The sequence below is a fragment of the Dermabacter sp. genome (assembly GCF_032550575.1).
GTDB lineage: Bacteria > Actinomycetota > Actinomycetes > Actinomycetales > Dermabacteraceae > Dermabacter > Dermabacter hominis.
In genome coordinates, this window is sequence record NZ_JAWFZC010000001.1 from 115,344 (window position 1) to 172,714 (window position 57,371).

The 57,371-nt window shown below is 62.2% G+C and carries 53 protein-coding genes, 2 tRNA genes and 1 other RNA gene (1 of these 56 only partly in view); 37 read left to right on the forward strand and 19 right to left on the reverse strand.

Annotated features, from left to right (window positions below; all coding sequences use genetic code 11):
* The 3 genes in view from E6X30_RS00580 to aceE are tightly spaced (at most 12 nt apart) and all read right to left on the reverse strand, a layout consistent with a single transcriptional unit that may run on beyond the window.
* Positions 1-638: the 5' portion of an ACP S-malonyltransferase gene (locus tag E6X30_RS00580; protein ID WP_016664497.1), read on the reverse strand. It extends 304 nt beyond the left edge of the window; 638 of the gene's 942 nt are visible here — the first part of the coding sequence; it begins with the start codon at positions 636-638; the stop codon falls past the left edge of the window.
* Between the two features lie 12 nt (positions 639-650).
* On the reverse strand, positions 651-1,043 hold the full coding sequence (locus E6X30_RS00585) for a GntR family transcriptional regulator (protein ID WP_016664498.1): 393 nt from the start codon (positions 1,041-1,043) through the stop codon (positions 651-653).
* A 5-nt stretch (positions 1,044-1,048) separates the two neighbouring features.
* Complete coding sequence (aceE, locus tag E6X30_RS00590) at positions 1,049-3,817, reverse strand: pyruvate dehydrogenase (acetyl-transferring), homodimeric type (RefSeq protein WP_141742359.1); 2,769 nt, start codon at positions 3,815-3,817, stop codon at positions 1,049-1,051.
* Positions 3,818-4,046: 229 nt separating this feature from the next.
* On the opposite strand from aceE, the gene E6X30_RS00595 reads away from it, so the two are divergent.
* Together E6X30_RS00595 and E6X30_RS00600 are read left to right on the forward strand one after the other, a co-directional pair.
* Positions 4,047-4,457: a DUF3052 domain-containing protein gene (locus E6X30_RS00595; protein ID WP_016664500.1), complete on the forward strand. Its 411-nt coding sequence runs from the start codon at positions 4,047-4,049 to the stop codon at positions 4,455-4,457.
* Positions 4,458-4,536: 79 nt separating this feature from the next.
* Positions 4,537-4,610: transfer RNA gene (locus E6X30_RS00600), tRNA-Val, on the forward strand.
* Positions 4,611-5,242: 632 nt separating this feature from the next.
* Here the strand turns inward: E6X30_RS00600 and E6X30_RS00605 are convergent.
* Entirely contained in the window at positions 5,243-6,322 is a 1,080-nt protein-coding gene (locus E6X30_RS00605; protein WP_016664501.1) for a GNAT family N-acetyltransferase, read from the reverse strand.
* A 134-nt stretch (positions 6,323-6,456) separates the two neighbouring features.
* On the opposite strand from E6X30_RS00605, the gene E6X30_RS00610 reads away from it, so the two are divergent.
* The 5 genes from E6X30_RS00610 to E6X30_RS00630 all read left to right on the forward strand — a co-directional run bounded on the left by E6X30_RS00610 (position 6,457) and on the right by E6X30_RS00630 (position 11,211).
* Positions 6,457-6,978 (forward strand): TetR/AcrR family transcriptional regulator, encoded by a 522-nt coding sequence (locus tag E6X30_RS00610; protein WP_016664502.1) that lies wholly within the window; start codon positions 6,457-6,459, stop codon positions 6,976-6,978.
* Positions 6,979-7,552: 574 nt separating this feature from the next.
* A complete protein-coding gene (locus tag E6X30_RS00615; protein WP_259873948.1) occupies positions 7,553-8,845 on the forward strand; it encodes an aminotransferase class V-fold PLP-dependent enzyme in 1,293 nt (430 codons plus the stop codon).
* Positions 8,842-9,306, forward strand: coding sequence for a Fe-S cluster assembly sulfur transfer protein SufU (gene sufU / locus E6X30_RS00620; protein WP_016664504.1), 465 nt, complete (start codon positions 8,842-8,844; stop codon positions 9,304-9,306). The genes E6X30_RS00615 and sufU overlap by 4 nt, the downstream gene beginning before the upstream one ends.
* Before the next feature lie 34 nt (positions 9,307-9,340).
* Positions 9,341-10,168 carry a Nif3-like dinuclear metal center hexameric protein gene (locus tag E6X30_RS00625; protein WP_316335524.1) on the forward strand — a complete coding sequence of 276 codons (828 nt, stop codon included), beginning with the start codon at positions 9,341-9,343 and terminating at the stop codon, positions 10,166-10,168.
* Positions 10,165-11,211: an LD-carboxypeptidase gene (locus E6X30_RS00630; RefSeq protein ID WP_316335525.1), complete on the forward strand. Its 1,047-nt coding sequence runs from the start codon at positions 10,165-10,167 to the stop codon at positions 11,209-11,211. The genes E6X30_RS00625 and E6X30_RS00630 overlap by 4 nt, the downstream gene beginning before the upstream one ends.
* A 3-nt stretch (positions 11,212-11,214) precedes the next feature.
* Here E6X30_RS00630 and E6X30_RS00635 read toward each other — a convergent pair whose 3' ends face one another.
* Entirely contained in the window at positions 11,215-11,985 is a 771-nt protein-coding gene (locus tag E6X30_RS00635; protein ID WP_316335526.1) for a peroxide stress protein YaaA, read from the reverse strand.
* 49 nt (positions 11,986-12,034) lie between these two features.
* Between E6X30_RS00635 and rnpB the strand changes: the two genes are divergently transcribed.
* Positions 12,035-12,369, forward strand: an RNA gene (gene rnpB, locus E6X30_RS00640) — RNase P RNA component class A.
* 29 nt (positions 12,370-12,398) lie between these two features.
* On the opposite strand, the gene ppgK is transcribed toward rnpB, so the two are convergent.
* Together ppgK and map are read right to left on the reverse strand one after the other, a co-directional pair.
* Positions 12,399-13,250 carry a polyphosphate--glucose phosphotransferase gene (ppgK, locus tag E6X30_RS00645; RefSeq protein WP_070436025.1) on the reverse strand — a complete coding sequence of 284 codons (852 nt, stop codon included), beginning with the start codon at positions 13,248-13,250 and terminating at the stop codon, positions 12,399-12,401.
* Between the two features lie 41 nt (positions 13,251-13,291).
* Positions 13,292-14,197 carry a type I methionyl aminopeptidase gene (gene map, locus E6X30_RS00650; protein ID WP_316335527.1) on the reverse strand — a complete coding sequence of 302 codons (906 nt, stop codon included), beginning with the start codon at positions 14,195-14,197 and terminating at the stop codon, positions 13,292-13,294.
* A 52-nt stretch (positions 14,198-14,249) separates the two neighbouring features.
* Between map and E6X30_RS00655 the strand changes: the two genes are divergently transcribed.
* A complete protein-coding gene (locus tag E6X30_RS00655; protein WP_016664510.1) occupies positions 14,250-14,462 on the forward strand; it encodes a hypothetical protein in 213 nt (70 codons plus the stop codon).
* 13 nt (positions 14,463-14,475) lie between these two features.
* Here the strand turns inward: E6X30_RS00655 and panB are convergent, their stop codons facing one another.
* Positions 14,476-15,288, reverse strand: a complete 813-nt coding sequence (gene panB / locus E6X30_RS00660; protein ID WP_070436027.1) for a 3-methyl-2-oxobutanoate hydroxymethyltransferase — start codon at positions 15,286-15,288, stop codon at positions 14,476-14,478.
* A gap of 103 nt (positions 15,289-15,391) precedes the next feature.
* Here panB and E6X30_RS00665 point away from each other — a divergent pair, with 103 nt between their 5' ends.
* Genes E6X30_RS00665 through E6X30_RS00675 form a run of 3 tightly spaced genes read left to right on the forward strand, consistent with a single transcriptional unit; the run spans position 15,392 to position 20,615 of the window.
* On the forward strand, positions 15,392-16,723 hold the full coding sequence (locus E6X30_RS00665) for a glutamine synthetase family protein (protein WP_316335528.1): 1,332 nt from the start codon (positions 15,392-15,394) through the stop codon (positions 16,721-16,723).
* Positions 16,724-16,730: 7 nt separating this feature from the next.
* Positions 16,731-19,703, forward strand: a complete 2,973-nt coding sequence (locus tag E6X30_RS00670; RefSeq protein ID WP_316335529.1) for a bifunctional [glutamine synthetase] adenylyltransferase/[glutamine synthetase]-adenylyl-L-tyrosine phosphorylase — start codon at positions 16,731-16,733, stop codon at positions 19,701-19,703.
* 12 nt (positions 19,704-19,715) lie between these two features.
* Entirely contained in the window at positions 19,716-20,615 is a 900-nt protein-coding gene (locus tag E6X30_RS00675; protein WP_070458668.1) for a hypothetical protein, read from the forward strand.
* A gap of 29 nt (positions 20,616-20,644) precedes the next feature.
* Here E6X30_RS00675 and glnA read toward each other — a convergent pair whose 3' ends face one another.
* Positions 20,645-22,069: a type I glutamate--ammonia ligase gene (gene glnA, locus E6X30_RS00680; protein ID WP_259873957.1), complete on the reverse strand. Its 1,425-nt coding sequence runs from the start codon at positions 22,067-22,069 to the stop codon at positions 20,645-20,647.
* A 114-nt stretch (positions 22,070-22,183) separates the two neighbouring features.
* Here glnA and E6X30_RS00685 point away from each other — a divergent pair, with 114 nt between their 5' ends.
* The gene (locus E6X30_RS00685; RefSeq protein WP_316335530.1) at positions 22,184-22,615 is read left to right on the forward strand and encodes an RDD family protein; all 432 of its coding nucleotides are present in this window, start codon (positions 22,184-22,186) and stop codon (positions 22,613-22,615) included.
* Between the two features lie 73 nt (positions 22,616-22,688).
* On the opposite strand, the gene E6X30_RS00690 is transcribed toward E6X30_RS00685, so the two are convergent.
* The 3 genes from E6X30_RS00690 to lipB all read right to left on the reverse strand — a co-directional run bounded on the left by E6X30_RS00690 (position 22,689) and on the right by lipB (position 25,317).
* On the reverse strand, positions 22,689-23,402 hold the full coding sequence (locus E6X30_RS00690; protein ID WP_034373100.1) for a DUF4191 domain-containing protein: 714 nt from the start codon (positions 23,400-23,402) through the stop codon (positions 22,689-22,691).
* 67 nt (positions 23,403-23,469) lie between these two features.
* Positions 23,470-24,531 carry a lipoyl synthase gene (gene lipA / locus E6X30_RS00695; protein ID WP_016664518.1) on the reverse strand — a complete coding sequence of 354 codons (1,062 nt, stop codon included), beginning with the start codon at positions 24,529-24,531 and terminating at the stop codon, positions 23,470-23,472.
* A gap of 96 nt (positions 24,532-24,627) precedes the next feature.
* Entirely contained in the window at positions 24,628-25,317 is a 690-nt protein-coding gene (gene lipB, locus E6X30_RS00700; protein WP_316335531.1) for a lipoyl(octanoyl) transferase LipB, read from the reverse strand.
* A gap of 130 nt (positions 25,318-25,447) precedes the next feature.
* Between lipB and E6X30_RS00705 the strand changes: the two genes are divergently transcribed.
* Complete coding sequence (locus E6X30_RS00705) at positions 25,448-26,674, forward strand: hypothetical protein (RefSeq protein ID WP_316335532.1); 1,227 nt, start codon at positions 25,448-25,450, stop codon at positions 26,672-26,674.
* 58 nt (positions 26,675-26,732) lie between these two features.
* Here E6X30_RS00705 and sucB read toward each other — a convergent pair whose 3' ends face one another.
* The 3 genes from sucB to E6X30_RS00720 form a co-directional block, all read right to left on the reverse strand.
* The gene (gene sucB, locus E6X30_RS00710) at positions 26,733-28,403 is read right to left on the reverse strand and encodes a 2-oxoglutarate dehydrogenase, E2 component, dihydrolipoamide succinyltransferase (RefSeq protein ID WP_316335533.1); all 1,671 of its coding nucleotides are present in this window, start codon (positions 28,401-28,403) and stop codon (positions 26,733-26,735) included.
* A gap of 18 nt (positions 28,404-28,421) precedes the next feature.
* Positions 28,422-29,831: a dihydrolipoyl dehydrogenase gene (gene lpdA / locus E6X30_RS00715; RefSeq protein WP_016664522.1), complete on the reverse strand. Its 1,410-nt coding sequence runs from the start codon at positions 29,829-29,831 to the stop codon at positions 28,422-28,424.
* Positions 29,832-30,064: 233 nt separating this feature from the next.
* Positions 30,065-31,534: a leucyl aminopeptidase gene (locus E6X30_RS00720; RefSeq protein ID WP_016664523.1), complete on the reverse strand. Its 1,470-nt coding sequence runs from the start codon at positions 31,532-31,534 to the stop codon at positions 30,065-30,067.
* A gap of 47 nt (positions 31,535-31,581) precedes the next feature.
* Between E6X30_RS00720 and E6X30_RS00725 the strand changes: the two genes are divergently transcribed.
* From E6X30_RS00725 to E6X30_RS00760, 8 genes are all read left to right on the forward strand, one after another.
* Complete coding sequence (locus E6X30_RS00725) at positions 31,582-31,929, forward strand: hypothetical protein (protein WP_016664524.1); 348 nt, start codon at positions 31,582-31,584, stop codon at positions 31,927-31,929.
* Positions 31,926-32,369, forward strand: coding sequence for a hypothetical protein (locus tag E6X30_RS00730; RefSeq protein ID WP_016664525.1), 444 nt, complete (start codon positions 31,926-31,928; stop codon positions 32,367-32,369). The genes E6X30_RS00725 and E6X30_RS00730 overlap by 4 nt, the downstream gene beginning before the upstream one ends.
* 4 nt (positions 32,370-32,373) lie before the next feature.
* Positions 32,374-33,762, forward strand: a complete 1,389-nt coding sequence (locus tag E6X30_RS00735; RefSeq protein WP_316335534.1) for a replication-associated recombination protein A — start codon at positions 32,374-32,376, stop codon at positions 33,760-33,762.
* A 140-nt stretch (positions 33,763-33,902) separates the two neighbouring features.
* Complete coding sequence (gene rpsD / locus E6X30_RS00740) at positions 33,903-34,526, forward strand: 30S ribosomal protein S4 (protein WP_016664527.1); 624 nt, start codon at positions 33,903-33,905, stop codon at positions 34,524-34,526.
* Positions 34,527-34,664: 138 nt separating this feature from the next.
* Complete coding sequence (alaS, locus tag E6X30_RS00745; RefSeq protein WP_070436037.1) at positions 34,665-37,346, forward strand: alanine--tRNA ligase; 2,682 nt, start codon at positions 34,665-34,667, stop codon at positions 37,344-37,346.
* Entirely contained in the window at positions 37,346-37,825 is a 480-nt protein-coding gene (ruvX, locus tag E6X30_RS00750) for a Holliday junction resolvase RuvX (RefSeq protein WP_232049697.1), read from the forward strand. Before alaS ends, ruvX begins: the two co-directional genes overlap by 1 nt.
* 9 nt (positions 37,826-37,834) lie before the next feature.
* On the forward strand, positions 37,835-38,983 hold the full coding sequence (gene mltG, locus E6X30_RS00755) for an endolytic transglycosylase MltG (protein ID WP_016664530.1): 1,149 nt from the start codon (positions 37,835-37,837) through the stop codon (positions 38,981-38,983).
* A gap of 23 nt (positions 38,984-39,006) precedes the next feature.
* Positions 39,007-39,855, forward strand: a complete 849-nt coding sequence (locus E6X30_RS00760; protein WP_016664531.1) for a shikimate dehydrogenase — start codon at positions 39,007-39,009, stop codon at positions 39,853-39,855.
* On the opposite strand, the gene E6X30_RS00765 is transcribed toward E6X30_RS00760, so the two are convergent.
* Positions 39,852-40,316, reverse strand: a complete 465-nt coding sequence (locus E6X30_RS00765) for a tRNA (cytidine(34)-2'-O)-methyltransferase (protein ID WP_016664532.1) — start codon at positions 40,314-40,316, stop codon at positions 39,852-39,854. The two genes, E6X30_RS00760 and E6X30_RS00765, sit on opposite strands and share 4 nt — an antisense overlap.
* A 154-nt stretch (positions 40,317-40,470) precedes the next feature.
* Here E6X30_RS00765 and E6X30_RS00770 point away from each other — a divergent pair.
* Positions 40,471-40,556, forward strand: a tRNA-Leu gene (locus E6X30_RS00770).
* Between the two features lie 632 nt (positions 40,557-41,188).
* A complete protein-coding gene (locus E6X30_RS00775; RefSeq protein WP_016664533.1) occupies positions 41,189-42,013 on the forward strand; it encodes a hypothetical protein in 825 nt (274 codons plus the stop codon).
* A 169-nt stretch (positions 42,014-42,182) separates the two neighbouring features.
* On the opposite strand, the gene E6X30_RS00780 is transcribed toward E6X30_RS00775, so the two are convergent.
* A complete protein-coding gene (locus E6X30_RS00780; protein WP_168161946.1) occupies positions 42,183-42,638 on the reverse strand; it encodes a prepilin peptidase in 456 nt (151 codons plus the stop codon).
* Positions 42,639-42,749: 111 nt separating this feature from the next.
* Positions 42,750-43,037, reverse strand: coding sequence for a DUF5703 family protein (locus E6X30_RS00785; protein ID WP_016664535.1), 288 nt, complete (start codon positions 43,035-43,037; stop codon positions 42,750-42,752).
* A gap of 112 nt (positions 43,038-43,149) precedes the next feature.
* Between E6X30_RS00785 and E6X30_RS00790 the strand changes: the two genes are divergently transcribed.
* The gene (locus tag E6X30_RS00790) at positions 43,150-43,443 is read left to right on the forward strand and encodes a hypothetical protein (RefSeq protein WP_016664536.1); all 294 of its coding nucleotides are present in this window, start codon (positions 43,150-43,152) and stop codon (positions 43,441-43,443) included.
* 147 nt (positions 43,444-43,590) lie between these two features.
* Positions 43,591-44,463 carry an undecaprenyl-diphosphate phosphatase gene (locus tag E6X30_RS00795; protein ID WP_316335535.1) on the forward strand — a complete coding sequence of 291 codons (873 nt, stop codon included), beginning with the start codon at positions 43,591-43,593 and terminating at the stop codon, positions 44,461-44,463.
* A 33-nt stretch (positions 44,464-44,496) separates the two neighbouring features.
* Here E6X30_RS00795 and E6X30_RS00800 read toward each other — a convergent pair whose 3' ends face one another.
* The gene (locus E6X30_RS00800) at positions 44,497-45,348 is read right to left on the reverse strand and encodes a PAC2 family protein (protein ID WP_016664538.1); all 852 of its coding nucleotides are present in this window, start codon (positions 45,346-45,348) and stop codon (positions 44,497-44,499) included.
* Between the two features lie 79 nt (positions 45,349-45,427).
* Here E6X30_RS00800 and E6X30_RS00805 point away from each other — a divergent pair, with 79 nt between their 5' ends.
* The 11 genes from E6X30_RS00805 to E6X30_RS00855 all read left to right on the forward strand — a co-directional run bounded on the left by E6X30_RS00805 (position 45,428) and on the right by E6X30_RS00855 (position 57,354).
* The gene (locus E6X30_RS00805) at positions 45,428-46,519 is read left to right on the forward strand and encodes a M50 family metallopeptidase (RefSeq protein ID WP_316335536.1); all 1,092 of its coding nucleotides are present in this window, start codon (positions 45,428-45,430) and stop codon (positions 46,517-46,519) included.
* A gap of 30 nt (positions 46,520-46,549) precedes the next feature.
* Positions 46,550-47,587, forward strand: coding sequence for a tRNA (adenine-N1)-methyltransferase (locus E6X30_RS00810; RefSeq protein ID WP_316335537.1), 1,038 nt, complete (start codon positions 46,550-46,552; stop codon positions 47,585-47,587).
* Positions 47,584-49,140: a proteasome ATPase gene (arc, locus tag E6X30_RS00815; RefSeq protein WP_070436041.1), complete on the forward strand. Its 1,557-nt coding sequence runs from the start codon at positions 47,584-47,586 to the stop codon at positions 49,138-49,140. Before E6X30_RS00810 ends, arc begins: the two co-directional genes overlap by 4 nt.
* Positions 49,137-50,813 (forward strand): depupylase/deamidase Dop, encoded by a 1,677-nt coding sequence (gene dop / locus E6X30_RS00820; RefSeq protein ID WP_016664542.1) that lies wholly within the window; start codon positions 49,137-49,139, stop codon positions 50,811-50,813. The genes arc and dop overlap by 4 nt, the downstream gene beginning before the upstream one ends.
* A 63-nt stretch (positions 50,814-50,876) precedes the next feature.
* Positions 50,877-51,065: a ubiquitin-like protein Pup gene (locus tag E6X30_RS00825; protein WP_016664543.1), complete on the forward strand. Its 189-nt coding sequence runs from the start codon at positions 50,877-50,879 to the stop codon at positions 51,063-51,065.
* Positions 51,062-51,820, forward strand: coding sequence for a proteasome subunit beta (gene prcB, locus E6X30_RS00830; RefSeq protein ID WP_016664544.1), 759 nt, complete (start codon positions 51,062-51,064; stop codon positions 51,818-51,820). Before E6X30_RS00825 ends, prcB begins: the two co-directional genes overlap by 4 nt.
* The gene (prcA, locus tag E6X30_RS00835) at positions 51,817-52,500 is read left to right on the forward strand and encodes a proteasome subunit alpha (RefSeq protein WP_034373137.1); all 684 of its coding nucleotides are present in this window, start codon (positions 51,817-51,819) and stop codon (positions 52,498-52,500) included. Before prcB ends, prcA begins: the two co-directional genes overlap by 4 nt.
* Complete coding sequence (gene pafA / locus E6X30_RS00840; protein WP_316335538.1) at positions 52,497-53,885, forward strand: Pup--protein ligase; 1,389 nt, start codon at positions 52,497-52,499, stop codon at positions 53,883-53,885. The genes prcA and pafA overlap by 4 nt, the downstream gene beginning before the upstream one ends.
* Positions 53,882-54,874: an FKBP-type peptidyl-prolyl cis-trans isomerase gene (locus E6X30_RS00845; RefSeq protein WP_070458625.1), complete on the forward strand. Its 993-nt coding sequence runs from the start codon at positions 53,882-53,884 to the stop codon at positions 54,872-54,874. The genes pafA and E6X30_RS00845 overlap by 4 nt, the downstream gene beginning before the upstream one ends.
* 21 nt (positions 54,875-54,895) lie before the next feature.
* A complete protein-coding gene (locus tag E6X30_RS00850; RefSeq protein WP_034373142.1) occupies positions 54,896-55,270 on the forward strand; it encodes an FKBP-type peptidyl-prolyl cis-trans isomerase in 375 nt (124 codons plus the stop codon).
* 128 nt (positions 55,271-55,398) lie between these two features.
* Entirely contained in the window at positions 55,399-57,354 is a 1,956-nt protein-coding gene (locus tag E6X30_RS00855) for a primosomal protein N' (RefSeq protein WP_316335539.1), read from the forward strand.
* Positions 57,355-57,371: the final 17 nt, after the last annotated feature.

Below are 57,371 nucleotides of genomic sequence, written 5' to 3' on the forward strand. Positions count from 1 at the left end.
ACCGAGTAGTCGCTTACTCGAGTGGCGAGCGCTTCTCGCGCGCTTTCCATGAAAGGGGAGTGGAACGCGCCGGCCACCTGCAGCGGGATTACGCGAGCCTTTGCCGGCGGATTTTCCTTGAGGCTCTCGAGCTGCGCGAGCGAGCCGGCTGCGACGACCTGAGCCGCTCCGTTGATGTTTGCGGGAACGGCACCGGCGGCTTCGATCTTCGCGAAAACGTCCTCGCGCAGACCGCCCACGACTGCCGCCATCCCGGTTTCTTCTGCCGCGGCGGCTTCTGCCATGGCCCGCGAACGATCACGGACGAACTCCATCGCGTCCGTCTCCGTGAGGGTCCCGCTCAGACCAGCCGCGGCAACCTCACCGACCGAGTGCCCCGCGTAAAAATCGGGGCGCGGCATGTCGAGCGCGCCGAAAAGTACGCTGTGCACGATCAGGCTCGAGGCAACGAGAAGCGGCTGGGCAATCGCCGTGTCACGTATCGTGTCGGCATCCGACACGGTCCCGTGCTTCACAATGTCGACGCCAGCGGCTTCGCCGAGGGAGCCCGCATATTCCGCGACGCTATCGATGTCCAGCCACGGGGCGAGAAACCCCGGTTTCTGAGCGCCCTGGCCGGGCGATGCAATGACGAGCACGCCACTGTCCTTTCACACTGTCGAACGAGAGGAGGCCGCTTCCGTGCGGAGCGCGGCCTCGAACATCGCGAGGGAGACGTCGGCCCCAACCCCCGATGAAACTGCCAGGCGCGCGGCATGCGCAAGAGCCTCTTGAAGCGAGCGTTCCACCTCGCCCCAGGGTTTTATGCGCGTGCCCCGGCGCCCATCGGTTTCCACAATACCTGCCGCCGCAAGTGACTTAATGGCCTTCGCCGCCGTGTTCGGTGCGACGTGGCAGACTTCCGCGAGTGCACGGACGGAGGGCAACTTCTCACCCGGGGCGAGAGTGCCCTCCGCCGCGGCATTCGCGATTGAATCATGGAGCTGCGCGGCGGCGTTCGGCGCGGACGCGTCGACTCGGAGCCACGGCAGTTCAGCGACCATGATGCTCAGGCGTCCCCGCCTGCGCCACCGGACGAACCGGCGTTGACGTTCAGCAGATCGTACTTGTCGATGGCCTGCTTGACGATCGACCGGTCAATCGTGCCCTGATCCGCGAGCGACTTGAGAGCGCGCACGACGAGCGACTCGCGGTCGATGTGCAGGTAGCGGCGGCCCGCAGCTCGCGTGTCTGAGAATCCCCAGCCTTCGGCGCCAAGAACGGCATAGTCGTTCGGCATCCAGGGGCGGATCATGTCGGGAACGAGGTAGTCGAAGTCCGTGGTCGCCACGAACGGGCCCTCGGCGTCCTTGAGCTTCTCGACCATCCACGGCGTCCTGGGTTCCTCTTCGGGGTGGAGGAAGTTGTGCTTGTCCGCGGCGAGTGCGTCGTTGCGCATCTCGCTCCACGAGGTCACCGACCATACAGCCGAGCGAACGCCCCAGTCCCTGTAGAGAAGATCGCGTGCTTCGCGAGTCCACGGGACTGCAACGCCCGAGGCCATGAGCTGGGCAACGGGGCCGTCGCCCTCTTGAACATCATCGACCTTGTACATGCCCTTGATGATGCCCTCGACATCGACATTCTCGGGCTCAACGGGCTGGTGGATCGGCTCGTTGTACACGGTCAGGTAGTAGAAGACTTCCTGGAGGCGCTCTTCGTTCTCCCCGTACATGCGCTGCAGGCCATCGCGCACGATGTGCCCGATCTCGTAGCCGTAGGCGGGGTCGTAAATAACCGCACCGGGGTTCGTGTACGCGAGCAGCGGGGAGTGGCCATCCATGTGCTGGAGACCTTCACCCGCGAGGGTCGTCTTGCCAGCCGTTGCGCCGATCACGAAGCCCTTGGCCATCTGGTCGCCGGCGGCGTAGAAGAAGTCGCCGGTGCGCTGGAAGCCAAACATCGAGTAGAAGATGTAGAACGGCACGAGAGGCACCTCGTGCGTCGAGTAGGCCGTACCCGCAGCAGTGAAGGCGCTCGTCGAGCTGATCTCGTTAATACCCATGTGCTTGATCTGACCCTGCGAGGATTCCTTGTACGCAAGGAGGAGATCGCGGTCCACCGAAAGGTAATTCTGGCCCTTCGGATTGTAGATCTTCGCGGTCGGGAACATCGCGTCGAGGCCGAACGTGCGGGCCTCATCGGGAATGATCGGAACCCAGTACTTGCCAGTTTCCTTGTCACGCATGAGGTCCTTGAGAAGGCGCACGAGTGCCATCGTCGTGGCGACCTCCTGCTTGCCGGAGCCGCGCTTCGCGACGGCCCAAGTCTTCTCGCCGGGAACCGTGAACGTCGCCTTCTTGTGGCGGTTATCGGGAACAACGCCGCCCAGTTCTGCACGGCGCTCACGCATGTACTGCATTTCCGGCGAGTCTTCGGCCGGCATGTAATACGGCTGGTTGTAGAGATCAGCCTCGAGCTGCCGATCGGTGAACGGAATGTGCAGCGTGTCGCGCAGCTGCTTGAGGTCATCGATCGTGAACTTCTTCATCTGGTGGGTCGCGTTACGGCCCGCGAAGTTTTTGCCGAGCACGTACCCCTTAATGGTGTGCACGAGGATGACGGTCGGCTTGCCGTTCTTCACTGTCGTGGCATGCTTGAACGCCGCGTAGATCTTCTTGGGATCGTGGCCGCCGCGCTTGAGACCCCACCAAATGTCGGCATCGCTCATGTCTTCGACGAGGGCCTTCGTGCGCGGGTCGCGGCCGAAGAAGTTATCGCGGATGAAGCCGCCCGATTCGGCGCGGAACGTTTGGAAGTCGCCGTCGGGGGTCGTGTTCATGAGGTCCACGAGGGCGCCGTCGGTGTCTGCGGCGAAGAGCTTGTCCCAGCCCTCGCCCCACACGACCTTCACGACATTCCAGCCCGCGCCGCGGAACTGGGCTTCGAGCTCCTGAATGATCTTGCCGTTGCCACGCACGGGGCCGTCGAGGCGCTGGAGGTTGCAGTTGACGACGAACGTGAGGTTGTCGAGCTGCTCGTTGGCGGCGATGTGGAGGGCGCCTCGCGACTCGACCTCGTCCATTTCGCCGTCGCCGAGGAATGCCCACACGTGCTGCTCGCTCGTGTCCTTCAGACCACGGTTGTGGAGGTAGCGGTTAATGGAGGCTTGCTCAATTGCGTTGACGGGGCCGATGCCCATCGAAACGGTGGGGAATTGCCAGAACTCCGGCATCGCGCGCGGGTGCGGGTAGCTGGGGATTCCGTGTGGGTTCGACTTTTCCTGGCGGAAACCGTCGAGATCCTTTTCATTCAGGCGCCCCATGAGGAAGGCTCGCGAGTAGATACCGGGGGAGGCGTGGCCCTGGAAGAACACCTGGTCGCCACCGCCGCGGTGTTCGCGACCGCGGAAGAAGTGGTTGAAGCCAACCTCGTAGACGGTGGAAATGGAGGCGTAGCTCGAGAGGTGGCCACCGACGCCGATTTCGGGACGCTGCGCGCGATGCACCTGCATTGCTGCGTTCCAGCGCACGGCCCGTCGGATCGACTTCTCGATGTCGAGATCGCCCGGGTACTCGGGCTCGTCCTTCGCGGCGATGGTGTTGACGTAGTCGGTGTTTTCCACGCTGGGAACGTCAACATTCTTTTCGCGTGCGCGCGTGAGGAGGTTGCCGACGATGTGGGAGGCACGCTCCGCGCCGCTGTTCGCTACGACCGCGTCGAGCGATTCGATCCACTCCCTCGTTTCTTCGGGATCCACGTCGTTCGCGTGGCTGGGAAGACCGATCCCTTGACGCCCGGTGATGTCGTTCGAGTTCACGCTGTTGTTCTCCCTCATGGTGTGAGTGAAAAGGGCTGTGCCTTAAGGCCCGCCATTGTGCCGTCCTAGCGTATAGCGTGCGCCCGAAAGAGAGGTGAGCGCGGGGCGGTTAAAGGTGCCGCGGGTCTCACACTTCGGGCGTGGCTTCACGTCGTGTTTTTGTGAGTGACACCGCCGGAGTCCTTAGGTACAGTTGGAGCGTCCCGAGATCCTCCATCTCATTTCCGACCTCCGAAGGAGTCGCCCCTTGTCACCGGTTGCAGCTTCGAGCGACAACCTTGCCGAAGTTTTTGAGTTCCACGAAGGCCAGCTCGTTCAGGAATTCGGGTATGACGACGATGTAGATCTCGACCTTCGCGATGCCATCGAGGACCTTATCGACGCCGACCTCGAAGATGAGTACTCCCGCGAGATCGTGGACGGTGTCATTATGTGGTGGCGCGATGGTGACGGTGATCTCACCGATGCGCTCGTCGATTGCCTGTCGAGCCTCGTCGCCGGAGGGCCCGTATGGCTGCTCACGCCGAAACCCGGCCGCCCGGGTCACGTGGATCCCGCGGATATCCAGGAAGCGGCGAACACCGCCGGCTTGCGCGGAATGAATGCGGTTTCGCTTGCGCCGGATTGGTCTGGCACGCGGTTGGCCTCGCGGTCGTAGTTTTCGCGGAAGAGTTTTCCGACGCCTTTCCGCTTCCCGTTTTGCCGAATCCAGCCGCTCGTGCGACGATAGTCCGCGCGGGTCTTTAGCTCAGTTGGTTAGAGCGCCACGTTTACACCGTGGATGTCGGGGGTTCGAGTCCCTCAAGACCCACGTAAGATGAGAAAATCGAAACTTGCCCCGCCTGATGGCGGGGCAGTTTTGTTTCTGCGGTGACGTGCACCGGGGCGTCGATGCTGGTGTGGGCAAGGACGGTGGGGTGGTCTGCTCGGGTGTGTAGGTGGCGTTTTCTTCGTCGTGGATGGTGATGCGGGTGAACAGGGCGCGGTTGAGGATGCGTCGTTCGGCTGGGTCGCACTTGTTGTAGAGGTTGTCGAGGAGTTTGGTGAGCCGGTCCAAGCCTGTTCGGGCCGCGGCGTAGGTGTCGGTGACGTTGCCATGCCGGTCTCCTTCCGCGAACCTGTCCACAGGGTCGAAGAACCAACCCGGTGCCCAGCAGTAGGCCAGTCATGACGAGGGGGTACATGTTGATGATCCACAGTGACTCACTTACGCTCGCCGACAACCCGTCCGTCAGAAGAGGCACGACCACGTAGAGAATCGAAGTGTCGACCGTTGCAAGCAGCAAACCGAGAGAGACGGCGGTGAGCACGAACCACCGTGTGCGCTGCGAGGCCGGCGCAGGGGGATCTTGAGTCATCTCAGCCTTGCAATATTGCGATACGTCGTCAGAGCGCGGTAGATTTGGGGACCGTATACAGGGAGCATGAAAGTCAGACTCCTGATCATTGGCGCATGTGCTCGGAGGCAAGTCGCGCGAAGATGAGGGTGTCGGTCCATTCGCCCTTGCTGAACCAGTCCTGGACGTGACGTGCTTCGAGCCGGAGCCCGACACAACGAGCCAGTGCTGCCGAGGCGCTGTTGCGGGCATCCATCTGCGCGGTGATGCGGTGGAGCCGGTAGTGGTCAAACCCGAGGGCGAGTACTGCTCGGACGGCTTCGCTGGCGAAACCTTGCCCACCGTGCGCTGGGTCGAGAACCCACCCGATCTCGCCTTGACGGTGCTCGTGATCGGTGAGCCACAACGCGACGTCTCCGATTGGGACGCCGTCATGCTCGATGACCAGCGCAAGCGCGCCACTCTCGCCATCGATGTCAGTCTTCGCTAGGCGTTCGGTGAGCTTGTCGTGGGTGACTTCCGCGGTCCATGGCTCGTCCAGCAGGTAGCGGGCAACGTCGGGTCGCGAGTACAGCTCGTGAAGCCATTCGGTATCGTCGGCGTTATGCGGACGGAGCCGAAGCCGCTCCGTCGCCAACGGCCACTGGGCGGTGGGCTTGAGATCGCGCCGGTAATGGAAAAGTTCCTCGCGCTGTCCTGCGGGCGTGGTTCCGACGGCTCGCTCGACCTCATGGAACCCTGCGTTCGTCAAGCACCGCTGGGAGGCCTTGTTCTCCAGGAGCGTGCGTGCTGTCAAGGTTCGCAATCCACTGTTGCGTGCGAAGCGCGATGCCAACTCCAGGCCCCGACGAGCGTGCCCTGCTCCCCGCGCATCCGGATGAATCCAGAACCCGACCTCGGCAGCCTCGGAGCTGGCGTCGAAGAGCACCAAGGAGCCCACAAACCGGTCCGTCTCGGCGTCGGCAAGTGCGAGAACTGCCAGCGTGCCGGACGACAGACCCTCAGCAACCTCGTCACGGATCATCCGTCGCACGGACTCGGGGGTGTAGTCGGACTCGGGCAGGTGGCCGAAGCGCCGCACAGCTTCATCCTTGGTGCCGGCTGCATACGCGCCTGCGTCCAGCTCAAAGAGGGGGCGTAGGCGAGTGTTCTCAAAGGTGATCGGGAGGGTGGTGGCATCCAGCATGCGCTAAACCTAACATAGAATGGATAGCTAACGGAAGCGTGTTTGGTTAGGCTGGTGGGGTGAGCTACTGGGAACATCGCAAACCTGTGCGACGCCTCCGCGCAGTAGACCTCGGGGAGGTTGCGAGGGCATCGGTGAGGCTGCTGGACGAAGGCGGGTTGAGGGCCCTCACCCTGCGTTCTGTGGCACAACAGGTGGGTGTTGCTCCAGCCAGCCTGTACTCCCGCGTCGAATCCGTCGACGACCTGTTCGACCTCGCCCTCGACACAGCGCTTGCAGACGATCCCGTGATGTCCGAGTCGATCCGCAACGCCGACCTGTCTGCCCTGATGCACGCCTTCTTCGCGCACCTCACGACCCACCGGTGGGCCGGTCAGGTCATCGGTATGCGCGCTCCCAGGGGCCCGGCGTACCTGGCCCTTTCCGAGCGGATGTGCGTCCTGCTCGAACAAGCGGGTACCCCGGATCCGCTGGGAACTGCCTACCGATTGTCCAACCTGGTGATTGGCGCCTCGCTGACCGCACCCATGGCGCCTGACGAGAAGCGCGTCGCCATTGACCCTGACCAAGCTCCTACCTATGCGCGGCTGCACGCGACGCACCACGTCAGCCCACGCGAGATTCTCTCCGACGGCCTCACGGCACTCCTGTCGTGAGGGGGCCTTTTGATTCGGGGCCGCCCTGCGTCGCTAATGGCCACGGACTGGTCTCCGTGAGAGTGCGCCCCCTTCGCAGTGCGCCGATAGTCGGACGGGCTGATCCCGACATCGTTCGCGATCGCGCGGAGCGCCTCGCTATCGTGATACCGCCGTTCCAGAGAGTCGGCTGCCTCGCTACCGATGCTGCGGTGCGGACTTACCGGTTCTGGCTCACGTTGGGTAGGCCGCCCCGCGCGACTGCGGATCGTTCGGTGCAGTGATCTCATGGAACCCACCGGTGGGGCGAGTTTCTACAAGCTTTCTGCTAGGTCCACCATCGCCACCCTCACTCTTCGCGAAGAGTGAGGGTGTTGTGACGTTGTGTTCTGGTTGCTCAGTCGCGGTTAGCGCACGCCGTGTCGACAATGCGGGCGCAGCCCTTGTATCTTCGCTCCGGACGAAGGGCGGGGCCCGTGGCCCGAACGGCTCGTGTGAGGCTCTGACATATTCCCCACAGATTTGCGCTTTCGGTTTTGCAAAATTCCTATACTGGAGGTCGCACGCTCGAACGGTCGACAAGGAGCATTCATCCATGACACCTGAAGTGTCCGCGCAGCATCCCGGGCTCGACGTCGAGGCTATCCGCCGCGACTTCCCGATTCTCCATCAGAACCTCGCGGATGAAAAACCGCTGGTGTATCTGGACTCGGGGGCGACGAATCAGCGCCCCCAGAGCGTGATCGATGCCGAAGTAGCGTTTCTCACGGCGAGCAACGCGGCGGTTAAGCGCGGCGCCCACCAGCTCGCGGAGGCGGCAACGGATCGTTACGAGGGGGCGCGCGAATCCATCGCTAGTTTTATTGGTGCGACGGACCCTCGAGAACTCGTCTTCACTAAGAACGCGACCGAAGCACTCAACCTCGTGGCGTACGCCCTCGGTAATGCGGATTCTTCAACTCCGGAACACCTACGCGTGCACGAAGGCGATGAGATTCTCGTGACCGAGATGGAGCACCATTCGAACCTCGTGCCGTGGCAGGAACTTGCCCGCCGCACGGGTGCGACGCTTCGCTATATCCCCCTGACGGACGATTTCGAGTTCGACCTCACCGATATAGATTCGCTGCTGAATGAACGCACGAAGGTTTTCGCTTTCGCGCATCAGTCCAATGTGCTCGGCACGATCAATCCGGTCCCGACTCTCGTGGCGCGCGCCCGCGACGTCGGTGCCCTGACGGTGCTCGACGCATGCCAATCCACGCCTCACATGCCGATCGACGTGGCCGACCTCGGTGTCGATTTTCTCGCCTTTTCCGGGCACAAGATGCTGGGCCCCACGGGCATCGGCGCGCTGTGGGGGCGATATGAACTTCTCGCGGAGCTCCCGCCGTTCCTGCTCGGTGGTTCGATGATCGAGATCGTGCACATGGATCACACGACCTTCGCGGAGCCCCCTGCACGTTTCGAGGCTGGAACCCCGATGATTTCGCAAGCAGTGGGGCTCGAGGCAGCCGTCGGATATCTCCGGAACCTGGGCATGGCGAACGTTGCCGCCCACGAAGCTGTCCTTACCGAGCGCGCCCTCGAGAATCTCGCGAGGATTGACGACGTGCGGATCATCGGCAAGGGCCCGGGCGAAGGGCGCGCGGGCGCCGTCGCGTTCAGTGTTGAAGGCCGCCACCCCCACGACATTGGGCAAGTCCTCGACACGCTCGGCGTTGAAGTGCGCGTGGGGCATCATTGCGCGTGGCCGCTTCATCGTCGATATGGTGTTCACGGAACGACGCGCGCAAGCTTCAGCGTGTATAACACGCTCGACGAAGTTGACCGCCTCGCCTCTGCACTCGAGGAAGCCATCTCGTTTTTCAAAGGATTTGATCGATGAACCTCAATGCGATGTACTCCGAGCTCATTTTCGAGCACGACAAACGCCCCCAGAATTTTGGGCTTCGCGAGCCGTTCCAATCCGAAGTTCACCACGTCAACCCGACGTGTGGGGACGAGATCACGCTGCGCCTCCAGCTTGATGGCGACGCGGACAACCCGACGATCACGGATCTGTCCTATGACGCGACGGGGTGCGCCATGAGCCGCGCCTCCGCCTCCATCATGAGCGATCTGCTCATCGGCGAGAGCCTCCAGGATGCACAGAAGACGTTTGACCACTTCGACGAGGTCATGCACTCTCGCGGCAAAAACGAAGGCGACGAAGACATCATTGGTGATGGGATCGCACTCGTGGGCGCAGCAAAGTTTCCCGGCCGCGTGAAGTGCGTACTCATGCCGTGGAAGGCCTATCAGGCGGCCCTCGCCGAAGCTCAAGCCGCGCGTGGATCGCAATCCTGACTCTCGTTCACCGACAACCGCCGAGGTACAACCCATGACGACCATCGACCGCGTGACCGCTCTGCTCGAAAGCCTCTACCCGCTCCAATGGGCGGAAGAGTGGGACCGCGTGGGCCTCGTGCTCGGGGACCCCACCTGGGAGGTCCAGCGGATACGCCTCGCGGTGGATCCGACGGTTGCCGAGGCTCGCGAGGCTGCGAAGCGTGAAGGAACGCTCCTCATCACGCACCACCCGTTGCTGCTACGGGGCGCGAGCTTTCTGCCGGCAACGACGGGTAAGGGGGCGGTGGCGACCGAAATCCTCCGCTCGCGCGGAGGGCTGTGGTGCGGGCACACCAATAGCGACCGTTCGCAAAACGGCACCGTCGGGGCATGGCTTGAGCTGCTGGGCCTTTCCGATGCCAGGGCGCTTGAGCCGGGTAAGCCCGCGGACGATGAGTCCTTCTTTGGCCTAGGTGCCGTGGGAGAGTGTGCCGAGCCTTCGACGGTCGGTGACGTGGCCCGGCTTATCGCGAAGAGCGTGCCCGCCACTGCTCAAGGGGTCCTATTTACCGGCGAAGCGGATCGCGAGGTGCGCCGTATTGCGGTGTGCCCGGGCGCCGGGGACTCTTTTCTTGAGGCCGCAACGAACGCGGGGGTGGATCTTTACATCACATCGGATCTTCGCCACCACCCCGCCCTAGAGCACCTCGAATCGCGCGCGGATCACTCTCGCGTGCCCGCACTCATCGACCTTCCGCACTACGCGAGCGAATACCTCTATCTGCCGCATCTCGCCTCGATTGTGCGCGAAGAATTCCCCGAACTTGAGGTTGAGGTTTCAGCTCTCTCAAGCGATCCCTTCACGGAGGCAGTGAGATGAAACGCCTTGTCAAGCCCACGCCGGTCCGCGAGGGCGACAAGGTTGCCGTACTCTCGCCCGCGTGGGCGGCTCCCGCGTACTTTCCCGCGATCCACGAGCAGGCGATGAGACGGCTCGAAGAGATCTTCGGGCTCGAGGTCGTCGAATACCCCACGACCCGTGCACTTGGCGCGAGCCCCGAGGAACGTGCCCGCGACGTGAACGCCGCTTTCGCTGATCCCGAGATCCGGGCGCTTATCTCGACTATTGGCGGTAACGATCAGATCCGTATTCTTCGTTACCTCGCCCCAGAACTTCCCGTCGCTGATCCAAAGCCGTTCTTCGGTTATAGCGATAACACCAATCTCCACTCGTGGCTTTTCGCGCACGGGCTTGCAAGCTTCTATGGCGGTTCGACCATGGTCCATCTCGGGAGTGGTCCGACGGTGGATTCCGAACATGTCACCTCACTTCGCGCGGCGCTCTTTGGTGAAGGGGACCTGACCTACACTCTTCCCGCCGATAGCCAAGATTACGGGTTCGATTGGAGCGAAGAGCGTGCCCTCACGGAAGCCTCGCCTCGCGAGGCCGCAGTTCCTCTCGAGTTCTACGGATCACGAACGCGCGTGCGCGGTCGCACATGGGGTGGATGCCTCGAGGTGCTCGACCAGCTCGCGTGGGCAAACCGACTTCCGGATCTCGCAGACCTCGAAGGCGCGATACTTATCTTCGAAACATCCGAGTTTCTTCCGGGCCCCGACCTCGTAGGCCGCTGGATCCGTGGAATGGGGGAGCGCGGCTACCTCGAAGCCGCCGCCGGGATGCTCGTCGCGCGGCCCGTCGTCGACGACCGGGACCATCCCGCTCCCGAGAATGTGCGCGCGGCTCGTCGTGCGGCGCAGCGTGATTACGTGCTCGCCGAACTTTCGCGATACGCGCCGGATCTTCCCGTGTGCTTCGGTGTTCCTTTCGGGCACACGCGCCCTCAATACGTCATTCCCTACGGTGGAGACGTCACCATCGATACGGGCCGGGAAGAGGTCGTGGGCCACTACGGCCAGTGAACGTCAGCGGCGCTCCCAATCGTCGATCACGGTGAGCGTCCGCCGAGTTTTACCATCGGTGATCTCGAAATCCAGTGCATCGCCGAGGGCGGAGGTGAGCACGTCGAGGACGCCCTCAGCTGTTGTGGCGGCCTCTGGCGCCTCGCAAAGAGCGCGCGCAACGAGGCCTCGATAACGCTTAGCGTCGTGGCTGATCACCTGGCGCGTGCCCTCGCGCACCGCCACCGGGGACACCTCGAGAACCTGCGCGCCCTTAAGCGGCATCATCGAGCGATACGCGCCGGAGCGGCAATCGATCACGATTTCGCCGCTACGCTCGATTGCTGCGCCAATGTCTTTGAGATGCTGCTTCCACCATGTCGAGACTTTTCCTAGTCCCAACACTTCGCTTCCCGCTGAAAGACGATAGGCGGGGATGAGGTCTTTTGTGCAGTCGACCACCCCAAAGAGTGCGGACTGCACGAGAAGCCGGCAGCCGTCGGACACGGAGACCGTGCCGAGGGCATCGTAGAGAACTCCCGAATACACCTCGAGTGGCGGCGCGACTGGTTCGCGCTCGAGGTGGGCCATGCGCTCGCGCAGCTCCGGTTGAGTAGCCGGGATTTTGAGTGCGCTCATCGCGGTGTCGCTCTCGGCAGTGAGCTTTGCCGCGCGCAGCATGTCCTCACGAGCTTCGCGTAGTTCACCCCACGACATCGAGGCGAGATCGAGACTCGGTGCTTCGAGGGCGGCGGGGCGAGTTTTCGTTTCCGACGGTGGTAAGAGAATTAACATCTCGTGCGAGCTCCTGTTGGTCGGGCGTGGAGTAAAATTGAGGACTGGACCAGTCAGCTGGACAGTCGCGAGGTATTGCCTCGAGGAAAGTCCGGGCTCCCCCTGGCACGGTGGTGGGTAACACCCACCCGGAGTGATCCGCGGGCCAGTGCCACAGAAAGCAAACCGCCTGCTGCGCAGGTAAGGGTGAAAGGGTGGTGTAAGAGACCACCGCGGCGCCAGCGATGGTGCCGGCACGGTAAACCCCACCGGGAGCAAGGTCATGCAGGAGGCGCTAAGGCTGCCAGGCCGAGTCTCCGGGTAGGCCGCTCGAGGTCGTCGGTAACGGCGATCCTAGATAGATGACTGTCGAAACAGAACCCGGCTTATAGGCTGGCTGGTCCGCGCCTTAGGCGCCCCCGATGCCCTCCGCCTCAGGCCTCTTCGACCGACTCAGCAGCGAGTTCCGCCGCCGATTCGTTCTTCTTGTCTTTTTTGGCCTTCTTCTCGCCCTTGTCTTTTTTCACTTCGAGCTTACGCTCGGCGTGAGCAAGTGCAGCCGCACCGATGATGCCTGCTTCGTTGCGGAGTTTCGCGGGCACGATCTCGGTTTTGAGATCGAGGAAGTGAAGGTACTTCTTCGCGTCTTTCGACACGCCACCGCCCACGATGAACAAATCGGGGGAGAAAAGGAACTCAACGTGGCCGTAGAACTTTTGCAGGCGCTCCTTGGCCCATTCCTCGTAGCTGATGCCGGCCTTCTCGAAAACCGAGCTCGCGGCGAACTTCTCAAAGCTCTTTCCCTCGTACGTGAGGTGGCCGAGTTCCGAATTAGGAATGAGCTTGCCGTCCATAAACATTGCCGAACCGATTCCGGTGCCGAGGGTCGTCATGATGACAAGGCCGGACTTGTCCTTGCCTGCGCCAAACTCCATTTCGGCGATGCCGGCGGCGTCAGCATCGTTGACAACGAAGACCGAGTGGCCCGTGACCTCAGACAGGAGGGTATCGACATCGGTGCCGATCCACGAATCGTCGACATTTGCCGCAGACTTCGCGACCCCGTGCTGAATGATCGCGGGGAAGGTCACGCCCACGGGCATATCCGCGGGAACATCAAATGAGTCGATGAGTTCCTTGACCGTTTTCGCGACCGCATCGGGGGTTGCCGGTTGAGGCGTGGGGATGCGCACACGCTTCTGGGCGAGTTCCCCCTTCTTCAGATTAACGGGCGCACCTTTGATGCCGCTGCCGCCGATATCGATTCCGAATGCTTCCTTGGCCATGGTGAAAGGTTTCTCCTTGCGGGGTGACAATGTCCTTTAGTCTACGCGGAAATCTCAGCGTCCGGATCGGTCAGAATCTCGTAGCCGTCCTCGGTAATGAGGAAGGTGTGCTCAAACTGCGCCGTATAGCCCTTATCGCGTGTCGTGACCGTCCAGCCGTCGTCCCACTGATCCCACTCACGTGAGCCGAGCGTCACCATTGGCTCGACCGTGAAAATCATGTTGGGTTCGATGACATCGTCGTAATGAGGCGCGGAATCGTAGTGAGGAATGATCAGGCCGTTGTGGAAACCCTCGGCGACACCGTGCCCCGTGAACTCCCGCACCGATTCGTAGCCGAAGCGACCCACATATTTCTCGATCACGCGGCCCACGACATTGACCTCGCGGCCGATCTTCGCGGCTCGGATCCCGCGGAACATTGCCTCCTCGGTACGGTCGATTAGATCCGCTGCCTCCGGAGCGATCTCGCCGACGGGGAATGTCGCGTTCGTATCGCCGTGCACGCCATCGAGGTACGCGGTGACATCGACGTTGAGAATGTCGCCCTCTTCCATGACGGTGGAGTCGGGGATACCGTGGCACACCACTTCGTTGAGGCTCGTGCAACACGACTTCGGGAAGCTCAAATATCCAAGCGTCGAGGGGTAGGCGCCGTGATCGAGGATGACCTCGTGGACGATGGCATCGATCTCGTCGGTCGTGATCCCCGGTTGTGCTGCCTTGCCCGCTTCTCGCAGCGCGATTGCGGCAATGGCGGAGGCGCGGCGCACGCGCTCGATGACCTCCGAGGTTTGCACGTAGGGGCCGCAATTATCGGACTTGGCCTCGTCTTTGAACGCGTATTCAGGTCGCGCGATCGACGAGGGAACCTGTCGAAGGGGGCCGATGGTGCCCGGTTCAAGCACGGAACGGTTTTCGGGACGAAGCCAGTGGTCTACAGTCATGGTTACCAGTTTGACAGGTTCATCTGGATAACGACTAACGAAAGGCGGTGTGATGAGCGAGTTCTATTACAACACCAAGACCTCTGAGATCGAAGAAGGTATGCAGAGCCCGGCGATTGAGCTCATGGGCCCGTACCCGACCCGCGAAGCGGCTCAGCACGCGCTTGAAAGCGCGGCCGAACACAACGAACAGTGGGAGGAAGAAACCGAGGAGTGGAACGAGTACTACCGAGACGACGATGATCAGGACGACGAAGACCGGTAGTGCATCGACCTCGCTAGTGTTCAAAGGTGTGCTCGGGCGCGGGGAAGCTTTTCGCGCGCACAGCGTCGGCGTATTCTCGTGCCGCCCTTGACAGTTCGGAGCGCAGGTCGGCAAACGCCTTGACGAATCGAGGTTCGAAGCCGCTCAGCCCCGCCATGTCTTGCCACACGAGCACCTGACCATCGCATCCTGCCCCCGCGCCGATGCCGATCGTTGGTACTTCGAGCGTTTCGCTCACGCGTGTCGCGAGAGGAGCCGGCACGAGTTCGAGGACGACGGCGAAGGCGCCCGCCTCTTCAAGAGCAACCGCGTCGGCCAGGAGAGCGTCGGCCCCCTCCCCGCGGCCCTGCACCTTAAACCCACCGAGCTGATTGACCGACTGAGGCGTGAATCCCACGTGCCCGCACACGGGGATTCCCGCGTTGACGAGCGCCTCAACCTGGGGAAGGATTTCACGGCCGCCCTCGAGCTTGACCGCGTGTGCCCCCGCCTGCATGAGTTCGACACCGTGACGCACCGCGTCCTCAACACTCGCTTGGTAGGTCCCAAAAGCGAGGTCGGCAAGGACCAGGGGGCGCGTGCACGAGCGAGCAACGGCCCCTGTAAAGCGCACGATGTCTTCATGCTTTGTGTACACGGTCGAGTCGTACCCGAGCACGGTGTTCCCCGCCGAATCACCCACGAGAAGCACATCGATACCGGCCTCGTCGAAGATACGGGCGCTGAACGTGTCGTAGCTCGTGAGCATCGTGATCGCTCTGCCCTCCTTCTTGAAATCGCGGAGGGTGTGGGTGCGGACCTTGCGCGGTGTGGCGCTCTCGCTCACGGGAATTCCTTTCGTGCGTGTCCAATGCAGCGGGTGCGACCTCAGCGTAGTCGGCGCGGCGGGGGACTTCTGGGGCGTAGCGGGCGTGGGGCACAATTGATGTATGGAACGCCACCAGGATTCAGTGCTCAGGCAGGTCGAGGAACAGGGGATTGACTACATCCGCCTATGGTTCAGTGATGTCGTGGGGCGGCTCAAGTCGATCGTGATTTCCCCCCACGATCTCGACAAAGCCTTTGACGAAGGGATTGGAATTGACGGGAGCGCGATCGAGGGCCTGACCCGCTCCTATGAATCCGACATGCTTTTGCGCCCGGATCCCTCGACCTTTCGGGTCATGGGGGCGCCGCGCGGCGGCGAAGCGGGCGTCATGATCTGTGATGTCTTCACGCCCGATTCTGAGCCGGCAGCTTCGGATCCTCGCCGGGTTCTTCGCGATGCCCTCGCGCGTGCGGAAGCCAAGGGCCTCGAATTCTTTACCCATCCCGAAGTGGAGTTTTACCTGTTCGAACAGGCCTATGAACAGGGGGTTGGCCTTACTCCCGTCGATCAGGGCGGGTATTTTGACTACGTGCAGCGAGTTGACGGTAGTCGGTTTAGACGCGACGCAATGCGAGAGCTCGAGCGCATGAACATTCACGTCGAGTACTCCCACCATGAGGGCGGGCCGGGCCAAAACGAGATTGACCTTCGCTACGCGGACGCACTCACGACCGCAGACAACCTCCTCACGCTTCGCGCCGTCGTGAAAGGCATCGCGCTCAGCGAAGGAAAATTCGCGAGCTTCATGCCGAAGCCCATGATTGAACACCCGGGTAACGGCATGCACACTCACCTGTCCCTTTTTCAAAATGGCACGAACATTTTTCACGAACCGGGCGCCGAGTACGGGTTGTCGCGAACAGCGCGCCACTTCATCGCAGGCTTGCTTGTGCACGCTCGCGAGTACTCGATCCTCACGAACCAGTTCGTCAATTCCTACAAGCGTCTGTGGGGAGAACAAGAAGCCCCGAGCTACATCGTGTGGGGGCACAACAACCGCAGTGCCCTCGTGCGCGTTCCGTTCCATAAGCCTACGAAAGGCACGAGCTCGCGCGTCGAGTTCCGCGGTCTCGATTCGGCCGCCAATCCCTACCTCGCATTCGCGGCGCTTCTAGCCGCGGGCCTCAAGGGCATCGAGGAGGAATATCCGCTGCCAGAGGGGGCAGAAGACACCGTGTGGGAGCTGACCGAACGGGAAAGAAACGCCATGGGCATCGAGCCGCTCCCGTCGGATCTTCTACGCGCGATCGAAAGCTTCGAAACCTCCGAGCTCATGGCTGACGTCCTCGGCGAGCAGGTCTTTGAATACATCCTGCGCGATAAGCGCCGTGAGTGGGAGGGGTACCGCCGCCAGGTCACCGACTCCGAGCTGCGCACGACCTTCGATATTTAGACCACGCATGAGACTCGAGACCGGCGCGATCCAGGCGCTCCAGGCGGGCACAGACGAAGGCGAATTCAGCCACTTCGATCTGGCGCGCCTCGGTTTCGTCCGCACGGAAAGGAGCGCCGCTCTCCTCGCGAGCGATGCTCTCTCTCGGGTTCCTCCCGCGCTTGTGCGAGACATGGGCGCGTCGGCGGACCCGGACGAAGCGCTCCTTGCTCTGACGCGCCTTGCCGAATCTGCAGCGGAAGCCGGCGAAAGCGCGCAGTTTGACAGGGTCGTTGCGGATGAAGCACTGGGGCGCACGCTCGTGAGGATCCTCGGCAGTTCGGTCGCGCTCGGGGATGCGCTCGCACGTCACGTGGATGCACTCGAAGAAATCCTCGAGTGTCCGACGCTTGCCGGCCCCACACGTGAGCGTTTTCGCGAGGTGATGCTCGCCGCCGTCGGCTCGCGCCCGGATGCTGCCGTGGCCGTGGCGGAAAAGGGGTCCGCGCCGCGTCGTGCTTTCCGCCGCGCGTACTATTTTCTCCTCGCTCAAATCGCGGCTCGCGATGTGTGCGCAACCGACCCGTTCGCGCACCAAGAAGAGATCTCGACGCTCCTCAGCGACCTCGCCGACGCGGCCCTCGAGGGGGCGCTCGCCCTTGCTCGCGCGGCAACCCCCGAGCACGACAAAGTACGCCTCGCGATCATCGCCATGGGTAAAGCCGGCGCGCGCGAGTTGAACTACATCTCAGATGTTGACGTCATGTATGTCGCTGAAGCCGCTCGAGGCGGCGTGAGTCAAGAAGAGGTCACCACCATTGGCGGCGCCCTCGCGCGTGAAGTCGCGCGCGTATGCGCGGAACGCACAGCGGAGGGAAGCCTGTGGCAGATTGACGCCAACCTGAGGCCGGAGGGGCGAGACGGCGAGCTCGTGCGAACGCTCGAATCGTATGCCCAGTACTATCGAAAATGGGCTCATTCGTGGGAGTTCCAGGCGCTTTTGAAAGCCCGCTCATGCTCGGGCGACTCCGAACTCGGTGCAGAATTTGAGCGCCTCACCGCGCCGCTCGTGTGGCAGGCTTCGACGCGTGAGGGTTTTGTTGAGGACACTCGCGCGATGCGCGCCCGCGTGCTTGCCAGGGCTGATGCTGACCGGGATCTCAAGCTTGGGCGCGGGGGACTGCGCGATATTGAGTTCACCATCCAGCTGCTCCAAATGGTGCACGGGCGAACAGACGAGCGAATCCGTGAAGCTGGCACCCTGAGCGCACTGGACGCGCTCACGCGGGGTGGATACGTGGGCCGAGAGCACTCGGTCGAGCTCGCCGATGCCTACCGCTACTTGCGCGTATGCGAGCACAGGCTCCAGCTTTGGCGCCTTCGGCGCACACACATGCTGCCGTCAACCGAGCCCGACGAGCGGCGCCTCGCCCGCGGCATCGGCACGCGGGTGGAGAACCTTCGCGCCGATATCGATGCCGTGCGCAGGCGCGTGCGCCAGCTACACGAGGAGATCTACTACCGCCCGCTCCTCGTGACATCGGCGCGCCTGAGCGATGGCCAGATTGCGCTGAGTCCCAAAGAGCAGCGCGCTCGCCTCGAAGCGATCGGCTACCGAGATCCCAAGCGCGCACTTCACCACATCGATGCGCTCACCAAAGGGCTCAGCCGCGCATCCGCGATTCAAAAACAGCTGCTGCCCGCCTTCCTCGAATGGTTGGCGAACGGTGTCGATCCCGACCTCGGCCTGCTGTCCTTCCGGCGACTTTCGGATACCCTCCGCGAAACGCACTGGTTCCTTGGAATGTTGCGCGACTCCGGCGCAGCCGCCGAGCGTCTTACCCGCATTCTTTCGAGTTCTCGATACGTCGGTGAACAGCTCGTCCTGCATCCCTATGCCGTGCGCTGGCTCGCGAACGATGCTCAATTGACGCCCCTGAGCCATGCACAGCTTGCGAGCGAGCTTGACGCGATCGCGGGGCGCGCGGACAGCGAAGACGACGTGATTGACGCCCTTCGTGCCGTGCGCGCGCGAGAAATCGTCCGCATCAGCATCGCGCACCTGTGCGGTCTGCTCGACCTGCCGTCGCTAGGGGAGTCTCTGACGACCCTTGCCGAGGCAATCCTCACCTTCACGGTTGAATTCGTGCAACGGCATACAGAAGTCGAGCTCTGCGTCGTCGCGATGGGGTCGTTCGGCGCTCGTGAAATGGGTTTTTCCTCCGATGCAGACGTCCAGTTCGCGTGCACGAGAGGCACGGAAGAAGCGATCGCCGCCGCTTCGCGCGTGCAGAAAATACTCAACGCCCCCGCCTCGGGCATCAACATGCGCGTCAACGCCGACCTCCGCCCCGAAGGACGCTCCGGCCCGCTCGTGCGCACCCTCGCGAGTTTCGACGACTACTACGCCCATCACGCCGAACGGTGGGAAAGCCAAGCACTGCTGCGTGCCCGCGTCATCGCAGGCTCCGAAGACACGAAGGCAGCCATGACCGCCGTCATGGACCGCGCGAGATACCGCGCGGGCGGTATGGACGAGCGCGATCGGCGCGATTTTGCACGGATGAAGGCCCGCATCGAAGGGGAAAGGCTCCCGCGAGGCGTGAAATCGACGCACCACCTCAAACTCGGTCGCGGCGCGACGACCGACGTCGAGTGGAGCGTCCAACGGCTTCTTCTTGAATACGCGGGGGACGACGTAAGCCTCCGAACCGTCGGGACTCTCGACGCGCTCGCCGCCCTCGAGACCGCCGGGCACCTGAGTAGCGCCGACGCAGAGGCGCTGCGTCGAGCATGGCTCCTCGCATGGGAGCTACGCCGCGCACTCTTTTTGTGGCGGGGGCGTGAAACCGACGCACTCCCTACCGACCTGGTCGACTTGCGCGCGCTCGCAGCGCTCGTGCACGAACCCGTGGACAACGCCAGGGCAATCGAGGAGAGATACCTCAAAGTCACGCGCCACTCGCGCCAGGTCGCCGAACGCCTGATCTTCGGCGAGTAGCCTGAAGAGGTTATGACCTCACCCGAATTGAGCGCCCAAACCGCACGCGGACGCATGTATCGCATGGAGCCCGGAGGAAAACTCATCCATCCCTCCATCACCACGGTCGCCGGGATGCGCGCAAAAGATCACCTCAACGGATGGTACGCGCGCATGGCCTCGAAGCGTGCCCTCGAGATGTTCTCGTACCTCGACCGCAACCCGTCGCGTGCCTTCGACGAGATTCGCCGCGTCAACCGCAACAGCTGGACCACCCAAAAGCGCATCGCAGAAGCCGCCCCCGACTATACGAAAACGACGGCAGACTTCGGCACCTACGTCCATGCCTTGTGCGAGGCGTGGGAGCGATCGGGCGAGCGCCCCACTGATGCCGACATGCGCGATCTTGCCACCGAGATGCGCAGCGGCGGTGACCTGTTGAGCATGGAGACGAACCTCGGCGAGCTCGTTCGGCGTGCCAACGTGCGCCTCGATGGCTTCGCCGGTTTCCTCGACGATTTCCAACCGGAGTTCATCGAGATCGAACAAACCGTGGTGAACCGCACGGTGGGTTATGCCGGTACAACGGACGCGATCGTCAAAATCGGCAACACCCTCCTCACCGGCGACATCAAAACCTCCAAAAAGGTGCGCGGAGACTACGCGCTGCAGGCAGTTGCGGTCATGAATGCCGAGAACCTTCTCGACAATGACGGAACCCTTCGCGACATGCCAGAGCTTACGGGCGCCTTCATCATCCACCTGCCCGAGTCCGGCGGGTACGGCGCCGTTCCGCTGCGCACGTCACAAGCCGAGTGGGAAACCTTTAAAGCCTTGCGAAAGGCGTGGGACTTCGCGCCAGATGATTGCGCGCTTAGCGAGGCACAGAGTCCAAAAGAACTCTTGCTCACGCTCTTGAACGCCAAGCTTTAGCACGAAGCCCCACGGCGCTCTACTTCCGCTTACAGGTCGTAGTAGAGCTCGAACTCGTAGGGGTGGGGGCGCAGCCTAAACGGCTCGACCTCAAACTCACGCTTGTACGCGATCCAGGTCTCGATGAGATCCTCCGGGAACACGTCCCCTTCGGTGAGGAAGTCGTGATCGCGTTCGAGCGCGTCAAGTGCCTCCTCGAGCGAAGCGGGAAGAGTCTTGATCTCCGCGTGCTCCTCCGGCGGAAGTTCGTAAAGATCCTTATCAATCGGCTCGGGCGGCTCGATACGGTTCCTGATGCCGTCGATCCCCGCCATGAGCTGAGCCGCAAACGCCAGGTAGGGGTTTGCCGAGGGGTCCGGCGCACGGAACTCAAGGCGCTTCGCCTTCGCCGAACTGCCCGTCACGGGAATGCGAATGGCGGCGGAGCGATTGCGGGCCGAATACACCATGTTGACCGGAGCTTCGAAGCCCGGCACGAGGCGCTTGAAAGAATTGACGGTGGGGTTAGTGAACGCCGTGAGTGCGGGGGAGTGTTCGATCAAGCCACCGATGTACCAACGGGCGAGGTCCGAAAGTCCGCCGTAGCCGCGCTCATCGTAGAAGAGAGGCTCTCCGTTCTTCCACAGTGACTGGTGGCAGTGCATACCCGAACCGTTATCGCCAAAGATCGGTTTCGGCATGAACGTCGCCGAGCGGCCGTTCTCCCACGCAACATTCTTGATGACGTACTTGAACTTCATGACGTCGTCGGCAGCCTGAAGAAGCGTCGAGAATCGATAGTTGATCTCCTGCTGGCCGCCCGTGCCAACCTCGTGGTGGGCGCGCTCGACCTCGAGCCCGACCTCGTCCAGGACACGCACCATTTCGTCGCGTAGATCAGCCATCTGATCCACGGGAGCAACGGGGAAGTACCCGCCCTTCATCGCGGTCTTGTAGCCCTGATTACCGAATTCTTCCTCGCGACCCGTGTTCCAGGCAGCCTCGTTCGAATCGATCTCGTAAAAAGCGCCTTTGGCTTCGGTCTGGTATCGAACGGAATCGAAAATGTAGAACTCGGCCTCGGCGGCAAAGAAGGCGGTATCCGCGATGCCGGTCGAACGAAGGTATTCCTCTGCCTTCGCGGCGACCGTTCGCGGGTCACGGCTGTAAGGCTCATCGGTGAACGGGTCAACGATGGCGTAGTTGATGACAAGGGTCTTTTGGTCGCGGAACGGATCGACGTAGGCGGTGCTCAGATCGGGGATGAGCTTCATATCGGACTCGTGGATTGCCTGAAATCCGCGGATCGACGAGCCGTCGAACAACTGCCCCTCAGCGATCGCCTCTTCGTCGAACGTCTTTGCCGGAACATTGAAGTGCTGCATCACGCCTGGCAGGTCGCAAAAGCGGATGTCGATGAACTTGACGTCCTCTTCCTCGATAAACTTCACGGCTTCGCTGGGATTGCTGAACACGTATCCTCCGTCCGTGCTGGGCGCACGTTTGCTATGAGTGTTTTGCGCGTCCTAGTTTACGGCCCCACATTGGACGGTTTGCGCACTGCGGGTGCTCGAACGTACGGTTCAGGGATGAATAGCAGCCTCAATAGTGACGAGTCAGTCTCCAGCGCGAGTAAGTCTGACTCTTTCTCGGGTGCGGGTCTTGGCCTGCCAGACCAAGGGTCCGGCTCGCTCGCGCCCATCCCGCTTCGCTTTTTATCCACGTGCATCGATTGGGCTGCCGCGGCGGCGGTGTCGGCCGCTGTTTTTCACTACGACCCGCTCGCCACACTTCTGCTCTTTCTTGCGCAGATCATCCTCATGCAAACGCTCTTCGGGGCGAGTATCGGGCAGTTTGTCACCTCGCTTCGAGTACTCCCCGTAACTGGGCGATCGCCCATGATCGCCCGTGCCATCGTGCGCAGCGCGGTCATGCTCAGCATCATCAGTGCTTTCGTCATGAACGATAATCGGCAAACCCTTCACGATCTCGTTGCAGGTGTCGTTGTCGTGCGTGCATAAACGCTCGTGTCCACATACAGGATGGCCCCCGCGAGTCGAGACTTGCGGGGGCCACGTGTGAATGAATGTCGCCTTAGCGGCCGCGCATCGCTTTGCGATTCGGGCGTGCACGCATCGGATCCACGCCCTTCGGGATCGCCTGGCGAACGGGGTTAGGCAGAGCGTGAAGACGGCGCCCAATTTCGCCCGCCTCAGCCTTCGTAAGCTCGTTCTTCATTCCCGTGAGGTGGCGGTTGAGCTTCGGAAGCGGAACCTCCCCCTCGCCGTGGCCAACGAAAACCGCGTGAACGGGCACATTCGGGAACATGCGGTTCATGCGCTTGACCTCTTTCGCCATGAGCTTTCGCGAGCCGCCGCCGGAACCCTCAGACACCAGCGCGATGCCCTTACGGCCACTCGCCCGGAAAAGCATCGATCGACTACGCGCATCGAAAGCAGCAGGCTCCTGCTCGACGTTCCACCCACGTGAAATTTGCTGCATCACCGCGATCGAAGCGCCGGGCTGATCCTCGATCTTCGCGTACGTCGCTTTCTGTGCCTTCCGGCCGAGGATGATCATCGCGATGAGAATGCCGAAACCGAGCCCGATGAAGGCGCCGTAGATCGGGTGACCGAAAGCACCGAACACCAGGGCGAGCACGACGGGGAGCCCCACGATCGAGAGAACCATGAGCGGGGCTGTCGAGCGATCGTACGCCTGTGTCTCCTTGAAGACGTCGATCGTTTGCCGGATGCGGCCGGGCTTTTTCGCCTGAGCGGGGGCGTCGGTCGTATTCTTGCGTGCCATTAATCCTTGTCCTTAACGCGATGCGAGTGATCCGAAGACCACCCCTAAGCATAGCGGGGTTGACTACCTAGGCGTTCGCCGCAGCCTTGCGCGCAGCGCGCTCCCTGTCACGCTTTTCACGCGCCGCCTGACGCTCCACGACGCTCGTTGCTTCCTGAAGGGCAGGCGCCGAGGAATTGAGGTGAGAAAGTTCCTCGGGGATCTCCCGCCCCAGCTTCTCCATGGCTTGTGCCCACAGGCGGCCGGCGCGATACGACGAGCGCACCATGGGCCCGGCCATGATGCCCGCGAAGCCCATCTCGTAACCGGCCTCGGATAGCTCGAGGAATTCCTGAGGCTTGACCCAGCGGTCAATCGGATGATGAAGCTTCGACGGTCGCAGGTACTGGGTGAGGGTGAGGATATCGCAGCCATGATCGCGAAGGTCCTGCATCGCGGCAAGAATCTCCGCGGTGTCTTCACCCATGCCGAGGATGAGGTTCGACTTGGTGATCATGCCGTTGTCTTTTGCGTCGGCGATCACGCCGAGGCTGCGCTCGTAGCGGAAGGCGGGGCGAATCTTTTTGAAGATTCGCGGCACGGTCTCGAGGTTGTGGCCGAACACTTCTGGCTTCGAGTCGTACACCTGTTGCATCGCACTCGAGTTGCCTTTGATGTCGTCGATGAGCAGCTCGACCCCGGTGCCGGGGCTGATCGCGTGGATCTGGCGGCAGGTCTCGGCAAAGAGGCCTGCGGCGCCATCTTCGAGGTCATCGCGTGCCACGCCGGTCACGGTTGCATACTTCAGCCCCATCTCCTTGATGGACGTCGCCACCTTAAACGGCTCGGCGGGGTCGATAGCCTGCGGCTTGCCGCTTGCGATATCGCAAAAATCGCACCGACGTGTACAGGTATCGCCACCGATGAGGAACGTCGCCTCGCGATCCTCCCAACACTCGAAGATGTTGGGGCATCCAGCCTCCTCGCACACCGTGTGCAAACCGCGCGAGTGCACGCGCTTTTTCATGTCGGTGTACTCGGGGCCCATGTTCGCCGTGGTTTTGATCCAGTTGGGCTTGCGTTCGATCGGGGTTTCCGCGTTGCGGGCCTCGACCCTGAGCAGGCGGCGTCCTTGAGGTTCAACTGCCACGTCACACTCTCCTTGCGAATAGGGGTCTCAAGATTCTAGTGGGCATCACTGCCCAGGCCGCACAGCATTGGTGTGATCTCCACGGCCCAATGGTGTTTAGTTAAGGCCGCGTTCGGCCTCGAGCTCTCTCATGACGTCTTCGACATCGGCGAGAACATCTCGGGGACGCACCGCGCGTCCGCTTTCGACGGAAAGCGATGTCACGCCCGCGTCGTCGATGCCGCAGGGAATAACATTCATCGCCCATGAAAGATCGTTTTCACAGTTCAATGCGAAGCCGTGCATGGTGCAGCGCTTAGCGACCCGCAAACCGATCGCACAGACCTTGCGGTCCATTCCAAGCTCATCGAGTACCCAAACGCCGCTACGGCCCTCCACGGGCGCGGTTGCAACTCCGGCGCGAGTGCAGACCTTCATGATGGCTTGTTCGATGCCACGCACGAAGCCCACCACGTCGATAGGGGCGGGAAGCTTCACGATGGGGTAGCCCACAAGTTGGCCCGGGCCGTGCCAGGTAATCTTTCCGCCTCGATCGACATCGACGACGGGGGCGCCATCGCGTGGACGTTCGATATCGAGTGTGCGGCGACCCGCGGTGTACACGGGTTGGTGTTCGAGGAGGAGAAGCGTGTTGGGGCGCTCGCCCGCAATCACCTCGGCATGAATTTTCTTTTGGACATCCCACGCTGCGTTGTAGTCAACGGGGCCCGGGGGAAGATCAAACTCTTCGTGAGCGGATTCGATCCCGGAATCTTCTGAAAACGCGAGGTGGATGATGTCAAGCACCACCCCATGCTAGTTCGCCAAGGGCCTGCACAAAAGTTTCCTATGAGCGATCGAACGAGTGCCGGCACCGACTTATCCACAATTTCGGATATCCACTGAAAAGGTACCGGAATGGGGCTCGAATAGAGACATGAGCCTTTACCCTTCGCGCCTCAGCGCCATCGTCAGTAACGGTCTGCGTCCCGTGCGCCTCATCCGCAGCGAGGAAGGCCGGCAGGTGTGGCACGCCCGCGATCACAGGGGCCGACGGTTGACGCTCGTCCGTGCCCGCTCAATTCGCGCGGTGAAGAAGGTGCGCCAAGAAATCGCGCTGCTTCGCGCGTTGGGCGCCCGCAACACCCCAGCCGTGCCAGCTCTTAAATGGCGCGGTGCCGCGGCCTATGCCATAGCGGAAGGACCGAGCGCTCTCGCCCCGCCGCGAGGCAAACGCGCCGAGCGCGGCTCGATTGCCGATGCGGGCGCAGGCGAAGCACAGGCAGCGTCGGATCTCACCGCGCTTTTGTCCACCCTTCACTCGCAGAATCTGGCCTTGGGTCTCCAGGGCGTCCGGGGACTTGAACTTTCGCCAAACGGGCGCGTCGTTGTCACGGATTTTTCACGCGTGACGGACCTTACGCCTGTGAGCAAACGACATGATGAGCAGTGGCGCGAGAGGCTCACAAGCGGAGGTGGAACCTACCGATACGCCCATCGTCGGGTCGGGGGCGTGACCGAAGCTACCTCCTCAAACCCACAAGAGCGGGCTACTTTGCCAACGCGTTCCGAGGCCGCGCGTGCGGATCGCGCTACAAGGGTCGCGCCGCGCTCTCGACACCAAGACGGGCATACGCGGCGAAGCGGCCGGAACTTTCGACGGCTGTCCTTCGGGCTCGGAGCGATCGCCGTTGTTGCATGCGCCTTACTTGTAGGGGCTACCGCGCCGGCGACGGCGCCCCAATCTTCGGCAACGGCGGCCTCACAACACGCGGTAATGGAGGATCCCGCTAGCGTCATCACGGCTCTCGCCGCCGCGCGCCACCGCTACCTCGTGGGTGCGACGAGCGAAAACACCTCTGCCGCTCCCGGAAGCGAGGCGGAAGCGGACGATGAGAAACTTCGCGCAGCCATCGCACACGCACACGTCGATGGTGGAGACATTCGCATCCTCAACGCCCGGATACTTGAGTGTCGCGATAACAGCGCCCGTGTGCGTGTTCGTGTGATCGACTCGGGCGCCCGCATCATGGGTGCAGGGGAGTCTCGCGAACTGTCCGAAAGCGAGCCCTATGAGCTGGACGTGCAGCTTGAGCGTGTGCGCGGTGCATGGCGTATTTCCTCGACAGTGCCCGTGAGCGACGGCCAGCGGCGCTTTACGTGAAAGCCCGGGCCATACTTTCTTGCGAAAGTATGGCCCGGGCAAATTCAGCGTGTCAGGCTTAGAGGCCGAGGTCTCCCTCGAACGCGCCGTCCTCAAGCCGCTTCTTCATCGTCGAGAGGAATCGAGCAGCGTCGCCGCCATCCACGAGGCGGTGATCGTAGCTGAGGAACAGGTACATCATCGAGCGGATCCCGATCGTCTCGTTACCGTCCGCATCCTTCACGACAGCCGGGCGCTTCACGATCGTGCCGCAGCCGAGAATACCCACCTGCGGGTTCGGAACGATCGGCGTGTCGAACAGAGCGCCGCCCGAACCGGTGTTGGTGATCGTGAACGTCGCACCCTGCAGGTCGTCCGGCGTGAGCTTGTTGCCCTTCGCCTTCGCACCGAGCTCGCCGATCTGGCGAGCGAGACCGGCGAGGTTGAGATCCCCGGCGTTCTTGATCACCGGCACGACGAGTCCGCGTTCGGTGTCCGCGGCCATGCCGATGTTCTCGACGCCGTGGTACTTGATCATGTCGCCCGCGATCTCCGCGTTGAGCTTCGGGTGCGCCTTGAGGGCCTCGACAGCCGCCTGCATGATGAACGGGAGGAACGTGAGCTTCGCACCCTCACGCGCCAGGAAGTCGTTCTTTGCGCGAGCACGCAGGGCAGCGATGCGCGTCATGTCGACTTCGACGGCGGTCGTGAGTTGTGCCTGAGTCTGGAGCGACTCCACCATGCGCGACGCCACAATCTTGCGCAGGCGGCTCATCTTCTCCTCGGTTCCGCGAAGCGGGGACACCTCGACCTTGGGCGCTTCCTTCTTCGAGGGGGCTGCGGCGGCAGCCGGCGCGGCTGCAGGCGCGGGAGCCTCAGCCTTTGCCTTCGCGTCGATCGCATCCTGCACATCCTGCTTGCGGATGCGGCCACCGATCCCCGAGCCCTTCACCGAAGCGAGATCGATGCCGTTGTCGGCAGCGAGCTTACGCACGATCGGCGTGACATACGCCTGGGAGTTGTTGCTGGAGGAAACGGTCTGCGAGGCGCTCGCCGCTGGGGTGCTGCTCTCTTCAGCCTTGGTGGCCGGCGCATCGTTCGAGGCCGCAGGGGCGGCCGGAGCCGGGGAAGCGTCGGACGGTGCACCCGAACCGATCACGGCAATAGCCGCGCCGACCTCTGCCTCCTCGTCTTCCTGCACGAGGATCTTCTGGAGCGTGCCGGCGATGGGGGAGGGGACCTCGGTGTCGACCTTGTCGGTGGACACCTCAAGGAGTGGCTCATCGGCCTCAACCTCGTCGCCCACTTCCTTGAGCCAGCGCACCACGGTGCCCGAATCAACGGACTCACCGAGTGCGGGCATCGTGACTTCCTGCCCGTCAGCCGCACCCGAAGCCTTCGCGGCTTCAGCAGGGCGCTCGCTCTCGCCGGCGGGAGTTTCCTCAGCGGTCGATGGAGCCACCGTCTGGTCCGAGGCGAGGTTGTCGCCATCGCTAGGTGCTTCAGCACCGGAGCCATCGCCAACAACGGCGAGATCAGCGCCGACCTCCGCGTCCTCATCTTCGTTCACGAGGATCTTCTCGAGGACACCCGCAACGGGTGAGGGAACCTCGGTGTCGACCTTGTCGGTGGAAACCTCAAGGAGGGGCTCATCGACGGCGATCTCCTCGCCGACTTCCTTGAGCCAGCGGACAACGGTGCCCTCGGTGACGGACTCACCGAGCGCGGGCATTTTAACGACTTCAGACATGTTCGTTTCTCCTCGTGATCAGGCGTGGGCGTGGAGCGGCTTGCCAGCGAGAGCGAGCGCGGCCTCGCCCATCGCCTCGTTCTGGGTGGGGTGGGCGTGGATGAGCGAAGCAACATCCTCGGGCTCCGCCTCCCAGTTGACGATGAGCTGCGCCTCGCCGATCTGCTCGGACAAGCGCGCGCCGATCATATGGACACCGACAATCGGGCCGTCCTTTTCGCGCACGAGCTTGATGAAGCCCTGCGTACCGAGAATCTGCGACTTACCATTGCCGCCGAGGTTGTAGTCGTATGTCGCGACATTATCCTCGCCGAACTTCTCCTTGGCCTGCTTCTCGGTGAGACCGACGGAACCGATGTTCGGCTCACAGTAGGTCACGCGCGGGATACCGGATTCGTCGATCGGCTGGGGATTGAGGCCAGCGATCTGCTCGGCCACGAAAATGCCCTGCTGGAAGCCGCGGTGAGCGAGCTGAAGACCAGGCACGATGTCGCCGACGGCGTAGATGCCGGGAACGTTCGTTTCAAGGGTCTCTTTGTTCGCGAGCACGAAGCCTCGGTCCATCTCGATCCCCTGCTCTTCGTAGCCGAGGCCCTTCGTCTGCGGGCCGCGGCCCACGGCGACGAGAAGGTAGTCACCCTCGTAGGTCTTGCCGTTGGCGAGCGTGACCTTGACGCCGGTCTCAGTCTGTTCGGCCTTTTCGAAGAAGACGCCGAGCGAGTACGCGATCTTGCGCTTCTTGAAGGCGCGCTCGAGGTTCTTCGAAATGGCCTCGTCTTCGTTTGCAACGAGGTGCGGCAGGCCCTCGATGATCGTGACCGATTCAGCGCCGAGCGACTTCCATACCGACGCGAACTCGACGCCGATCACGCCGCCGCCGAGGATGATGGGGTTCTTCGGGACCTCGGGGAGCTGAAGCGCAACCTCGGAGTCGATGATGCGGCCACCGAGCTCGAGTCCCGGGAGTGTCTTCGAGAAGGAGCCGGAGGCGAGGATGATGTTGTCACCGGTGAGGGTCTGCTTTGAGCCGTCCTCGGCTTCAACTTCGATCGTGTTCGGGCCAGTGAGGCGACCGAAACCGTTCACGAGGGTCGCGCCGGAGGCGCCCACGAGGCCCTGAAGGCCCTTGTAGAGGCGGCCGATGACCTTGTTCTTGAAGTCGAGCATCTTTTCGGTGTTGACCGCGGAGGCAGTCATCTCGATGCCCACGGCCTTAGCTTCGGCCGGCGTATCGGCGATCTCGCCTACGTGAAGCAGGGCCTTGGTGGGCACGCAACCGCGGTGCAGGCACGTGCCGCCGAGCTTGTCTTTTTCGACGAGGGCGACGCTCTTTCCAAGCTGGGTGGCGCGCAGCGCGGCCGCGTAGCCGCCGCTGCCACCTCCCAGAATCACGATGTCGAACTTCTGGTCTGTGGAGGTATCCGCCACGTTCAGCTCCCTAACTGTTGAGGATTGGGGGCATGTCGCCGAAAGTCCCGGCCTCGAACGCTAAGCCAGCCGGTGCGGCATGCACGCCCATTATCGTAAGACACGCCCCTGGATGTCGCCGTGGGTCGGCCGTGAGCGGGGCCAGAGTGTGGGAAAGCCCCCAACTTCGCCCGCGGCTGCGGGGCAAAAGCGGGGGCTTTCCGACGATTGCTGCGCGTGAATCGCGCAACGTTTTACTTGGCGGCTTCGCGCTCAATAACCTCAACGAGAGTGCGCATGCTCATGCCGGTTCCGCCCACATTCGAGTACCCAAATGCTTTCTGGGTGAAGGCAGGCCCGGCAATGTCGACGTGCGCCCACTTGGTCTCGCCGACGAACTCCTTGAGGAAGATGCCCGCGCTGAGGGCGCCACCGGGGCGCTCGCCGATGTTGCTGAGGTCGGCAACACGGCCGTTGAGGCCTTCGCGCAGCTCTTCGGGGAACGGGAGCGGCCACATGGGTTCGCCAACCGCCTTCGATGCTTCCCATACCTCGTCGCGAGCATCGTCGGTGCCCATGACGCCGGCGGTGCGGTTGCCAAGCGCGACGATGGCGGCACCCGTAAGCGTCGCAACGTCGATGAGGAGATCCGGTTCGAGAGCGGCGGCGTCCACGAGGGCGTCTGCCATGACCATGCGGCCCTCGGCATCGGTGTTGAGTACCTCGACGGTCTTGCCGTTACGCATCGTGACGACGTCGCCGGGGCGCTGCGCTCCGCCACCGGGGAGGTTCTCGGCGAGCGCGAGGAACGTCGTGACGTTGACGTTGAGTTCGAGCGCGGCTGCGGTGACGGTCGCGGCCAGAACGGTTGCGGCACCGCCCATGTCCATCGTCATCTCATCCATGCCGGCGCCGGGCTTGAGGGAAATGCCGCCCGAATCGAACGTGATGCCCTTGCCGACAAAGGCGACGTGGCGCTTGGCGCGCTTGGGTGCGTACGAGAGCTTCACAAGACGTGGTGGGCGAGTCGAACCCTGGCCCACGCCCACGATGCCGCCGTAGCCGCCGTCGGCGAGTGCCTTCTCGTCGAGGACCTCGATCGTCACGGGGAGCTTCTTCGTGAGCTCCTTTGCCCGCTTCGCGAAAGACTCGGGGTACAGAAGATTCGGCGGGGTGTTGACCAGGTCGCGAACGAGGTGAACGCCTTGGGCAATCTTTTCAGCGCGATTCGCCGCGCCTTCGAGGGCCTTGAGTTCCTTCTTATCGGCGACGGCGAGAACGATCTCCTCAACGGGCTTTTGGTCGTCCTTGAGGTCACTCTTGTATTCGCCGTAGGCGTAGGCGCCGAGAGCTGCACCTTCGAGAGCCGCAGCGATGTGTGCCTCGGAGGCGGCCGGGAAGGCAAGGGCGATGCTTGTGTGGCCGGTGAGGGTTCGCGAAGCGGAACCAAAGGCGTAGCGGATGTCTTCGCACGTGACATCTTCAAGTGCCTCGGCGCCGAGGCCAACGCCGACGATTGCGTGAGCGCGGTAGGCAGCGGGCGCCGGGATCGTCGTGAGCGCTCCCTTGGCGCCACTGGCCTTGACGGCAGTGAAGGATTCTTCGAGCGATGAAAGCCCAACCGGGCTTGCCGGTGCATCCTTTGCGCTCTTAAGGAGGGGGACCACGAGGACGTCCGTCGTGATCGAGTCAACGTTGCTGATGCTCAGAGTTATATGTGCCATGTGCTTATCGTAGGGGAGTCACTCGAGTTTGAGGTGGGAGTGGGCAAATGCTGATCGCCCTGTACGTTGTTGCGGCTCTCGTAGCCGTTCTCGGCGCGGTCTATGTCATCAAGGATCTTGCAGCAGACCTGTTGCTCATGGGGGCTTCGCTCGCCCTAGCGCTCGTGTGGCTTATCGGAGCTCTTGCGTGGCTCCTCGCTCCGGTGAGCCCTGGCGATGCCGTGATCTTTTGGGGCTATGTTGCCACCGCAATCGCACTGCCGATCGCGGGCGTGTACATCTCGTTCCTCGAACGTACCAAGTGGGGCTCGTTCGCCATTGCCGCCATCGCGCTCACATGCGTCTTCCTCGCCTACCGGCTACCCCAGATCTGGCCCGCGGGGTTCGCGAAATGACGCCCGCCGGTTCCACGAAGTCGTCGATGACGCAGGAGAATCCACGCGGCTTCCGCATGGCCCTGTTCGTGGTTTACGGCGTGTTTGCCGTATCGGCGACGGCGCGCGCACTCGTGCAGTCGATTCGCGATTTTTCCGAGGCACCGCTCGCCTTTTCCCTCAGCATTGTTGCTGCGCTTACGTACGTCGCGATCGCGGTCTTGCTGATTCGGAAGGCTCCCCACTGGCGAGCGATCCTCATTCTCGTCGGCGTCGAACTCGTCGGCGTTGTCGGCGTGGGCGCTTTGAGTTTCGCCCAGCCCGAATGGTTCCCGAAGGCGACGGTCTGGTCGCACTTCGGCGAGGGGTATGGGTATGTTCCCCTCGTGTTGCCCCTTGTCGCGGGGATCTCGATCATCGTTGCTCGGCGGCGCGAATCTCGCGCGCCCTCGCTACGCTAGACGTGTGGACGACGATCTTTTTTCCCTCAAGCCAGCCGTGCAGGCCCCAAAGACTCTCGCGGACCGCAACGTCGATCACCGCGCGCCGCTAGCCGCCCGTATGAGGCCGCGTTCGCTCGACGAGATCGTCGGTCAAAAGAATGCTCTTGCCGACGGCTCACCCCTGTTTCGTCTCGTGGGAGAGGACGATTCGCATACGGCCCCGAGCTCAATCATCTTGTGGGGGCCACCCGGAACGGGCAAGACGACGATCGCTTACGCCGTCGCGCGGGAGGGCGATCGCGAGTTCGTCGAGGTTTCAGCGGTGCTTGCGGGAGTCAAAGATATCCGTGCTGTTGTTGATGCGGCGCGCTCGCGCCTGCGCACGACTGGCCGCGAAACGATTCTCTTTGTCGATGAGGTGCACCGGTTTAATAAGTCGCAGCAAGATGCGCTTTTGCCGTCGGTTGAGAACCGGTGGGTGACACTGATCGCCGCGACGACCGAGAACCCCTATTTTTCAATCATCACCCCGCTGATCTCGCGCTCGATTGTGCTCACCCTCGATTCGCTCGGTGGAGAGGAGATTGATGCACTGCTGACGAGAGCGCTCGCCGAGGAGCGGGGGCTCGGCGGTTCGGTCGAACTTGAGAGCGATGCCCGCGAGGCGCTCGTGCGTCTCAGCGGAGGCGATGCCCGCAAGGCCCTCACAGCGCTCGAGGCTGCTGCTGCTTCAGCACTGAAGACCCCAGAGAAGCGGATCACGGGCGATATCCTCGCCCACGCGATCAACCGTTCGATGTTGACCTACGATCGCGAGGGCGATCAGCACTACGACGTCATCAGCGCGTTCATTAAGTCGATGCGGGGAAGCGATCCGGATGCGGCCCTGCACTATCTGGCCCGCATGATTGAGTCGGGCGAAGACCCGCGGTTCATCGCGCGGCGAATCGTGATCGCAGCGAGTGAGGAGGTCGGCATGGCCGACCCGACCGCGCTTCAAGTTGCCGTGGCCGCAATGCAGGCAGTCCAAATGATTGGGATGCCCGAGGGGCGGATCCCGCTCGCCCAAGCGGTCGTGCACATCGCAACGGCCCCAAAGTCCAATGCGAGTTACGCGGGAATCAATCGAGCGATCGCCGATGTGCGCGAAGGAAAAGGGCGTTCGGTTCCCGCACATCTTCGCGATGGGCATTACAAGGGCGCCGAAAAGCTTGGCCACGGCGTTGGCTACGTGTACGCGCACGACGAGCCGCGGGGAGTGGCACGTCAGCAATACGCCCCCGACGACCTCGTCGGCGTTAACTATTACGAACCAACGGATCGCGGTTTTGAAGCGCGCGTGAAGAGCTCACTTGCGATTTTGCGTTCGCTCACGCGCGGCGCGGGTGGGGTGCAGGGGTCCGACGGTTGACGCGCGGTGAGCGATCCCACAGAGGCTTGTGTCTCCCAAGCCTCTGAAACGCTTGAGGCTCGGCACTCGGCACGGTAAAGTTTTGCGCTGAATCCGCGGCTGCCAAATGGATTCATCGCATCGAAATTGAGGTAACTTACGTGACCAGTGTCACCAAAGCACGTCGTACCGCACGCCTTTCGCGTGCGCTCGGTCTTGCGCTTACCCCGAAGGCCGTCAAGTACTTCGAGAAGCGCCCCTACCCGCCGGGCCAGCATGGTCGTGGCCGCCGTTCGAACTCGGACTACGCGGTTCGTCTGACCGAGAAGCAGCGCCTTCGCGCTCAGTACCAGCTTCGTGAGAAGCAGCTCCACCGCGCCTACTTCGAGGCCAAGAAGCTCCCGGGTCTGACCGGTGAGTCGATGATCGAGCTTCTCGAAACTCGTCTCGACGCCCTTGTTCTTCGCGCGGGCTTCGCTCGCACGATCCTTCAGGCTCGTCAGTTCGTCTCGCACCGCCACATCCTCGTGGACGGCGAGATCGTGAACATCCCCTCGTACCGTGTGAAGCCGGGCCAGACCATCCAGGTCAAGCCGAAGTCGCAGACTCTCGAGGCTTTCGCGGACGCGGCTGAGGGTTCGAACTCCGACGTTCAGGCGTCGGTTCCTTCGTACCTCTCGGTGCAGCTCGAGGAACTCAAGGCTCAGCTCGTTGCTCGCCCGAAGCGCTCCGAGGTCCCCGTGACCTGCGACGTCGCGCTCGTCGTCGAGTACTACGCTCGCTGATTTCTTTATGGAGGAGGCCTCACGGCCTTCACTTCATGCGGCTCCGACCAGTACGAGAACGTACACTTGGTCGGGGCCGCTTTTCGTTAAAGGCCCAGCCCAGTCCACGCCCGTGAGGGCTTAGGGAAGGAAGAACCCATGCAGACAGCCGAGGTTTCACGCCGGTGGCTCGAATTCTTCAAGAGCAAGGACCACGAGATTGTCCCGAGCGACTCGCTCGTCTCCTCTGATCCTTCGATCCTTTTCACCGTTGCCGGCATGGTGCCGTTCATTCCCTACATTGTTGGCACGGATACGGCTCCGTGGCCACGTGCGGCGAGCGTCCAAAAGTGCATCCGAACGAACGACATCGACAATGTCGGCAAGACCACGCGTCACGGCACGTTCTTCCAGATGGCCGGCAACTTCAGCTTTGGGGATTACTTCAAGGAAGGCGCGATCGACTTCGCGTGGGAGCTTCTCACGACGAGTGTGGGTGAAGGCGGGTACGGACTGGAGGGCGATCGGCTGTGGATCACCCTGTGGGAGAACGATCAGGAAGCCTACGACCACCTCACGCGCGTGATCGGCATCGATTCTCGCCACATTGTGCGCCTTCCGAAGGAAGAAAACTTCTGGTCGACCGGCCAGCCTGGTCCGGCCGGCCCATGTGCTGAATGGCATTACGATCGTGGCCCCGAGTTCGGCCCCGAGGCCGAAGGAGGCAGCGTCGACCCGGGCGGCGATCGCTACCTCGAGATCTGGAACCTTGTCTTTGACCAGTACATGCGAGGCGAGGGCAGCGGGAAGGATTACCCGCTGATCGGTGAACTCGACCGCAAGGCGATCGATACCGGTCTCGGCGTTGAGCGTCTCGCCTATCTTTTGCAGGGCAAGAACAACATGTATGAGACCGATCAGGTCTTCCCCGTCATCGCGCGCGCGGAGGAGTTGACGGGGCTTCGGTACGGGACGGGCGACGAGCAATCGGATGTGCGCATGCGCGTCGTTGCCGACCACGTTCGCAGCGCCATGATGCTTGCGTCGGATGGCGTGCGCCCAGGTAATGAGGGGCGCGGTTACGTGATGCGCCGACTTATTCGACGCGCGGTGCGCTCGATGCGTCTACTTGGGTTTGATAAGCAGGCGCTGCCGGAGCTGCTGCCAGTCTCGAAGAACGCCATGGTGGCGTCGTATCCCGTTCTCGAGGAGAAGTTCGCGAAGATCGAAGAGGTTCTGTACACGGAAGAGGATGCCTTCCGTCGCACGCTCTCCAACGGCACGCAGATTTTCGAGGGTATGAGCGCGAACCTCAAGAAGAGCGGATCGGATCTGCTCGCGGGGGATGATGCCTTCACGCTCCACGACACGTACGGCTTCCCGATCGACCTCACCCTGGAAATGGCTGCAGAGGCAGGTCTGCGCGTTGATGAGGCTGGCTTCCGGGCAGCGATGCAGGAGCAGCGAGAGCGCGCCCGCGCCGATGCCCAGGCCAAGAAGGCAGGGCATACCGATACAGCACTGTTCAATGACATCGTGAACACCAACGGCCTCACACGCTTCGTGGGGTACACGGACGACACGGTCTCGACGACAGTCGGCTCGATCCTTGTCAACGGCGCCCTCGCAGAAACCGTCAGTGCCCCCGCCGACGTGGAAATCGTCCTTGCAGACACGCCGTTCTATGCAGAGATGGGCGGTCAGCTCGCCGACCAGGGCACGATCAGTCTTGCCGGCGGCGGCATCATCGAGGTTGACGACGTCCAGGCGCCCGTCAAGGGGCTTTCTGTCCACCGTGGTCGCCTCATCGAAGGGGCTGCCCGTACCGGCGAGTCTGCGATCGCACGCATTGACACAGAGCGTCGCGGCGCCATTGCCCGTGCCCATACGGCAACGCACATGGTGCACCAGGCGCTGCGCGAAGAACTTGGCGAAGGCGCGACCCAGGCCGGTTCCGAGAATTCGCCGGGCCGCATGCGCTTTGATTTCCGCTACGGCCAGGCCGTTCCGCAGAGCTCCCTCGCGCAGGTCGAGGGCAAGGTCAACCAGATGCTGCAGCAGAACCTCGAGGTGACAGACGCGCAGATGCCGATCGACGAGGCGAAAGCGCTCGGCGCTCAGGCATTGTTCGGTGAGAAATACGGCGACATCGTGCGCGTCGTGTCGATCGGTGGCGACTGGTCGCGCGAGCTGTGCGGCGGCACGCACGTGCCCGTCACCGGCAGCCTCGGCTCAGTCCAGCTCGTTTCGGAGGCTTCGATCGGTTCGGGCGTCCGTCGCGTTGACGCGCTCGTTGGCGAAAGTGCCTATAAGTTCCATTCGAAAGAGCACGCACTTGTCTCGCAGCTCGCGGAGATTTTGAAAGTGTCTACGGACGACATTCCGGGGCGTGTGCAGGCGCTTACGAAGCGTGTGAAGGAGATGGAGAAAAATCTTCAGCAGATGCGAGGTCAGCAGCTGCAGGCCGAGGCAGGCAAGCTCGTTGAGTCCGCCGCTCCCGTCGGCGGCGTGCGCGTGATCGCCCATGACGCTGGCGAGGGAGTGGCAGCGGGGGACTTGCGTACTCTCGCGACAGATTTGAGGGCGCGCCTTGGAGAATCAGAGCCCAGCGTGGTGGCACTCGCAGGGGAGTCCGATTCTCGCGCAGCGCTCGTTGTCGCCACCAATGCCGCGGCGCGCGAGGCTGGCATCAAGGCCGGGGCGCTCTTGCGCGACGCTGCCGCAGCGATGAACGGTCGAGGGGGCGGCAAGGACGACCTCGCTCAGGGCGGTGGCGGCGAGCCGTCGCTCGTGCCCGTTGCGCTAGAGACGATTACCGCAGCCCTTCGCGCCCGCGTATGATGCCTCGGCGATTTGTGCGGATCGGCGTCGACGTGGGCGATGCCCGCGTCGGTGTCGCCCGCAGTGACGCCGACGGCCTCCTCGCGACGCCAGTCGACACGTTCCCGCGCGAGGAAGCCGCACCAAAGCTCCAGGCTCTCATCGCCGAACTTGGCGCCGAGCGACTGTATGTCGGCAAGCCTCGCTTGCTGAGCGGCGAATGCGGCACGGCAGTTGAGAAAGCTCAAGCGTTCATCGCCGAACTCGCGGAACTCGAACCGATTGAGTCGGAACCCGAGTACGACGTGTACCTTGTAGACGAACGGATGAGCACCGTGAGTGCTCACCGTGCACTGAGCGATTCGGGGCGCCGACATCGCACACACCGACCGGTGATAGACCAGGTCGCTGCAGTCATGATTCTTCAGACTGCTCTTGATTTCGAACGCGCGCGTGGAGCTGCGGCTGGAGAGCCGTGGAGCCACAGCGATCCCCAGTAAGGAGTATTCGTGCCAGATTCTTCCCTTGAGGACCTGCTGGGTTCGTCGGGTCACCATGAGACTCGATCGGGGCGTGGAAAGCGTCGGAGCCCGAAGCCGAGCCTGTTGAAGCGGTTCTTGCCCGCTGTGCTGGTGCTGGTCGTCCTCGGAGCGCTCGTGGGCGGCGGATACTTCGGCTACTCCTGGATTTCCACCAACGTGGATGTGTCAAGCTCAGCGAAAGACTACGAGGGCGAGGGATCCGGCGAGGTCGAGATTGTCGTGAAGGATGGCGACAGTGGCTCGGACATCGCGGCAACTCTCGTCGACGCTGGCGTGATCAAAACGAAGGGCCCGTTCGTCAACGCCTTTGCGGCGAGCCAGGATGCCCCGAACATTACGCCCGGCACCTACAAGCTGCGTAAACAGATGAGCGGAGCATCAGCGCTAAGCCTGCTGCTCGATCCTTCGAGCCGCGTGGGGATTCGCGTGACTATCCCTGAGGGACAGACCACTCGAAAGATGTACGAACGGTTGAGCAAGGCAACGGGCATCCCCGTCAAAGAGTTTGAAAAGGCCGGAGCTGATTATGAGGCACGCGGCGTGCCGAAGAACCCAGCGAAGTCAATCGAAGGGTACCTGTGGCCCGGTACCTACGATTTTCACGAAGACGATTCAGCCGCCGATATTCTCGACACGATGGTCTCCCGTATGACCACGAGGCTCAAGAAGAAGGGGATTCCCGAGGACAAGTGGCACGAGACCCTCACGATTGCCTCGATCGTGGAGAAGGAAGCACGCAATCCCGAGGACTACGGGAAGGTCGTGCGGACGATCGACAATCGTCTTGCCGGCGTTGGCGAGGCGGGCGGTAAGCCCATGAATCTCCAACTGGATTCGACGGTCGCCTATTTCAGCAAGAGCGAAACGATCTCCACGACACCGGAGCAGCGGGCGACTGACTCGCCTTACAACACGTACAAGCACCCCGGGCTTCCCATCGGCCCTATCTCCAATCCCGGCGATGCCACCCTCGATGCCGTGAAGAATCCGCCAGAAGGGCCCTGGCTCTACTGGGTGACCGTCAATACGGATACCGGGGAGACGAAGTTCGCGGCCACTAAGGCAGAGCACGACAAGAATGTGGCGCAGTGGCGCGAATGGGCGAAGAAAAAGTAAGCGGTCATCGACTGAGGTTTGCCGTGATCGGGGATCCGATCGCGCACTCGCGCTCGCCCGAACTGCATGAGGCGGCCTATCGCGCGCTCGGGATCGAGCACGCGAGCTACGAGCGGGTTCACGTGCCACGCGGAGAATTTGCGCGTTTCGCACGCAACATACTCCCGCTCTACGACGGCGTGAGCGTGACGATGCCTCACAAGGCTCATGCACACGAGCTCGCCGTGGCTCACGGTACCCACTCTGAGCTCCAGATCGCGAATACTCTGCTCCCGATCGGCTCGGGCCGCAAGCGACGATACGTCGCCTTCAACACCGACGTCGCGGGAATTCAGGGAGCGCTCGATTCTGCGGGAATCGCGGGGATCGAAAGTGCGACGCTTCTTGGATCAGGTGCGACTGCCCTTTCACTGGCCGTGGCCCTTCATGAGGCAGGGTGCACGCGTTTTACCCTGCTCGCGCGCTCACGCCAGAAACTCACGTCCCTCGAATCACTTCTCAAGAGCCGGGGCGTTCACGTGCGCGTGGGGGACTGGGATCATCCCGCACGAAGCTTCGATACTGACATCGTCGCGAGCGCGCTCGCACTCGAGGGGGCTAAAACAATTGCCAACCGCGTCCTTGCCCACCTGGACGAGGTAGCGCGAGTGCCGTCGGCCTTTTTCGATGCGCTGTACTTCCCGGACCCCACCCCGCTCGCGCGAGTTCGCACGGCTTTCGCCGACCGCATGGATTGCGCGACCGCCCCGGCATTCGCGACCGGCGCCCACATGCTCGCGCATCAGGCCGCCCGGCAAGTCGAACTCATGTGCGGAGTTGAGGCCGCTCCCGCCGAAGGGATGTACGAAGCAGTATTCGGAGTCGGGATCTAGAGTGCTCCGGAGTAGCCAAGCTGACGCCACGCCTCATATACGGCGATCGAAGCGGAATTAGCGAGGTTCAGCGAGCGGCGCCCCTCGAGCATAGGAATACGGACGCACTTCGTGATGCGGGGGTGCTGCAGTACCGACTCGGGAAGACCTGTGTCCTCCCTCCCAAAGAGGAGAACATCGCTTTCGCGGTAGGTGATGTCGTGGAAATGCGCATCTGTATGTCCCGTGAATGCGAATACCCGTGAATCCGGGAGGGCGGCGAGGGCATCGTCGAAGCTCTCGTGAACTGTCATGACCGCGAGATCGTGGTAGTCGAGGCCCGCGCGGCGCAAATGCGCGTCGTCAAAGTTGAAGCCGAGCGGCTTAATAAGGTGAAGCGGCGCCCCCGTCACGGCGGAGAGCCTGATGGCGTTGCCGGTGTTACCGGGGATGAGAGGTTCAAAAAACATGATGTGGGGCATAGGTTCGAGTCTCTCACGTCGCTCATTCTTACCCGAACCTCCGTCGGCGCGTGATTCCGTTCACGAATCCGCAAAAAACGAGCTCTGAATTTCCTCCGACGTGCGCACGGTGGTAATCTCATTGAGTCGCAAACGAAGAAGCGACAAAAACCCGGTCCGGGTGGCGGAATAGGTAGACGCGCTAGCTTGAGGTGCTAGTGCCCGCTTAAGGGCGTGGGGGTTCAAGTCCCCCCTCGGACACCGTGGAGAAACCCTCCGTGCGCAATCGCAGCACGGAGGGTTTTCTGTTGCGTGTAATCACCCCCTGCAGCGCGCGCGTTCGGGAGTTTTGCATCCGCGAACGTTTACCGAAAGTTATTTCTTGTTCAAGCGGAAGTCTTGTTGCCGTTTGTCCGCTCTGCTTTGATTGTGATGGGCGTCTCGCGGGGGCGGAGAGACGAGTTCCAACCATGCGGAGCGGGCATGCGCTAACGCACCTGCGGTGCGAAGGCAAGGCGGGGGCCTTCCTTCTCCACTTACGCTGCGGCATGAATGACGACCGGTTGGAACCGCGGGCGAAGCCGTGCATAGCGATATGAATGGAGCTTCGCCCGCCCCGCCCGCACCACCGCTCAGTTCATGCTTCCAAAGCGCGCCGCGCATCGATTAGAGCGCGCAAGTTCCGTTTTAATCACACTGTTGTGGAAGATGGACCTTAGTCCCACAACTGGCGCGACAGCGTTATGGTAACGTCGTTTCACCCGGCTACGGCCTTACGCCCCGTAACGAGCCGCAGGTCGTGCACTAGTGGTCTGCAAATCGTGCGGCGCGCACACGAGCCTGGTTATCCGGCCCCAACCGGGTCCGGTCCTTTCCCTAGCTAGGAGAAAACAATGAAAGCTATTGTCCGCATGAGCGCAGTCGCTGCGACCGCCGCCCTCACCTTCGGCTTCGGTGCCGCTGCAAACGCGGAAACCGTCGATTGCAACGACCTCACGGCTGAGCAGAAGGCTGACCTCGAATACGCTGCAATGGGCATCATCAGCGTGCCCGCAGACCTCCAGAAGTGCGTTGGTCAGTGGGATACCCCGACCGGCGAAGAGGCCGCTGCTGCTGAGAACGACTACAGCGATGCCGCTGAGAAGGAATACAACAAGAACACTCAGCCTGAGTGGGATACCCCGACCGGTGACGAGGGCGCTGCCGCTGAGAACGACTACCTCGACGCCGCAGAGAAGGAATACAACAAGAACACTCAGCCTGAGTGGGACACTCCGACTCGCGACGAGGCTGCCCAGGCAGAAAACGACTACCTCGACGCCGCTGAGAAGGAATACAACAAGAAGAACGAGATGCCGGAGTGGGACACTCCGACTCGCGACGAGGCTGCTCAGGCAGAAAACGACTACCTCGATGCTGCCGAGAAGGAATACAACCGCCTCAACGAGCAGAACAACGCCGAAATGCCCTCTGGCAACAACGGGGAAGAGAAGGTGACCGACGGGGAAGCGGGCACCTCCGAAGCCTCGGAAGGTGACAACGACGGCGCCTCGGAAGAAGCCGATGGCGCCACGGACAAGCAGGAAGAGAAGGCCGCTGCTTCGAACAGTGGTTCTGGTCTTGCCCGCACCGGTGCTTCGGTGGGCATCCTCGCTGCACTCGGTGCCGCTGCGACCGCAGTTGGCGGTGGCGTGAGCTACCTCCGCAAGCGCGCCTGAGCTCTATCGCGGAGTTTCATTCGCTTCTCTTGAAAGGGGCGCCCCTCTCGGGGCGTCCCTTTTCGTTCACTCGCACGCGAGTTGAGTATTGTGACCGGGGTCCGGTTCGTGCCGGAGTATCCGAAGGTGAGGGCAGCGGCCAGCCTTGGCTTCCTTAGATCAAGCGGCGTTAAAAAAGACCGAGGAGCGCGAGCCCAAGGCCTCCGTAGGGAGCGCTCAGAATGATCGGGCCGAATGCGAAACGGGCCTTGGTGCTTCTCGTTCTGACAAGCACCCAGAACGCTGCAAGTGCCCCCGCGCCGCATATCCACGCTAAAGCTCCCAGAAGGACCGGTATGCCGCCGAGTCCCGCGAGTACAACGGTGGCCGGGGTGACTTTCGCATCGCCCATTCCGATACTCCCGGGGGACAGGAGCGCAAAGACAAAAACCAACGCACCAACAACGACGGCGATGGCACATGCACCAAGCACGCGCTTTTCGACCGTGGGAATCATGAGGGCAGTCACCGCTGCCGTACAGGCCACCGCACCGGTGATCGCGAGTGTGAGTTTGTTGGGTAAGCGATGCTCGCGGATGTCGATGTACGACAGGGGAATCGCAAACGTGAGGTGCGTTAAAGCCACGATTGCAAAGAGTGCCGTTGTGTCGGCCGAGTCGAAAATACTGATCACGCTTCTCAGTTCACCACATGACAGCTGGCATCGCCGCCTGGACACCAATTCTGTGGACAACCATTACGGTGCGGTGACACGCATGATGCGTCGGCGCAGCCACACCTTTTTCCCGCCGCCGATGAACTTCTGCGTCCGGGCAAGTTCCCAGCGCCCGTACTCGGCCTCGTCCGTGAGGGCCTCGCGGGCCTGACCAATCGACGTCCCCTTAGGGATCGTGAGCACCTGAAACTCGTAGTCGCGCGCCGAGCGTCCCTTCGCCACCGGAGCCTGAAGCAGGCTGGAGGGGGTGGAGACCTTCCACTGAGGAGGAAGGATCGATGTGCGTGATCGGTCCGGAATGTTTGTCATGAGCGCTCCTTTCCTCGAGCGAGTCTGCCACCTTGCGTGCCGCACAAAAAATTGCCGCCAAATTCCGGGCATTCCGCTACCTTTTGCGGGGGTTTCGCGGTATTTTCGTTGCATGAACACGAAAGATCCTCGCGCCGCACTGACCGCACTGATCGCCGCCCTTGAGCGCCACTTCGATGTCATCGCCGCCACGAATGGCGAGGATGAAGACCAGCTCGACGTTGCCACCGAACGTCTCTCGCTCGCCTTTGAGAATTACGACGACGCACTTTTCGATGCGTACAACGTCGCGACCCCATTCATTATCTTTGACGACGATGAGGACGACTACGACGAGGACGACGATTTCGACGACTTCGACGATCTCGATCTCGACGATGACGACGACTATGACGACGAGGACTGAGCGTCCGGCGGCGATCCCGTAATCGATCACACACTACGCGGTGCCTTCCAGGCGGGGAGGTGCCGCGTAGTGTCGCATTGTGGCAAAATCGCCCGGCGTGCCGCGCATGGATCTGATGCCCACGCAACCTGATAAGGAGTCGTTGAGTTGAGTTTCCTCGATGCGGTGATCCTGGGCATCGTCCAGGCGCTCACCGAGTTTCTTCCCGTGTCATCGAGCGCTCACGTGCGCGTCGTTGGTGAACTTCTGAACCCGGGGAAGGATCCCGGGGCGGCATTTACGGCAATCATGCAGCTTGGAACTGAGCTCGCCGTCCTCATCTACTTTTTCAAGGACATTGTCCACATCATCGCGCAGTGGGCGAAGTCGCTCGTGGGTAAGGTTCCGCATTCGGATCCGGATGCCCGCATGGGGTGGTTTGTCATCCTCGGATCGATTCCAATCGGAGTTCTCGGGCTCTTGTTCGAGAAGCAGATCGACCACGCGCTTCGTAATCTGTACATCACGGCAGCGATGCTGATCCTTTTCGCGGTGTTTCTCGCGTATGCAGATGCACGCGGTGCGCAGGAGAAGAATCTGGAGGACTTGAGCCTCAAAGACGCGATCCTCTACGGCCTCGCGCAGGCTCTCGCCCTTATCCCTGGCGTGAGCCGCTCCGGTGGCACGATCACGATGGGCCTCATCCTGGGTTACAGCCGCAAAGCCGCGGCGCGTTACGCATTCCTCCTCGCGATTCCAGCGGTGTTCGCGTCTGGCCTGTACAAGGCGTACAAGGAGGTGCCAGCCCTCTTGAGCCCCGAGGGGCGTGCCGCCGCTATGGCAGCGGGGGAGCCAAGCCTTTCGGCGATCATCGTCGCCACGCTCGTGGCGTTCGTGCTCGGCTATGCGGTGATCGTGTGGTTCATGCGCCTCATCGAGAATCACTCGTACTCGGTGTTTGTGTGGTACCGCCTCATCGCAGGCACGGTTCTTCTTCTCCTGCTCGTGTTCGGGGTGGTGTCCCCGCTCGGGGGCGCGTAAAGCTTCCAGAACCGACGTAAGACGGCGGCGCGCCTAGTGCGTGTCGCCGTCTTCGCGTCTGCGGAGGAATTGCTCGAATTCGGAAGCGATTACATCGCCCGATGCCTCCGGCAGTTCCGTCGCATCCCTCATCTGTTCGAGTTGCTCAACGTACTGCTTGATGTCCTCTTCTTCGTTGGCCATGGCGTCCATACCTCGCTCCCACGCGCGTGCATCCTCCGGAAGCTCGCCGAGGGGAATGTGCAGGTCAAGTTCGCGATCGAGTGCGGTAAGGAGTGCGAGGGTGGCCTTGGGGGCGGGGTTTTGGCCGACGTAGTTCGGGACCTGGACCCACAGGGAAAGGGTTCCGACGCCAGCGGTGTGGGCGGCGTCGTTCAAAATGGCGGGGATGCCGATGGGGCCCTCGTAATCGTCGGCGTCGGCAACCCTCGGGGTTTGCGAACCCCACGTTGTCGATGTTGGCAGCGGCCGCGTGTGAGGGGTGTCGGCGAGCAGGGCCCCCAGTGTCACGAGAAGCGTGCACTGAGCGGATGTCACGTGCGTGAGGATATCTTCGCAGTAGCCCGTCCAGTTGAAGGAGGGCTCGGGGCCGGTGATGATGAGGATGCGCGTGCCTCGGTGGGGCTTGAGGGGGATGATGTGCGTGTGCGGCCAGGTCACGCGGCGTTGGCCTTCGCTATCCCTGGCCAGGAGCGGGCGGTTGATCTGGAGGTCGACGTAGTGATTAGCGTCGATGGTGTGCGGTGGGCGTTCCTCATCGACGCCGATCGTGTTCATCAGGTGGGTGAGGGCTTCACTACTGCCGGTACCTGCATCGTTCCAGCCGCCGAAGGCTGCGATGGCTATTGTGCGGTTGACCTCGTCGTGAGCGGGGTTTTCGGGCACGCATTCCTCCTTCAGCTACGCCGTTAGGCGTGTCGTGCAAGTATAGTTCTCGACGCTGCAAGGTAGAAACGAGGTGGGTATGGGAGCTGAGCTGGAACGGACGATGCCAAAGGTCTCCGTCGGGGCCGGAAGTATTCTTTTTGCGGTGTTGCTTGCGGTGATGATTCAGCCGCAGTTCGCCCAGTACTTGCCGGGTGCCTTTGCTATTGGCGCGGCAGCCATCGCAGCAGTGCTCTTTTTGCTCTCGGTTGCTTTGCACGAGCTCGCACACGCGTGTGTCGCGCGCGCCTTCGGGGCGCGGGTGCGTGAGATCGCCCTGACCTTGTTTGGCGGGCATACGACGTATGAGGGACCGCGTCTGAGCCCTTCGCGCTCGATGCTCATCTCACTTTCGGGACCGGCCACGAATGCCATCCTTGCCCTCATCCTGAGCGCCGTCGCTCGGGCCCTGACGCCCGTGCTCCTGAACGCCGATTCGGGAGCACTCGCGATGTGCGCGCTTGCGTGCCATTTTGCCTCGACCCTCAACTGGGCGCTCGCAATCTTCAATGTCCTCCCGGGGCTGCCCATGGATGGCGGGCGGGCACTTGAGGCGATCCTCCGTGCACGTGGAACCAACGCTGCCCGGGCAACGATCATCACGGGGTGGGTAGGCCGTGTGATCGCCGTCGGCGTCGTGGTCGTCCCACTCGCGCTCTCCGCCGTGCGCGGAGACCTACCGTCCCCGCTATGGACGGTGTGGAGCATTCTGATCGCGCTATCGCTGTTTCAGGGAGCCTCGCAGGCTATCGCCCACGCGCGCTTTCTCGAGAGCGCCGATATGCTCCACATCGCGCACGTGTCGCAAGAGGTCCGCGTGCTTTCGAACGCGGCAACGGTTGAGCGGGAACGATCCTACCTCGAACGCGGTGGGCTCTACGTCGATCCCGACGGCGTCGTCCTCGCCCCAGCTGCCGCGATCGCTGAGGCGCCTGCGGACTATCCGGTTCACGCGGTGCTCTCACCCGTGGTGAGGGCAACGGTGCTCGATGGGCGTCCCGAGGGGAGCGACCTTCTCGCTGCCATGCAGGCTGATGAGGCGCCCGCCTATCTCGTGCGCAACGACGCAGGTCAATTTGTGAGCGTGATTTTTGCGCAGGATGTAGCCCGCGCGCTGAACGCTCGCGGGTGAGGTGCGCAAAAGCCACGTAGACTCACTGTCATGACTTCGCCGCACGAAACCGACCCCACCGTCACCGCACGCCTCGACCGTACGGGGCCCTTCGTTGTGGGGGACAAGGTCCAGCTCGCCGACCACAAGAATCGCCTCAACACGATCACGCTTAAAGAGGGCGGGGTGCATCATTCCCACCGCGGGTTCCTTCGCCATGACGACCTGATCGGCAAGAGCGATGGCACGGTTGTCGAGAACAGCGCTGGCGTCGCCTTTCAGGCGCTGCGCCCGCTCTACAACGACTACATGATGGCGATGCCTCGCGGCGCGGCGATTATCTACCCGAAGGATTCCGCGCAGATCCTCATGTACGGGGATATTTTCCCGGGGGCACGCGTTCTTGAGGCAGGGGTGGGCTCGGGCGGGCTCACGATTGCGCTTTTGCGGGCGCTTGGGCCCGACGGCTCTTTGCGCTCCATCGAACGCCGCGAAGATTTCGCCGAGGTCGCGAAGGCTAATGTCGAAAGTTTCTTCGGTTCCGTGCCCTCGTGGTGGGACTTGAGCATCGGCGATTTCCAGGACGGCGCGCATGAGCTCGCGCAGCAGGGCGAGCGCGTCGACCGTGTCGTGCTCGATATGCTCGCGCCGTGGGAGTGCGTGGACAGTGCGGCAGAGGTGCTTGAAGACGGCGGCGTGTTTCTCGCGTACGTCGCGACGGTGACGCAGCTGTCTCGTACGGTCGAGGCGCTTAGGGATCACGGCGAGTTCACCGAGCCCTATGCGTGGGAAACGATGATGCGCCCGTGGCATCTCGATGGCCTTGCGGTGCGCCCTGAGCACCGCATGAACGCCCACACAGGGTTCTTGTTGACGTCCCGCCGCACGGCTCGCGGCTGCAAGGCACTGCTTCGCAAGCAACGCCCGGCCCCTGGTTCGCGGGATGAGGCGGAGCTCAACGACCCCGCAAACGAGGGCTTCGGTGGCTCGAGTCATGAATGGACGAGCGAGGACTTCCACGACCGCAACGTTGCGCCACGCAAGACGAAGCGGGCACTCCGAGACATTAGGCAGGGGAGGACGCGGTGAAGACCTATCAGGAGCTGAACGAGGAACTGTCGAAGCTTGCTCGCAGTAACGAGCAGCTCGTGAAGTCGCTGTCGAAAGCGCGCGAACAGATCGTGCAGTTGCGAAGTGATCTCGAGTCACTCGCGGATCCGCCGTCGTCTTTCGGCACGTTCGTTGCGAAAGTCGAGGACAACCAGATCGATATCCTCCACAATGGTCGAAAGCTGCGCGTACTGGTTGCCCCCGACGTTGACGTCGAAGCGCTTACACAAGGCCAAGAGGTGCGCCTCAATGAGAACCTCATAGCCGTTGAAGCATTGACGCACGAGACGACAGGTTTTGTCGCGACCGCCGTAGAGCAGCTTGAGGATTCTCGTGTGCTCGTTCAGGTTCACGCCGATGAACAGCGCGTCATGAACGTCGTTCCGGAACTTCTGGATAGTCGTATCAATAGGGGCGATCACCTCATGGTTGACCCGAAATCCGCCCTCGTTCTCGAGGTTCTTGAACGCAAGGAAGTTGCGGACCTCATCCTCGAGCACATTCCGGATGTGTCCTACAGCGATATCGGTGGCCTTGGTGACCAGATTGACGCAATCCGCGACGCCATCGAGATGCCGTTTCTGCATCAGGAGCTCTTTCATGAGTATGGTCTTCGCCCGCCAAAAGGCGTGCTCCTGTATGGCCCGCCCGGGTGCGGAAAGACCATGATTGCCAAGGCTGTTGCGCACGAACTCGCCCTCAAAGCGGCACGTCAACGCGGCCAGGATCCGAGTGAGGTTGTGAATCGCTCGTGGTTCCTGAATGTCAAGGGACCGGAAATTCTCAACAAGTATGTGGGCGAGACGGAACGCTCCATTCGGCTCGTGTTCGAGCGCGCCCGAGAGAAGGCAAGCTCGGGCAATCCGGTCGTCGTGTTCTTCGACGAGATGGACTCGCTTTTCCGCACGCGCGGGTCGGGGGTGAGCTCGGATGTCGAGTCAACGGTTGTGCCACAGCTTCTTGCCGAGATCGACGGAGTTGAAAGTCTCGAGAACGTCATCGTCATCGGGGCCTCAAACCGCGAGGACATGATCGATCCGGCGATCGTTCGGCCCGGGCGACTCGACGTCAAGATCCGCATCGAACGCCCTGGCCCCAAGGCGGGCGCGGAAATCCTGCGGCTCTACCTCACGCATGACGTCCCGCTTGCCGAAGAACTCGACGTTCTCGTGGATTGCGCTATCGAGCGTATTTACGCGCGCGACGACGATATGGCCTATGTCGACCTCGAGTATGCGGATGGGACAGCCGAGGTGCTGTATTTTGCGGAGTTCATGTCCGGCGCGATGCTTCGCAACATTGTGGACCGCGCGAAGAAGCTCGCGATTAAGGCGGAGCTTTCCGACGGTGAGCGGGGGATTTCTCGCGCTCACCTTCTCGAAGCGATCCACACAGAGTTCAAGGAGAATGAGGACCTTCCCTCGACTGCAAATCCCGATGATTGGGCCCGAGTTTCGGGTCGTCGCGGCCAGCGTATTACCCGCATGACGCCGCGCCGCGCGGCGAGCAGCGAGGAGGTTGCGGCACCGTGAGCTCGGTCATTCCGTCCCTGACGACTCGGCGCCCAATGGGCATTGAAACGGAATTCGGCATCGTTCACACGTCTGATTCCGAGCGTGAACGTTCCGGGGCGAACGCGTCAATTCGCCTCTCGCACTATGCCGTCGCGGCTTATGCCCTGCTCGAGGACTCACCGAAGCGCCGTGTTCGCTGGGACTACGGCGACGAAACCCCTTTGCGTGACGCGCGTGGGTTTGAAGTTCAGCGCGCTGCCGCACACCCTACTCAGCTCACCCATGAAGCGCACGATGCGCACGTTCCAAGCGTCGACGCGGATTTCGAGATCACGGTCGGTGACGATATTCCGCTCGACCTCGACGATGCCGCGACCCTGCATTTTGCGGAACGCCGTGCGATCGGAAACGCGGTACTGACCAACGGTGCTCGACTCTACGTCGATCACGCCCATCCCGAATACTCTTCGCCAGAGGTCATGACCGCCCGCGAAGCGGTCGTGTGGGATAAGGCGGGGGAGCGTATCGCTCGGCTCGCCATGGCTCGCATCGAGGAGGCCGACGGTATCCCGGCCCTCGCGCTGTTCAAGAACAACACCGATGGCAAGGGCCAAAGCTACGGGACGCACGAGAACTATCTCGTGGACCGGGGTGTCCCTTTTGAGCGCCTTTGCGAAATTCTCATCCCCTTTTTCGCGACGCGCCAGATTCTCGTGGGGGCGGGACGCGTCGGGATCGGCACCCGCGGTGAGATCGACGGCTTTCAGATCAGCTCACGCGCCGACTTTTTCGAAAACGAGGTGGGGCTCGAGACGACACTCAATCGGCCAATCGTCAACTCTCGGGACGAATCCCATGCCGATTCCTCGCGATTTCGCCGGCTGCACGTCATTATTGGCGATGCGAACCTCTTCGAGACCTCAACGTTCCTCAAGCTCGCGATGACTTCCCTCGTTTTGAGCCTTGCGGAACGGGAACACGCGACAGGAAAGTCGCTCCTTCCGGACATTCAGCTCGTCGATCCTGTCAGCGCCGTCCACGAGATTTCGCATGATCTGGGCTTCGCGAAAACCTATGCCACCACGGATGGTAGGCAAGCGTCGGCCCTGGATATTCAACGCGCCTACCTGAGCGCCGTGAAGAATTCGCTCGAGGGAGACGAGGCCGATGCAGAGACCCTCGAGGCGATCGCGCTGTGGACTGAGCTTCTGGAGGTGCTCGAGCGTAATCCACTGGACGCCGCGGATCGCATCGAATGGGTGGGCAAGTACGCCCTCGTTAAAGCGTTTCGGGAGCGGCACGGACTGGAGTGGTCCGACCCTCGGCTCGCGGCGCTCGATCTCCAGTTCACGGATGTCCGCGAGGATAAATCCATCTACGAGAAGCTTGCGAAGGCGGGGCGCGTGCGCCGGCTCGTGCGCGATGACGAGATCTCGCACGCGGTGACACACGCTCCCGAATCGACCAGAGCGTACATACGAGGCGGCCTTGTCACGCACCACCGCGACGATCTTGACTCGGCAGGGTGGGACGTCGTTACGGTGCGACACGAGGGTGCGGCCATGCGCGTGCGTCTCGCTGATCCAACGGTCGCGTCGAAACAGTGGTGCGAGGCCCACGGGGTCGATCCAAGCGGGGCGATTGAGACTCTCCTTGAAAGTTTTCGGAAGGCCGCTGATGAGATGCGGTGATGGCGCGCCCCGCCGCGGGGCGCATGTAGCGTGGACACGAATGAAGAGAAAGGACGTCGCAGCATGACACAGTCGCAGATTCACGGTTCCGGTGGCGGCGATGAGAATGACGAGCCGCTTATCGACCAGAACTCCGGCCAGATTCAAGCGTCGATCGCCTCAAGCGACGATCTCCTCGACGAGATCGACCTTGTGCTCGAATCCAACGCGGAGAGTTTCGTGAAGTCCTTCGTGCAAAAGGGCGGTCAGTGACCAACCTTGGCGACCCCCTCACCTCGCTTTCGGCGCATTTGAAGGCGGAGGGCCTTCTGGCCCCCGAGCTTTCAGGCGTAAGCAACGCTCATGTGACTGTTGCCGAGGCGACGACGATCATTGCCGTCCGCCATACGGGTGGGAAGGCCGTCACGCTCGCCGCTGATCGACGTGCGAGCGCCGGCCACCGGATCGTCAAGGACGACATGATGAAATTGTTCCTTGCCGATTCTCACTCGGCCATCGGTATCGCGGGCACCGCCGGACTCGGCATTGAGTTCGCGCGCTTGTTCGCCCTCGAACTCGAGCACGTCGAGAAAATCGAAGGGCACGCGCTTAGTCACGAAGGCAAGGTTCGAAGGCTGAGTATTCTCGTGCGCGCGCACCTCCAGCTTGCTCTGCAGGGCCTCGCCGCCGTCCCGCTGCTCGCTGGCTTCGATGAGCGCCTGGGCTTGGTGCGTGTGCACACCTTCGATGCAACCGGAGGATCCTACGAGGAGGAGGAGACGGCGGCCATCGGCTCGGGCAGCGACATCGCGCGGGCGGTTCTCGATGCACGGCGAAACATTCTCGACTGCGACCGCGAAGAAGCCCATTGCCTTACCCTTCAGGCACTCGCCTCCGCCTCCCGTCGAGACTCGGCAACATCGGGCCTTCGCGGCGAGTCACTTCCCGTTCTTGTCGACGTCGATGCTGAAGGCGCGCGCTTCGTGGATGCGGATCGGATCCTTGAGCTCGCTAAGGAGCTTTCATGAGCATGCCGTTTTACGTCGATCCCGAACAGCTGACGAAGGATCGGGCCGACTTCTCTCGTCGCGGAGTGTCGCGTGGTCTCCCGGTTATCGCCGCGAGCAGCGCCGATGGCATTGTCATCATCGCCCTCAATTCATCGACGTCTCTCATGAAAATTGGCGAGGTACACGACCACATCGCCTTTGCCGGCGCAGGAAAGTTCCACGAGTACGAGGCGCTCAGGCTCGCGGCCGTGCGGTGGGCCGATACTCGCGCCTACCAGTATTCCCGCCGTGATGTTTCGGCTTCCTCCCTCGCCAACGCTCTCGCCCACGCCATTGGCGAGGCGTTCGTCTCCGCACCAAAACCGCTGGAGATTGCGCTCTTGCTGCCGGAAGTCGGGCAGGCGCCAGAGTTGGATCGTATTTTCTCTTTGAGTTTCGATGGATCTTTGAGCGATCACGGCACATTCGCCGCGATCGGCGGTGTTCCCGATGGGCTCGCACAACGCGCCTTCGACAGCGCTCTTTATGAGCGCGAAGCCGAGGCCGTGATCGATTTTTGCGTACGCGAGCTTGCGCGAACCCACGCCGATGACAGAATTCATGCCGAGATTGCCCTGCTTCGACGTGGAGTTGAGTTGCGTTCGTTTGAGAGGCACACTCCTGTCAGTATGGCGAGGGCGGAAAGGTCGCATCTATGAAACGGCGCGTGGGCGGATTAGAGACAGAATTTGGGCTTCTCGCTGTAACCGCCGATGGGCGGCAAGCCCTCGAACCTGAAGCCGCAGCAAGGGAACTGTTCCGGCCGGTTGTCGCGTGGGGGCGTTCCTCGAACGTGTTTCTTACGAACGCGGGCAGGCTCTATCTCGACGTCGGCTCCCATCCCGAGTATGCGACCGCGGAATGCGACGATCCGTGGGACATTGTCGCCCAGGAGCGCGCGGGCGAGCGGGAGCTTCACGCCCTCGTCCACGAGGCCAACGCGCGATTGAAATCCGACGGCCGCGACGCACGCATTCATTTGTTTAAAAACAATGCTGATTCTCAGGGCAATTCCTTTGGAAGCCACGAGAATTACCTCGTGGAGCGCAAAGGCGAATTCACACGCCTGCCAGCATTGCTGCTGCCATTCCTCATTACGCGGCAAATCGTCACGGGGGCCGGGGGAGTTCTCGACGGCGAGGGCGGGCCGGTTTTCGGCTTCTCGCTGCGGGCCGACCACATGTGGGAGACGGTTTCGTCCGCGACAACCCGTGCACGCCCGATCATCAACACGCGCGATGAACCCCACGGCGATCCGTCGCGCTATAGGAGACTGCACGTCATTTCTGGAGACTCGACCATGAGTGAAGTCTCCACCTGGCTGAGGTTCGCGATGACGTTCGCCGTGTTGCGATTTATTGAAGACGGGCACGCTTTTGCAGACTTCGAGCTCGCGGACCCGATCAGCGATATTCGCCGGATTGCGCGAGACCTCACGGCGAGCGAACCACTCCAGCTGAAGAACGGCGGCGTAAGCACGGCGCTTTCGATTCAGCGCGCTTATTTCTCCGCTCTCGAGCGCACATACGATGACCTCGACCCTCGAATGATGGACACGTGGGACCGAGGGTTGCGAGCGCTCGAAACGGGCAATTTCTCGCCCGTCAATCGCGAACTCGACTGGGCGATTAAGCACGAGCTGTTTACGACGGTGGCGGATCGTCGTGGGCTCGCGCTCAACGCGCCCGAGATTCAGCGCCTCGAACTGGCCTATCACGATATTGATCCCGGTCGAGGCGTGTTCTATGCACTCGAGCGCCGCGGACTTGCGACGAGCGTCCTGAGCGACGAGCGAATTGAGGCCGCCCGTCGAGTGGGTCCGGCTACAACTCGCGCGCACTTGCGTTCAAGAGTCTTGACACTCGCACGGGAAAAGGGGATCGACGTTGCGGTGGATTGGACAACCGTGCGACCGAACACACCCGGCGCTCTTCCCATCACACTGCTCGATCCGTTTGAGGTCGAAAACCCAGAAATCGACCGCTTGCTCGATAGTCTTGAAGAATATTCATCGGCACCCGCCGAGCTGAAAGGACTCCAGTGATTAACCGTCGCTCGCTGCTCGCTGCAGCTGCTTCCACTTCCGCCCTTGTAACCCTCGGGGCGTGCGCGAAAAAATCGTCACCTACGGCGAAGGGCGCTGCTCAAGCATCGGACTCGGGCGCATCCACGGCCTCGGCCTCGGATGGCGGCGGTAGTGCGGCCGACGAGGCCAACCTTCTTGACCGCGTGAAGGTCACCAGTGCGTTCGGTGAGGATCCGACTGTCGATTTCGACGCCCCGCTGGAGTTTTCAAACTTTCACTCAACCGTGGTGAGCAAGGGCGACGGCCCTGCAATCGCCGAGGGCGATTTCATCGTGACCCGTTCCGCCTATTTTGATCCGGAAAGCGCGGAAGTGCTTGCTTCGCAGTGGAAGGAGGGGACGTTCTCTCCTTTCAAGGTGGATAAGCAATCCGTGGGCCAAACGGCGACCGAATTCTTTACGGGGTTGACCTCCCATTCGCGCTTTCTCATGGCCGGCGTGGCCGGGACCCAAAAACAAAAGGTGCTCCAGGTCGGGGACGTCGTCGGCGTTGCATTGAAGCGAGCTGAGGGCGACGCACAGAAGCTTCCCGCGGAGGTTCCCGGTTTCGCCCTCGGTGAGGACGGCGCTCCAAATCTCACCGCCAAACCGAACGGTACCGCTCCCACCACGCAGGTTGTCGCCCCCGCGATCAAAGGTCACGGACCGGCCGCGAAGAAGGGCGACACGCTCATCATGCACTACCGCGGTTGGGACTGGGCAACCGGAGAAGAGTTCGACTCGTCGTGGGGGCGTGGCACCCCGTTCTCGTTCAAGCTAGGCGACGGCCAGGTCATTAAGGGCTGGGATGAGGGGCTCGAGGGTGCAGCGCAAGGTAGCCAGATTGCTCTGATTCTTCCGCCGGCGTCGGCCTACGGGGAAGCCGGCGAAGGCAATCAGAATCCTCTCGCCGGCAAGACCCTGCTCTTTGTCGCCGATGTTCTGTACGTGGCCTCGCCCGAGGCCTAAGCACTAAATCTCAGGAGAATCATGTCGAAACCAGTTGTGAGCGTTGAAGGGTGCGAGGCGCCCGAGGAACTCGTCATTATCGATGAGAAGATCGGTGACGGTGACGAAGCCAAGGCCGGCGACGTTGTCGACGTCCACTACGTGGGGGTAGGCCTCAGCGATGGCAAACAGTTCGATGCGTCGTGGGATCGAGGTGAGCCGCTGCGCTTTACGCTCGGCGTAGGCCAGGTCATTCCCGGCTGGGACCGCGGAGTGCAGGGAATGCGCGTGGGCGGGCGCCGACGTCTCGAAATCCCCTCGTCGCTTGCGTACGGTCCCCGCGGTATCCCGGGCGTTATTAAAGGCGGGGAAACCTTGATCTTCGTCTGCGATCTCGTTGGGGTGACCGGGCGCTGACCCAAGAGCCACCGGCGCTCTTTGACTCCGCGACACCCAAGAGCGAAGACAGCAGTCGCAACGGACGACCGTTCGAAACCACCGCGGGCTTCTCGCTCGCGACGGATCGGCCGGTCGTCTCTGTTCACGTGCTCGGTACTCTCGCGCACCTCGATCGCCTCTTCGAATACGCGGTCCCCGCGGCTCTCGATGCTGTTGAGCCCGGGATGAGGGTGCGTGTGCGATTCTCCGGCCGCGAGCACGAGGCGCTCGTACGGGCACGCTACGAAAGACCCGACACTATCCGGCCGCTCGCACCGCTCGTGTCCGTCGTAAGCGAGGACGTTCTCCTTTCGGAGCACATGTTTCGGGTGTGCGAGGACGTTGCGCAGCGGTACGCGGGATCGCTCAGCGACGTGCTGCGACTCGCCGTTCCCGCGCGCAGCGCAGGCGCGGAAAAGGCACACCGGGCGCGCATGGAACGCCATGCACGCGAAAAATCTGGCGCGCCTGACAGGGAGACTGCTTCGAGCGGTAACACTAGCCCTCAGAGCGAGAAGTACCGTTCCAAATTCGCGGGGCTCGGGGCTTTCCTCGAGCACTCATGCGGTGGAGACCGCACTCCGCGGGCGTCGATCGTTCTCGATCCGGTGGATTCGTGGATTGAACTCGTGCTCGAATGCCTCTCGGGACTTGAGGATGATGCGGGCGCGATCATCCTCGCGAGTGATCAGCGCGACGTCGATCGACTGGCAAAGGCCCTCACGGCGCACGCGATCGACCACGCCCAATTCGGTAGCGCACAGGGCCCCCATGCGCGGTACACGGCGTTTCTGTCCACACTCCAGGGGCGCTCACGCCTCGTCATCGGGACGCGCAGCGCTGTTTTTGCTCCCGTGGCAAACCTCCGCATGATCCTTGTATGGGATCCGGATGACGACCTCTACGAAGAACCACGAGCGCCCTACCCCCACGCGCGCACGGTCGCCCTCACGCGAAGCTTCCACGAAAGCTGTTCCCTGCTCTTCGTTTCGCGGGCACCGTCGGAATTCGCCCGCTACCTCACCCTTGCCGGCACTCTCGCGGCTCTCGAACCCGTGCCCGCCGCCCATGCCCATACTCACCCACGTATCGAGCTCATGGACGCGTACTTGCGTGAGAGAGAGGGGGCAAGCGGGTTTTCGCGTTTGCCGTCGCATGCCCACGCGGTCATACGCCGAGGACTTGCGGAAGGGCCCGTGTTGGTCCACGTGCCGCGAGCGGGATACGCCCCGGCACTCGCGTGTCGATTTTGTGGGACCAAGGCGACGTGCGTGCATTGCCACGCGACTCTCGCCGCGCCCGGAAGAGGGGAACTATCGTGCAGCGTGTGTTCTCGTCGGTACGGCCACTATCGTTGCCAGGAATGCGGGGGAGCGGATCTGCGCCCCATAGTCCTCGGCCAAGAACGCACCGCTGCCGATTTGAAGCGCTCCTTCCCGAACGCAACGCTCCACGTATCGGGCGGGGCCTCCGGAATTGTGGAGGATTCTGACGTTCGCGACGGCGACCTCGTGATTGCAACACCGGGCGCAGAGCCGCAGCCCGAGGGCGGATACGCGGCGTCGGTAATCATCGACGCGGCCGCGTCCCTCGGCAGAGCCGCTTACAACGCCGACTGCGAAACAATCCGCCGCTATTCCCATGTGATCGGCCAGACCCGCACGTTCAACAAGGGCGGGCAGGTGCTGATCGTTGGACCCGATCAGCACCCCGCACTGCGTTCGCTCGTTCTCGTGCGCTCGAACGCTTTTATTGACCGAGTGCTTGAAGAACGCGCCGAACTCGGGCTTCCCCCCGCGTTTAAGGTCCTCGAGGTGCGAGGAGGCCGAACGGCGTGCACCGACTTCCTCGAACGGCTCGATGCGCCGCGAGGCGTCGATATTTTTGGCCCCACGGAGGTCGAGTCTTCCACCATTGATGCCGAAGCGCGCGTCGTGCTCCGGTGCCCCGTCAGGCACGCGCCTGCATTGGTGGAGGCAGCGCGAGCGGTCATGCTCGTGCGTAGCGCGAAGAAGCATCCGGGCTCCCTTCGCCTTCAGGTTGACCCCCCGCATGTCTTCTAGGCGTGGCCGTTAGACTT

Coding starts and splice junctions, on each gene's coding strand:
- prcA (WP_034373137.1), top strand. CDS start 51,817: ATGAGCATGCCGTTTTACGTCGATCCCGAACAGCTGACGAAGGATCGG.
- sucB (WP_316335533.1), bottom strand. CDS start 28,403: ATGTCTGAAGTCGTTAAAATGCCCGCGCTCGGTGAGTCCGTCACCGAG.
- E6X30_RS00585 (WP_016664498.1), bottom strand. CDS start 1,043: ATGGTCGCTGAACTGCCGTGGCTCCGAGTCGACGCGTCCGCGCCGAAC.
- E6X30_RS00630 (WP_316335525.1), top strand. CDS start 10,165: ATGAAACGCCTTGTCAAGCCCACGCCGGTCCGCGAGGGCGACAAGGTT.
- E6X30_RS00625 (WP_316335524.1), top strand. CDS start 9,341: ATGACGACCATCGACCGCGTGACCGCTCTGCTCGAAAGCCTCTACCCG.
- E6X30_RS00670 (WP_316335529.1), top strand. CDS start 16,731: ATGAGACTCGAGACCGGCGCGATCCAGGCGCTCCAGGCGGGCACAGAC.
- E6X30_RS00810 (WP_316335537.1), top strand. CDS start 46,550: ATGACTTCGCCGCACGAAACCGACCCCACCGTCACCGCACGCCTCGAC.
- E6X30_RS00690 (WP_034373100.1), bottom strand. CDS start 23,402: ATGGCACGCAAGAATACGACCGACGCCCCCGCTCAGGCGAAAAAGCCC.
- E6X30_RS00665 (WP_316335528.1), top strand. CDS start 15,392: ATGGAACGCCACCAGGATTCAGTGCTCAGGCAGGTCGAGGAACAGGGG.
- map (WP_316335527.1), bottom strand. CDS start 14,197: ATGACTGTAGACCACTGGCTTCGTCCCGAAAACCGTTCCGTGCTTGAA.
- E6X30_RS00790 (WP_016664536.1), top strand. CDS start 43,150: ATGAACACGAAAGATCCTCGCGCCGCACTGACCGCACTGATCGCCGCC.
- E6X30_RS00805 (WP_316335536.1), top strand. CDS start 45,428: ATGGGAGCTGAGCTGGAACGGACGATGCCAAAGGTCTCCGTCGGGGCC.
- alaS (WP_070436037.1), top strand. CDS start 34,665: ATGCAGACAGCCGAGGTTTCACGCCGGTGGCTCGAATTCTTCAAGAGC.
- E6X30_RS00605 (WP_016664501.1), bottom strand. CDS start 6,322: ATGCTGGATGCCACCACCCTCCCGATCACCTTTGAGAACACTCGCCTA.
- ruvX (WP_232049697.1), top strand. CDS start 37,346: ATGCCTCGGCGATTTGTGCGGATCGGCGTCGACGTGGGCGATGCCCGC.
- E6X30_RS00655 (WP_016664510.1), top strand. CDS start 14,250: ATGAGCGAGTTCTATTACAACACCAAGACCTCTGAGATCGAAGAAGGT.
- E6X30_RS00850 (WP_034373142.1), top strand. CDS start 54,896: ATGTCGAAACCAGTTGTGAGCGTTGAAGGGTGCGAGGCGCCCGAGGAA.
- E6X30_RS00825 (WP_016664543.1), top strand. CDS start 50,877: ATGACACAGTCGCAGATTCACGGTTCCGGTGGCGGCGATGAGAATGAC.
- aceE (WP_141742359.1), bottom strand. CDS start 3,817: ATGAGGGAGAACAACAGCGTGAACTCGAACGACATCACCGGGCGTCAA.
- E6X30_RS00615 (WP_259873948.1), top strand. CDS start 7,553: ATGACACCTGAAGTGTCCGCGCAGCATCCCGGGCTCGACGTCGAGGCT.
- E6X30_RS00765 (WP_016664532.1), bottom strand. CDS start 40,316: ATGCCCCACATCATGTTTTTTGAACCTCTCATCCCCGGTAACACCGGC.
- E6X30_RS00675 (WP_070458668.1), top strand. CDS start 19,716: ATGACCTCACCCGAATTGAGCGCCCAAACCGCACGCGGACGCATGTAT.
- E6X30_RS00635 (WP_316335526.1), bottom strand. CDS start 11,985: ATGTTAATTCTCTTACCACCGTCGGAAACGAAAACTCGCCCCGCCGCC.
- E6X30_RS00725 (WP_016664524.1), top strand. CDS start 31,582: ATGCTGATCGCCCTGTACGTTGTTGCGGCTCTCGTAGCCGTTCTCGGC.
- E6X30_RS00775 (WP_016664533.1), top strand. CDS start 41,189: ATGAAAGCTATTGTCCGCATGAGCGCAGTCGCTGCGACCGCCGCCCTC.
- E6X30_RS00720 (WP_016664523.1), bottom strand. CDS start 31,534: ATGGCACATATAACTCTGAGCATCAGCAACGTTGACTCGATCACGACG.
- E6X30_RS00685 (WP_316335530.1), top strand. CDS start 22,184: ATGAATAGCAGCCTCAATAGTGACGAGTCAGTCTCCAGCGCGAGTAAG.
- ppgK (WP_070436025.1), bottom strand. CDS start 13,250: ATGGCCAAGGAAGCATTCGGAATCGATATCGGCGGCAGCGGCATCAAA.
- E6X30_RS00785 (WP_016664535.1), bottom strand. CDS start 43,037: ATGACAAACATTCCGGACCGATCACGCACATCGATCCTTCCTCCTCAG.
- sufU (WP_016664504.1), top strand. CDS start 8,842: ATGAACCTCAATGCGATGTACTCCGAGCTCATTTTCGAGCACGACAAA.
- E6X30_RS00730 (WP_016664525.1), top strand. CDS start 31,926: ATGACGCCCGCCGGTTCCACGAAGTCGTCGATGACGCAGGAGAATCCA.
- pafA (WP_316335538.1), top strand. CDS start 52,497: ATGAAACGGCGCGTGGGCGGATTAGAGACAGAATTTGGGCTTCTCGCT.
- E6X30_RS00705 (WP_316335532.1), top strand. CDS start 25,448: ATGAGCCTTTACCCTTCGCGCCTCAGCGCCATCGTCAGTAACGGTCTG.